Source organism: Halomonas terrestris (assembly GCF_049166755.1).
GTDB lineage: Bacteria > Pseudomonadota > Gammaproteobacteria > Pseudomonadales > Halomonadaceae > Halomonas.
Window position 1 is genome coordinate 54,603 of record NZ_JBMHFZ010000017.1, and the last position, 51,278, is coordinate 105,880.

Below are 51,278 nucleotides of genomic sequence, written 5' to 3' on the forward strand. Positions count from 1 at the left end.
AGGCGCTGGGGCTCGACATGCTGGTGCACGGCGAGGCCGAGCGCAACGACATGGTCGAGTACTTCGGCGAGCAGCTCGAGGGCTACGCCTTCACCCGCTATGGCTGGGTGCAGAGCTACGGGTCGCGCTGCGTCAAGCCGCCGGTGATCTTCGGCGACGTCAGTCGCCCCGGCCCGATGACGGTGCGCTGGAGCCAGTACGCGCAGTCGCTCACCGACAAGCCCATGAAGGGCATGCTGACGGGCCCGGTGACCATGCTGCAGTGGTCCTTCGTGCGCGACGACCAGCCCCGCGAGACCACCTGTCGCCAGATCGCCCTGGCCCTGCGCGACGAGGTGCGGGACCTGGAGGCGGCCGGCATCCGGGCCATCCAGATCGACGAGCCGGCGCTCCGCGAGGGACTGCCGCTGCGCCAGGGCGAATGGCAGGCGTATCTCGACTGGGCCGTGGAGTGCTTCCGGCTGTCGGCGGCCGGGGTCAGGGACGAGACCCAGATCCATACCCACATGTGCTATTCGGAGTTCAACGACATCATCGCCTCGATCGCCGCGCTGGACGCCGACGTCATCACCATCGAGACCTCGCGCTCCGACATGGAGCTGCTCGATGCCTTCCGCGAGTTCTCCTATCCCAACGAGATCGGTCCGGGGGTCTACGACATCCATTCGCCGAACATCCCCGAGGTGGACTGGATGGTACGGCTGATGGAGAAGGCGGCCGAGCGCATTCCGCTGGAGCGGCTCTGGGTCAACCCGGACTGCGGCCTCAAGACCCGCGGCTGGGCCGAGGTGGAGCCGGCGCTGGCCAACATGGTGGAGGCCGCGCGGGTGCTGCGCCAGCGCCATGGCTGACAGGGGGCGGCTGGCAGCGTTGAGCCAGCGGTAGCAGCCGGGCGCCACGGCGGCTGGTATGCTCGGCAGGTCAAGGAATCCCCACCCTCGCAAGGAGATGCCATGTCCCGCCTTCTCGCTCCCGCCGCCCTCGGGCTGACCCTGCTGCTGGGTGGCTGTGCCACCGCCACGCCGCCGGCACCGATCACCTCGGGAGCCCAGGCGCCGCTGCTCCCCTCGGTGCTCTTCCCCGGGGGCGCCGACAGCTTCACCGCCTGGCGCTGCAGCCCCGACCAGGCGCTGGTCACGGCCGCGCCGGAGGGCGAGCTGCGGCTCTGGTCGGCCCATGGCGCCTGGCGGCTGGAGCCCGCCGTGGTGGCCAGTGGCGCTCGCTACGAGGGTGGCCGGGTCAGCTTCTGGAACAAGGGCGACGGCGCCATCGTGGAGACGTCCCGGGGACGGCTGGAGTGCCGGGCCCACATGCGGCGCCAGGCGCTGACCCGCCAGCAGCGGCCGGGGGTGATGTTCCTGGGGCGCGGCAACGAGCCGGGCTGGACGGCGAGTCTCGCCCACGACCGGCCCGAGGCGACCCTGACCCTGGACTACGGTACCCGCCAGCAGACCCTGCCCTATCGGGTCACCGCCCTGGACAACGAGGCGGGCCGAGTGGTCCTGGCCAGCGGCCGGGGTGACACCCCCTTCGAGCTGCGCATCGAGGCCGGCGCCTGCCTGGACGACATGAGCGGCGAGCCCTTCCCGGCACGGGTGACCCTGAGCGTGGACGGGGAGCAGTATCGGGGCTGCGGCCAGGGCATCGCCCCCTGAAGCACCATGGGCGCTGCTGCGCTCCACAGCTCTCGCGCGGGCGGTGCCGGTGCGCCGGCCCGGTCGTATCCTCATTGAGCACACAGTCAACTCCGGAAACTGCGCTCCGGCCGCACGCGACCCGTGTTCGCTCGCGACGCGCCAATGGGCTTCAGGCTCGCTTAGTCGTGCTTTCGTTTTTATCGAACGGCGGGTGCGGATTTTTGCGCTTTTTATGGCAAAAAATGCATCTATCATGGCGATCATTATCCTGTTAACGACACAAGGAGATCGCCATGACCACCCGTACCCTCGTGATTACCGCTTCCATCCTCGCCGAGAACGGCCAGTCCAGGGGGCTGGCCGAGCATTTCATCGCCCAGGCCCGCACCCGCGACGGCCTCGAGGTGACACATCGCGACCTGGTGGCCGAGGAGCTGCCGCACCTGGGGCTGGCCGAGCTGGGCAGCTGGCAGGTGGCCGACGAGGAGCGCACCGCCGACCAGCGTGAGCTGGCCGCCCGCTCCGATGCGCTGATCGCTGAGCTGCGCGCCCATGACGTGGTGGTGCTGGCGGTGCCGATGTACAACTTCGGCATTCCCAGCCAGCTGAAGGCCTGGTTCGACCGGGTGATGCGCGCCGGGGTGACCTTCCGCTACACCGAGAACGGCCCCCTGGGGCTGGTCGAGGGCAAGCGGGCGGTGATCCTGGCGGCCCGCGGCGGCCAGTACGCCGGCACCGAGATGGACACCCAGACCCCGCACCTCAAGGCGATGCTGGGCATGATCGGCATCAAGGAGGTGGATACCGTCTTCGCCGAGGGGCTCGCAATGGGCGGGGGCAAGCGTGACGCGGCGCTCAAGGAGGCCCGTCAGGCCATCGACGGCCTGGTGGAGCGCCTGTAAGACGCCGGGCATCAGCGCGGTAGCCCACTCGACCCGACGCAGCGGGGCGGCCATCCGGCCGCCCCGCTGCATGTGTGGCGCCTGCTCGCCTCAGCAGGTTTCCGGGGTGTCCAGTGCCCAGCCGGCGGCGACGAAGTCGCTGGTACAGAGCGTCGGCTCCGGGGCCAGGATGCGCCCGGCCAGGCGCGAGAGCGCCTCGCGGTTGCCCCGGGAGGGGGCTTCGAGCTGCTCGGAGGTCGCCACCGGCGTCCAGCCATCACCGTCGCGGGTGGCCAGGGTGAAGGCGAAGGGGTGAAAGCCCGGGAATCCCAGGCGCAGGTCGGTGGCCACCAGCGTCTCCAGGCCGTCGATCTCGCGTACCTCGTAGCGCAGGAAGGGCCCGGCGAACCAGTCGAGCCGGGCGCCTCGCTCGCTCGCCAGCGCCGCTTCCTCCAGCTCGGCACCGCGGCGATAGGACTCCACCAGGGGCGGGGTGTCGCCGTCCAGCACGCCCATCAGCAGCTCGTGGTGCTCGTCGCCATCCACCACCGTGACGCGCCACAGCAGGGTGTTGAAGGGGGTCGGCTGCACCAGCCGCGGGGCTTCCTGCAGCCCCCGTTCGGCCAGCACCGGCTCGAGGCGCTGTTCCACCAGCAGCTTGGCGCCCAGGGCGAACACCAGGTAGGCGCTGGCGAGCGCCAGGCCCCAGGCGGGACCGCGCCGGCCGTTGCCGGTGACCAGGGCCATGCCGATGCCGACCAGCAGCGGCAGGGTGTACAGGGGGTCGATGATGAAGACGATCGGCCAGGCCGCGGGGCGCACGTCCATGGGCCACCAGAGCTGGGTGCCGTAGGTGGTTAGGGCGTCCAGCAGCGGGTGGGTGAGCAGGCAGAGGCCGAAGAAGACCGCCCAGCGGCCCGGGGAGATGTCACGGGCCGGGGCGAAGCGTCTCGACAGCAGCGTCAGCGCCGTGGCCAGCCCCGCCAGCACGAACAGCGAGTGGGAGAAGCCGCGGTGCTCGGTGATGTTGGCCACGGCGTCGCCGTAGTCGATGACCACGTCCAGGTCGGGCAGGGTGCCGAGCACGGCACCGATCAGCACCGCCTTGCGGCCCAGCCGGCGGCCCAGCACGGCACCGCCCACGGCGGCGCCCAGGGCGGCCTGGGTAAGCGAATCCATCGGGAGGCGATCCTCGCAGAGAGTGCCCGGTTATGATGCCACGGGCGGGGGCCGGGTTCCCTTTTGCCGTTGAGGCCCTTGGCCCGGAGCTGATCCGGCGACAGGCCTGCGAGGGGGCGCTGTGAATACGTCCCTGTACGCTACCGATGCCCTGCTGCGCTCTCGCGTCCCGCTCCGCTTGCAGGTCCGGTGCAGGCCATCCATGGCCAACCCGTTCGGAGGAATCCTCCTCACCCCTGGCATAGGACCCCCTCTTCGGCCTGCCCCCGGCGCTCCTCGCTCAGTGGCTCATCGCTCTACCCAGCGTGGCCCGGCGGCGAGTATGCGCGCCTGCACCGGGCAGTCGTCGCGGTGGGCGCCGGGCAGGTAGCCGGTGCTCATCAGGAACTCGCCGGTGATCTCCGGCCCGGTGAAGCGGAAGGTGCGCCTGAAGAGCCTGACCCAGTCGGCATGGGGCAGGGGATGGTGGCGGTCGAGCCAGGCCCGCAGGCTGCCGTGCTCGGCCTGAAGGGCACGGATCACGCCGGCGTTGTGGATCACCGCGTCGACCTTGAGGCGGTTGCGGACGATCCCGGCGTCCCCGAGCAGCCGGGCCCGCTCGGCCTCGCCGTAGTCGGCGACCCGGCCGATGGCGAAGCCGTCGAAGGCACGGTGGAAGGCATCGCGCTTCTTCAGCACCGTCAGCCAGGAGAGCCCGGCCTGGTTGATCTCCAGGGCCAGGCGCTCGAACAGGGCGACATCGTCGGCCACCGGGAAGCCATATTCGTGGTCATGGTAGGGGCCGTGAAACGGATGGCCCGGGGCCAGGTCACAGTAATGGCTCATGCTGGGACTCCCTGTCGCGAGTTGACGTGATCCAGGCCCTTGGCAAGGGCGCCGTCGAGGCCGACAATCGTGCCATTACCCTACACCGCGGAGTGACTGCGATGAAGCGAACGATTCGCCCCCTGATCACCGGCGCCCTGCTGGCGCTGCTGGCCGCCCCTGCCTGGGCCGAGGGGCCCGTGGTCGAGGTCTACCAGGACCCCAACTGCGGCTGTTGCGGGGCCTGGGCCGACCACCTGGAGGCCGAGGGCTTCACGGTGGAGCGCCACAAGACCCGCGAGATGCGCGCCATCAAGATCGAGCAGGGGCTGACCCCCGAGCTCGCCTCCTGCCACACCGCCATGGTCGATGGCTATGTGATCGAGGGCCATGTGCCGGCGGTGGACATCCAGCGCCTGCTGGAGGAGCGCCCGGACGTGGCGGGGCTTTCGGTACCGGGGATGCCCCACGGCTCGCCGGGCATGGAGACAGGTCGCCACGACGACTACCGGGTGCTGGGCTGGCACCGCGATGATCGCACGCCGGAGATCTTCAGCGAGTACACTCACTGAGCCAGACCGCCGTCAGCGGCACCGCAAAGGCCTGTCGCCCGTAAAGCCCCGTTCCCCGGGATGGTTTCGTTGCAAACGACAAGGAGTTGGATATGCAGTACCTGCACACCATGGTGCGCGTCAGCGACCTCGATGCCTCGCTGCGCTTCTACTGCGACCTGCTGGGCCTGAAGGAGGTGCGCCGCAAGGAGAACGACAAGGGGCGCTTCACCCTGGTCTTCCTGGCCGCCCCCGAGGACGAGGCACGCTCCGCCGAGCTCAAGGCCCCGGAGCTGGAGCTCACCTGGAACTGGGACCCGGAGGAGTACGGCGGCGGCCGCAACTTCGGCCATCTGGCCTACCGGGTCGACGATATCTATGCGCTCTGCCAGCACCTGCAGGACAACGGGGTGACCATCAACCGCCCGCCCCGCGACGGCCACATGGCCTTCGTCAGGAGCCCCGACGGCATTTCCGTGGAGCTGCTGCAGAAGGGCGACGCCCTGCCGCCGAAGGAGCCCTGGGTGTCGATGGAGAATACCGGCACCTGGTAGAGGAAGTTGGGAGCGCTGGAAACAGCATGACGCGGGCGTGGGTGGAAAGGGCGCAAGTCAGTCGGGGCGCCAGGCCATCCGCCCGCTGCCCATCAGCATGATGGCCAGGGCACCGAACAGGAACAGGCCCTGCAGCTCCAGGGCCCAGCCGCCGTTGCTGGCGAAGGCGGTAAGCTCGTTCATGTGGACCAGGAAGATCGCCACCACCATGTTGGCTGCCATCAGCAGGCCGGCCAGGCGGGTCTGCCAGCCGATCAGTGCCATCAGCGGGGCCAGCACCTCGCCGACCAGTACCCCGTAGGCCAGGAAGCTCGGCAGGCCCTGGGCGGAGAGCGCATTGCCGATCCAGGTCAGGCTGCCGGGATTGAACAGCTTGGTCAGGCCGTGCGGCAGTAGCAGCCCGGCCACTGCCAGGCGCAGGATCAGCTTGCCGAGGGCGTCATTGTGAAGGGCGTGGAGCATGACGAGGTCCTTGTGGAGCGGGCGGCTGCGAGGGAGCATTGTCTGGCGGCGCCGCATGATGCAATCTTGGCGCCATGCGCCTCAAGGAAGATACCATGATGATCAATCGTTTAGCCAAGTCGCTGGCGCTGGTGCTGGGAGCCCTCGCCCTGGCCGCCTGCAGCAGCCCCCCCGCTCCCGATCCCGGCGGAGTGTCGGCCGGGCTGGAGGGGCCGGTCGTCGGGCCGCGCTGGAACCTGCTGCTGGTGGGGACCGACGAGCGTCTCTCGATGCCCGAGACGCCCTACTTCGTGGTCACCCCGGATGGCCGGGTGAGTGGCAGCGACGGCTGCAATCAGCTGAATGGCCGGGTGCGGCTGGACGAGGGCAATCGCATCGAGTTCCACGAACTGGCCACGACCCGCCGGGCCTGTCCCCGAGCAGAGGATGCGCAGCGAGTCACGGGCATGATGGAGAAGGCCTACCGCTACCTGATCGACCATGACCGGCTGGTGTTCTTCGGCCCGGACCAGCGGGTACTGGGGGGCTTCAGGAGAGCCGACTGACCCTGCCCCGGCAGCCGAGGAGCGCGGCCTGCCGGCTTCAGCGGCCGGTCAGGGTGCCGCGTACCCTGACGAGCCCCGCAGTGATGGCGCGGGATAGCCTTGGCCCCAGGGGGGTGAGCAGGATCCAGGGCGTGATCAACAGGTTGATGGCCAGGGCGGCGAAGTAGACGTCGCTGAACCAGTGGGCACCGCTGAGTATACGCGGCGCGCTGAGCACCATGGCCGCCAGGGCCCCCGCCAGGGCCACCCTGAGCCCGGCGAAGCGCCACATGAAGGCGGTGAAGAGCATCAGGTTCACGCCATGGTCGCCGGGAAAGCTCGAGCTGGAGCTGTCCTTGGTGGCGAAGTTCACCATCTCGGTGACCAGGTTGACCTCCTCGTACGCCACGGTGGGGCTCGGGTGGGTATAGGGCACCACCAGGCGCACTCCCTGGGCGATGAATACCGCCGCCAGCAGCATGGTGATGCCGGTGCCGCCCCAGCGCAGCAGGCAGTGCCGGGGCTCCGGGTCGCGGCCGATCGCCCACAGGTAGATGCCCAGCAGCACCAGCAGGCTGAAGACATCGAAGAGGCGATGGTTGGTGGCGGCCACGATGGTCACCCAGAGGGTGTTGGCGTCCTCCAGCCAGGCATTGGTGAGGAAGAAGACGGCATCATCGAGCTCGTCCCAGAAGGACAGCCCCGGATACACCCAGCTCAGGACCAGGAGCCCACCCAGCAGGTTGAAGAGCAGGATGTGGCCGGGGGAGAAGCCCGGCCTGGACGGCATCATCATCGTGTCATGTCCTCACAGCTCGGCGATCTTGTCGCGCTGTTCCACCAGCAGGCGGCGAGCCGCCTGGAAGTCGGCCAGCTTGGCGCGCTCCTTCTCGACCACGGCCTCGGGGGCCTTGGCGACGAAGCTCTCGTTGCCGAGCTTCTTCTCGATGCCGCCGATCAGCTTGTCCTGCTTGTCGATCTCCCTGCCCAGGCGGGCGAGCTCGGCGTCCTTGTCGATCAGGTCGGCCATGGGCACCAGCACCTCCATCTCGCCCACCAGCTGGGTGGCCGACAGCGGTGCCTGCGCGGGGTCGTCGAGCCAGGTGGCGCTGTCGAGCTTGGCCAGCTTGGCCAGGAACAGCCGGTTCGTTTCGAGGCGCTCGCGATCCGCCGGGCTGCCCTTGGTCAGCAGCATGTCCAGCGGCTTGCCCGGGGCGATGTTCATCTCCGCGCGGATATTGCGCACCGCCACGATCACCCCCTTGAGCCACTCGATGTCGCGGGTGGCCTGCTCGTCGACCTTGCCCGCCTCGGGCATCGGCCAGGCCTGGGCCATGATCGAGTCGCCCTCGCCCTGGAAGGTCCCGGCCAGAGGCGCCACGCGCTGCCAGATCTCCTCGCTGATGAAGGGCATCATCGGGTGGGCCAGGCGCAGGATCGCCTCGAGGACCCGCACCAGGGTGCGACGGGTGCCGCGCTTGGCCTCGAGGCTGGCGCCGTCGTCCCACAGCACCGGCTTGGAGAGCTCCAGGTACCAGTCGCAGTACTCGTTCCAGACGAAGTCGTAGAGCGCCTGGGAGGCGTGGTCGAAGCGGAACTCCTCCATCGCCCGGGTGACCTGGGCCTCGGTCTGCTGCAGGCGCGAGATGATCCAGCGATCGGCCAGCGACAGCTCGACCGGTTCACCCCCCAGGCCGGTATCCTCCCCCTCGGCGTTCATCAGCACGTAGCGCGAGGCGTTCCACAGCTTGTTGCAGAAGTTGCGGTAGCCGTCCAGGCGGCCCATGTCGAACTTGATGTCGCGCCCGGTGGTGGCCTGGGAGAGGAAGGTGAAGCGCAGCGCGTCGGTGCCGTGGGGCTCGATGCCCTCGGGGAACTCGTTGCGAGTGGCCTTCTCGATGGCCCTGGCCTTCTGGGGCTGCATCAGGCTGCCGGTGCGCTTCTCGACCAGGGTATCGAGCCCGATCCCGTCGATCAGGTCGATGGGGTCGAGCACGTTGCCCTTGGACTTGGACATCTTCTGGCCCTGGCCGTCGCGTACCAGGCCGTGGACGTAGACCTGCCTGAAGGGCACCTCGCCGGTGAACTTGAGGGTCAGCATGATCATCCGGGCGACCCAGAAGAAGATGATGTCGAAGCCGGTGACCAGCACGCTGGAGGGGTGGAAGGTCGCCAGCTCAGGGGTCTTCTCCGGCCAGCCCAGGGTGCCGAAGGTCCACAGGCCCGAGCTGAACCAGGTGTCGAGCACGTCCTCGTCCTGGGTCAGGCGCGGCACGCCGAGCTTCTCCATGGTCCTGAGGGCGTCGGGCGTCATCTCGGTGGTGCTGCCCAGCAGCTGGTTGAAGCCGCGCAGGCGCATGGCGGTGTCGAAGTCGCCCTGCTCGTGCTCGATGAAGTGGGCGAGCTCGACCAGGTAGTCGCGGGTGGCCTCCACCTCGTTGCGGGCCACGAAGACGTTGCCGTCCGCGTCGTACCAGGCAGGGATGCGGTGGCCCCACCACAGCTGGCGGGAGATGCACCAGTCCTGCAGGTCGCGCATCCAGGCGAAGTACATGTTCTCGTAGTTCTTCGGCACGAACTGGATGTCGCCCTTCTCGACGGCCTCGATGGCCGGTCTGGCGAGGCTCTCCACGGCGACGAACCACTGGTCGGTGAGCAGCGGCTCGATGACGTCGCCACTGCGGTCGCCGTAGGGCAGGGTGTTGTTGACCGTCTCGACCTGCTCGAGCAGGCCAGCGGCCTCCATGTCGGCGACGATCCGCTTGCGCGCCTCGAAGCGGTCCAGGCCGGCGTAGGCCTCGGGCAGGCTCGGGTCGATATCGGGCAGCGGTCGGCCCTGGATGTCGAAGGCCTCGGCCCGGGCGAGGATCGCGGCGTCCTGGGTGAAGACGTTGATCAGCGGCAGGTCCTGGCGGCGGCCCACCTCGTAGTCGTTGAAGTCGTGCGCCGGGGTGATCTTCACGCAGCCGGAGCCCTTCTCCATGTCGGCATGCTCATCGGCCACCACCGGGATCCGACGCCCCACCAGGGGGAGCTCGACGAACTTGCCGACCAGGGAGGCGTAGCGGGAGTCTTCCGGGTTGACCGCCACGCCGGTATCGCCGAGCAGGGTCTCCGGGCGGGTGGTGGCGACCACCAGGTAGTCCTTGCCGTCGTCGGTGGTGACGCCGTCGGCCAGCGGATAGCGGAAGTGCCAGAACTGGCCCTGCTGGTCGCGGTTCTCCACCTCCAGGTCCGAGATGGCGGTATGCAGGGTCGGGTCCCAGTTGACCAGCCGCTTGCCGCGGTAGATCAGGTCTTCCTTGTAGAGGCGCACGAAGACTTCCTGGACCGCCTTGTAGAAGCCGTCGTCCATGGTGAAGCGCTCGCGGCTCCAGTCGACGCTGGCGCCCATGCGACGCAGCTGGCGGGTGATATGACCGCCGGACTCGTGCTTCCACTCCCACACCTTGTCGATGAAGGCGTCACGGCCCAGGTCGTGGCGGCTCTTGCCCTCCTCCGCGGCGACCTTGCGCTCCACCAGCATCTGGGTGGCGATGCCGGCATGGTCGGTGCCCACCTGCCAGAGGGTGTTGTGCCCCTGCATGCGCCGCCAGCGGATCAGGGTATCCATGATGGTGTCCTGGAACGCATGGCCCATGTGCAGGCTGCCGGTGACGTTGGGCGGCGGGATCATGATGGAGTAGGGCTCGCCCTGGCCTGAGGGGGCGAAGCGGCCATCGGCCTCCCAGCGCTCGTACCAGCGGGATTCGATCTGCTCGGGTTGGTAGGTCTTGTCCATGGGGCGTTCCAGGTCGAAAAGGGTTTGGCGCCGACGGGCAGGCGATGCCGCCACCACGTCACCGGAGGGGCGCGGGAAAAATGGGCCCGATTATAGCGCGATGAGGCACTTGGCGTCAGCCGGCCCGGTGGGGAAGCGAAGAGCGGCACGATTGGAACTGCAGAGGGGCCATGCCGCCGACATAGGCAGCGAAAATACCGCAAACGCCGAGCAATGCGGGCGGCCCGGAGGCGCTAACGTTGCTAGCCCTGCCCGCGCAGCTGATGCGCCTTGACCGGATAGCCGCGCTTCCTGTAGGTCTGCCAGCACTCGCGCTTGGCGGTGAGCACATCCTGATGCTGGTTGATGATCTCGGCGACCCGCTCGAAGCGCGAGAACCACTCGGGGATGCCCGGCGAGAGATTGAGCAGCGCCTGCACGACGAGGTCGGGGGAGGGCGGGGCCTCCCAGCCGAGGGTCACCGGCACGCTGTCGGCCAGCTCGCTGCCGATCAGCGCATGGGGCAGGTAGGCGTCGGGGCGGAAGGTCCACAGGCGGTCGTCGAGCTCCCGGGCCATGGCCTCGTCCTCGGCGTGCAGGTGCAGCCGATAGCCCTTGCGCTGGATCGTCTCGGCCAGCCGGCAGGCGAAGTCGAGGCGCGCCTCCAGGGTGGTATCGGGGAGGACGTAGAAATCGATCTGGGTCATGAGACTCTGTCCAAGACGGACTGCGCTCCTGCGGGTGGGGATGGCGCGAGGGGCTCTGTGGGAGCTGGGCTCCGCCCGGCGAATGGAGGCCGAAGGGCTCCCGGGTGGCAGGAGCCGGCTCCGGCAGCACCGCCGGGGTGCCTGCGGCACCTTCGCCCAGCAGAGCTGGGCTCCCACAGTTGCCAATGGTGCCACTCACTGGCCGCGGTGGGAGCCCGGTTTACCGGCGAAGCGGTTACACCAGCCGCGTCAGCCAGCCGTGGCTATCCTCGCCGCGGCCATACTGGATGTCGAGCAGCCTGGTGCGCAGGCGCTTGGCGATCGGGTTGTCGCTGCCGGCGGAGAGGCGGACGCGGTCGTCCTCGGTGACCAGTTCGCCCACCGGGGTGATCACCGCGGCGGTGCCGCAGGCGAAGATCTCGGTGATCTCGCCGGAGCCGGCGCCCTCGCGCCACTCGTCGATGCTGATGGGGCGCTCCTCGGGGGTCAGGCCCTCCTCGCGGGCCAGGGTCAGCACCGAGTCGCGAGTCACCCCCTCGAGGATGGTGTCGGTGAGGCGGGGGGTGACCAGTCGGCCATCCTTGAAGACGAAGAACAGGTTCATGCCGCCCAGCTCCTCGATCCAGGTGTTCTCGCGCGCATCGAGGAAGGCCACCTGGCCGCAGCCATGGCCCTCGGCCTCCTTCTGTGCCGCTAGCGAGGCCGCGTAGTTGCCGCCGCACTTGGCGTAGCCGGTGCCGCCCGGCGCGGCGCGCTTGTAGTGGGAGGAGAGCCAGATCGACACCGGCTCCACGCCACCCTTGAAGTAGGCCGCGGCCGGCGAGGCGATGACGTAGTAGTCCACCTCGTGGGCGGGGCGGACGCCGAGGAAGGTCTCGCTGGCGATCATGAAGGGGCGCAGGTAGAGGCTCGACTCGTCGGCGTCGCTCGACGGGGTCGGCACCCAGGCGTGGTCCTGGGCCAGCAGCGCCGCGAGGGAGCCGATGAAGTCATCGTCGGAGAGTTCGGGCAGCGCCAGGCGGCGCGCCGAGCGACGGAAACGCTCGGCGTTCTTTTCCGGACGGAAGGTCCAGATGGAGCCATCGGCGTGCCGATAGGCCTTGATGCCCTCGAAGATCTCCTGGCCGTAGTGCAGCACGGCGGCGGCCGGGTCCAGGGTCAGCGGACCGTAGGGACGCACCTCGTGGCCGTGCCAGCCGGCGTCCAGGGTCCAGCGGACGTGGGCCATGTGGTCGGTGAAGTGACGGCCGAAGCCGGGATTGGCGAGGATGTCCTCACGGATGCTGTCGGCCGTGGGGTTGGCGTTGGGCAGTAAGGCAAAGCTGGCAGTCGACACGGCTAGGGGTCTCCGCTACGCCCGGGGCGTGCCGGCCCCGGGGTGATACAGGAAGCTCGGGCCGGTGCAGGGCCGGCCCGGGTCGTGGATTCATCGTCAGTTCCACATGAGAAAGGCGACGCGGCAAAAACGCAAGCCCTGTAGGGGCTCAACGCGGCCCGATCGAGGGGCGCCGGGGACAGGGCGAAGAGGGGGTCCTATGCCAGGGATGGCATCGGTAGCGCCCAAGGAGGGGTTTACAGCGCCCCCTCGCAGCCCTGTCGACGGATCAGCCCCGAGCGCTTGCACCGGAGTCGGTCATGGCGCCGTGGAACCGCCGCTCACTCCTTCTCGATTTCCGCTACGGCGTCGGCCTCGCGGTCCAGCAGGTACTGGGTCAGCAGGCCCACCGGACGCCCGCTGGCCCCCTTCTGCTTGCCGGAAGTCCAGGCGGTGCCGGCGATGTCCAGGTGTGCCCAGGGGAACTTGTCGGCGAAGCGCGAGAGGAAGCAGGCGGCGGTGATGGTGCCCGCCGGACGGCCACCGATGTTGGCCAGGTCGGCGAAGTTGGAGTCGAGCTGTTCCTGGTACTCGTCCCACAGCGGCAGGTGCCAGGCGCGGTCCCAGGCGGTCTCGCCGGCGTCGAGCAGGTCCAGCGCCAGGTCGTCGTCGTTGGAGAGCAGGCCGGTGGCATGGTGGCCCAGGGCGATGATGGCGGCGCCGGTGAGGGTGGCGATATCGACCACGCTGGCCGGCTGGAAGCGCTCGGCGTAGGTCAGGGCGTCGCACAGCACCAGGCGCCCCTCGGCATCGGTGTTGAGCACCTCCACGGAGAGGCCCTTGAGGGTCCTGATGATGTCGCCGGGCTTGGTGGCGCGGCCATCGGGCATGTTCTCGGCGGCGGCGACGATGAACACCAGGTTGAGTTTCGGCTTGATGGCCAGGGTCGCCTTGACGGTGCCGAACACGCTGGCGGCACCGCACATGTCGAACTTCATCTCGTCCATGGCCTCGCCGGGCTTCAGCGAGATGCCGCCGGTGTCGAAGGTGATGCCCTTGCCGACCAGCACGTGGGGCGCCTCGTCGGCGTTCTCGGCCCCCTGGTATTGCATCACGATCAGCCGCGAGGGCTCGGCGCTGCCGCGGCCCACGGAGAGCAGGCTGCGGGCGCCCAGGGCCTCCAGGGCCTCCTCGTCGAGGATCTCCACCGCCAGCGTGCCGCCGGAGGCCTGGCCCAGCGCCTCGGCCTGCTCGGCCAGGTAGCTCGGGGTGCAGACATTGCCGGGCAGGTTGCCCAGGGTGCGGGCATAGGCGACACCCTCGCCCACGGCCTTGCCGATGCGGGCTCCCTCGCGCGCCGCGTCGGCGTCGCCGTTCTCGCTGACCACCAGGGTGACACGCTCGAGGCGCGGGGCCGGGGCCGGCTCCGACTTGAACTCGGTGAAGCGGTAGACCGCACGCTGGGCCGCCTCGGCCACCATGCGGGCCTTCCAGTCGCAGGCACGGTCGGGCAGCGGCACGTCGGTGAAGGCCACGGCGGCGTCATCCACCGGCAGCCCGGCCAGGGCGGTGAAGGCGGCATCCAGGGCCTTGCGGAAGGCGCCCTCACGGCACTTGTCCTGCTCCCCCAGGCCCACCAGCAGCAGGCGCTCGGCACTCACCCCCGGGGCGAAGGGGACCAGCTGCACGTTGCCCAGGCCGGCATCGAAATCGCCGCGCTCGATCAGCTGGCCGATCAGCCGCTCGCTGGCATCGTCGAGCTTGGCGGCGGCAGGCAGCAGGTCGCCATCCTTGAACACCGGTACCACGATACAGGCCGTCTCGGTCTTGACGGGATTGGCCGTCTGAACTGGGAATTCCATGGTGTCTCCACAAGACAAGCGTAGGGGGATTCTGGATAATGCCGGCACTCGGCCGTGTCACGCCAGTGTACCCAAGGCATGGCCCGAATGCATGGAAGGCGGCTGCATGATCATCTTTCGTTACCTGACCCGTGAGATCCTGCTCACCATGGCCGCCGTGGCCGGCGTGCTGCTGCTGGTCATCATGGGCAGCCGCTTCATCCGCTACTTCACGGATGCCGCCGAGGGGGACATTCCGGCGAGCATCCTCGGCACCCTGATGCTGTTCCATCTGCCGGGCTTCCTCGAGCTGATCCTGCCGCTGGCCTTCTTCCTCGGCATCCTGCTGGCCTATGGCCAGCTCTATCTCAACAGCGAGATCACCGTACTGGTGGCCTGCGGCACCAGCCCCAACCGGCTGCTGCAGGTGAGCCTGGTGCCGGCCACCCTGGTGGCCATGCTCGTCGGGCTGTGCAGCCTCTGGCTGACGCCGGCGGGCGCCCTGCACAACGCGGTGATGCTCGAGGAGCAGCGCAGTCAGCTGGACTTCTCGGCGCTGGCACCCGGTCGCTTCCAGGACTTCGGCGGCGGCCGTACCGCCTATACCGAGGGGTTCAGCGATGGCGAGGCCAGGATGGACAACGTCTTCATCAGCGAGCGCCAGCGCCGCCGTGACGGCACCCCGGAAAGCACCGTCACCCGCGCCGCGAGCGGTTATCAGACCGTCGACCCGGATACCGGCAGTCGCTTCCTGGTGCTGGCGGACGGCGAGCGCTACAGCGTCGACCCGGGGCGCCACCAGGCCGAGCGGCTGGAGTTCGACACCTATGCGGTGCGGCTCTCCCAGGCCGAGGACATGCGGGAACTGGACTCGCCGGAGTATGCCAGCACCGCCGCGCTGCTCGGCAACGACTCGCTGCGGGCCCAGGCCCAGCTGCAGTGGCGGCTTGGCTTGCCGCTGATGGTGTTCGTCCTCACCCTCATGGCCATGCCGCTCTCCCGGGTCAACCCCCGCCAGGGGCGCTTCGCCAAGCTGCTGCCGGCGATCTTCCTGCATGTCGCCTACCTCAGCCTGCTGCTGGCGGCGCTGGATGCCATCGGTCGCGGCAGCCTGCCGGTGGTGGTGGGCATGTGGCCGATACACGGCGCCTTCCTGGCCCTTGGCCTGGCGATGATGGCCCGGGCCCAGCGCAAGGGAATCAGCGGATGATCGCCGATCGCTTCGACCGTTACCTGGCCCGCAACGTCCTGGCCGCCATCATCGTGGTGCAGGTGGTGCTGCTCGGCCTCGACCTGGTGATCACCTACATCAATGACCTGGACGACGTGGAGGGCGGCTATGGCGCCTTCCAGGTGCTGCTCTACCTGCTGATGCGACTGCCCTGGCGCTTCTACCAGTACGCCCCGGTGGGGGTGCTGATCGGCGCCCTGATCGGCCTGGGCAGCATGGCCTCGAGCAACGAGCTGACGGTGATGCGTGCCGCCGGCCGCTCGTTGACCCGCATCCTCTGGGGGGTGATGAAGCCGATCATCCTGGTGGTGGTGGTGGTGCTGTTCATTGCCGAGTACGTCAGCCCGCGCACCGAACAGTTCGCCAGCGCCTGGCGCCTCGAGCAGATGCAGGGCGAGGGCGCCGTGCTCACCGAGCGCGGTGGCTGGCAGCGCGAGGGCGACAGCTACTACCGCTTCGGTGCCATCCGGGCCGATGACACCGTGCTCGACCTGACACGCTATCGCTTCGAGGACAAGGCGTTGCGGGAGGCCACCTTCGCCGCACGAGCCGCCTGGCGCGATGGCGGCTGGGTGCTGGAAGAGGTCGAGGTGACCCGCTTCGGGCACGAGCGCACCGAGGTGGCGCATCATGACACCCTGGGCTGGGAGACCACCCTGACCCCCGAGCAGCTCAGCCGCCTGCTGCGCCCGATCAACAGCCAGGCCCCCAGCGAGCTCTGGGCCTATGCCCGTTACCTCCAGGCCCAGGGGCTGCAGGCCACCCAGCCGTTGCTCTACTTCTGGCAGAAGATGCTGATGCCCCTGACCATGGGGTCCCTGGTGCTGGTGGCGGCCTCCTTCGTGTTCGGCCCGCTGCGCACCGTGGCGGCCGGCACGCGGGTGTTCTACGGCGTGGTCACCGGCCTGACCTTCAAGTACCTGCAGGACCTGCTGGCGCCGGCCTCCACGGTGTTCGGCTTCTCGCCGGTCTGGGCGGTACTGGTACCGACCCTGATCTGTGCCGGGCTCGGGCTCTATTTCCTGCGACGAACCGGTTGAGGGCTTTCCAATCCATGCAACGACGCTTCGGCAATCTCGACGATGTCTGGCCGGCGGGCCTCGCCCGACGACTGGGGGCGATGGTCTACGATGGCTTCCTGGTCGCGGCGATCTGGCTGCTGATCACGGCCCTGCACCTGTTCGTGGTGAGACAGGTGCTGGGCCTTTCGGCCGAGCAGGTCGGCACCGGCCTGGTCCAGGTGATCAGCCTGCGGCTGCTGCTGCTGGCCGGCGCCTTTGCCTTCTTCGCCTTCTTCTGGGTGCGCGGCGGCATGACGCTGGGCATGCAGGCCTGGCGGCTGCGGGTACAGACCCTCGACGGCTGTACCATCAGCCTGGGGCAGAGCCTGGTGCGCCTCCTGGTGGGGGGGCTGTCGCTGGCCGCTTTCGGCCTGGGCTATCTCTGGATCCTGATCGATGCCGAGCGTCGCAGCTGGAGCGATATCGCCTCGGGCACCCGGGTGGTGGTGCTGCCGAAGCCCGCGAAATGATGCCGGCTTGATCTCGGTCAGTTGACTCGAGTGGATTGCAGTTGCAATAGCCCATGCGAATCATTTACATTTAACCTTGCAATCAGAGGCGAGGTGATGGCGATGTACGTGTGCATTTGCAAGGGCGTGACCGATCACAGGATCCGCGAGGCCGTGGAGGACGGGGCGCGTAGCTGGCGCGAGGTGCAGAATGAGACCGGCTGCGGTACCCAGTGCGGCAAGTGCGCCTGCATGGGCAAGACCATCACCCGCGACGCCGTGGTGAGCGAAATGTCGAGTTCCTCCGCCGACCTGGCCTACGCGGTCTGATTGCCTCCCGTCTTCCCTGGCCCTGAGCCACTTCCGCAAGACGTCAATCGCTATCATTCTTGTTGACTTTTCTCCCCAACTCTTTGTCGCTGTTGGACTTTTTGGTCATCGTGTCCAATACTGCGGATTGTCCGTAGAGCGCCGACACGCTCGGACGACGGGCTCGCACCGAGTGTTGCCCCCTGACACCCGACCGAGACGACATAGGGAGAGACGCAATGAAAGGCGACAAGAAGGTCATCGAGCACCTCAACAAGGCGCTGGGCAACGAGCTGGTGGCCATCAATCAGTATTTCCTGCATGCCAAGATGTACAAGGACTGGGGCCTCAAGGCGCTGGCCAAGTGGGAGTACGACGAGTCCATCGAGGAGATGAACCACGCCGACAAGCTGATCGAGCGCATCCTCTTCCTCGAGGGCGTGCCCAACCTCCAGGACCTCGGCAAGCTGAACATCGGCGAGAACGTGCGCGAGATGCTGGAGTGCGACCTCAAGATCGAGCACGAGGGGCGCAACGACTACATCGAGGCGATCACCTACTGCGAACAGGTCAAGGACTACGTCAGCCGCGACATCTTCCGTGCCATCCTGGCCGACGAGGAAGACCACATCGATCACATCGAGACCGAGCTCGGCCTGATCGACAAGGTCGGCCTCGAGAACTACCTGCAGACCCAGATGCAGGTGGCCGGCGACGAGTGATCGTCGACACGGATGGTCATGGACGCCGTCCCTGTGCCCGGCCTGGTCGTCGAGGACGGCCGGCTGCGGCTCGAGGGTGACTGGACCACCCTGACGCTGGCGTCGGTTGCCGACCAGGCCCTGGCGCTGAGCCGCGAGGGGCCCTGGCGGCTCGAGGCCAGTGGCGTGACGCGCCTGGACAGCAACGGAGCCCGGTTGCTGGTCAAGCTCGGAGGCGATGCCATGCCGGCGGGCCTCGACGCCCGCTGGCAGCCCCTCCTCACCCTGGTGCAGGAGGCCCTGCGCGAGGCCCCGGAACGCCCCTTGCCCCGTCGCGGCTGGCTTGAGAACGTCGGGCGCCGGGTGCTGCTCTCCCTGGAGCAGCTGCATCACCTGCTGTCGACCCTCGGCCAGTTGACCCTGGCGCTGCTCGCGCTGGCGGTCGCCCCCCACCGTCTGCGCTGGCGAGAGACCCTGGGCGTGGTGGTCGCCAGCGGTGCCCTGGCGGTGCCGATCATCGCCCTGCTGGCCTTCCTGCTCGGCGGGGTTCTCGCCTACCAGGGGGGGATCCAGCTGCGCACCTTCGGGGCCAACATCTTCATCGTCGAACTGGTCACCCTGACCCTGTTCCGCGAGTTCGGCCCCCTGATCACCGCCATCATCGTCGCCGGCCGCTCCGGCGCCGCCTTCACCGCCGAACTCGCCACCATGCGCGGCAACCGCGAGATCGACGCCCTGCTGACCCTGGGCATGTCGCCGGTGGAGCGGTTGCTGCTGCCCAAGTGGCTGGGGCTGGTGATCGCCATGCCGCTGCTCACCGTGCTGGCCAATGCCGCCGGCCTGGCGGGCGGCATGCTGGTGGCGGATATCCTGCTCAACGTGGATTTCGACACCTTCCTGCAGCGCGTGCCCCAGGTGGTGGCCAGCCAGCACTTCTGGGTGGGTATCGGCAAGTCGGTGGTGTTCGGCATGGTCGTGGCCCTGGTGGGCTGCAGCGAGGGCATGCGCGCCCGGGGCGATGCCGAGAGCATCGGTCGCAACACGACGTCCAGCGTGGTGCAGTCGATCTTCTGGGTGATCGTGCTGGACGCCCTGTTCTCCATCCTCTTCAACCAGTTGGGGTGGTGAGATGGCCAGCCGTCTGCCGAGTGCCCCGGTCGAGCTGACCGGCCTGGAGACCCGCTTCGGCGAACTGGTGGTGCACCAGGCGCTCGACCTGGAGGTCCGGCGGGGCGAGGCCCTGGGCATCGTCGGCGGCAGCGGCAGCGGCAAGTCGGTGCTGCTCTCGGTGATCGCCCTGCTCAAGGCACCCAGCGCCGGGCGGCTCAGGCTGTTCGGCGAGGACGTGGACATGGCCATGGGGGAAGCCCGGTTGATGCCGCTGCGCCGGCGTCTCGGGGTGATGTTCCAGCAGGGGGCGCTGTTCTCGTCGCTGACGGTGCTGGAGAACGTGATGCTGCCGCTCTCCGAGCATACCCGGCTGCCGCCCCCCTTGATCGAGGAGTTCGCGCGGCTGAAGATTGCCCTGGTGGGGCTGCCGCGGGAAGCGGCCGGACGCTATCCCCGGGAACTGTCGGGTGGCATGCTCAAGCGAGCGGCGGTGGCCCGGGCCCTGGCGCTGGACCCGGAGCTGCTGCTGCTCGACGAGCCCAGCGCCGGCCTCGACCCGGTCAGCGCGGCCGAGCTCGATGCCCTGTTCAATACCCTGCGCAAGGCGCTGGGCCTGACCCTGGTGCTGGTGACCCATGACCTGGACTCGCTGTTCACGGTCACCGACCGGGTGGCCTACCTGGGCGAGGGGCGGGTACTCGAGGTGGCACCGCCGCGGGTGCTGAGCGAGAGTCGCGAGCCGGAGATCGCCCGCTATTTCGGCAATGCCCGGGCGCAGCGCTTCCGGGGAGAAGCCTGATGCCGGGGCGGGCCAGCGTTGTTCCGAGGAGAGCGCCATGCAGACCCGAGTGAATCCCGCCCTGGTGGGCGCCTTCGTGCTGGGGCTCGTCGCCCTGCTGGTGGTCATGGTGGTCTGGCTGGCCGGTGAGCGTGACCAGCAGGACTACCTCGCCTATCGGGTCATGGTGGAGGAGTCGGTGGCCGGGCTCTCCGAGCGGGCCACCGTCACCTACCGCGGCGTCGAGGTGGGGTTCGTCGAGCGCATCGACCTCAGCGAGGACCTGGAGCGGGTCGTGGTCACCCTGCGGGTGGCGCCCGACTACCGGCTGCGCCAGGGCACCAGCGCCACCCTGCGCAGCCAGGTGCTCACCGGGCGCACCTCGGTGGAGCTCTCCGGCGGCGAAGGTGACGTGCTCGACCATGGCGCGCCCCAGCCCCCCATGATCGCCTACCAGCCCTCGCGACTCTTCCAGCTCGACCAGGCCCTGGGCGAGGTGCTCGACCGGGTCGACGTGATGGCCGAGCGTATCGTGAGGATCAGCGAGCGCATCGACGACCTCCTGAGCGACGAGAATCGTGACTCGACGTCTCGCCTGCTGACCAGCGTGAGCCGCAGCGCGGAGCGCATCGAGCGCCTGCTCGACGATGACAACATTGAGAGCTTCCAGGCCACGCTGCACAACCTGGAAGTGCTCACCGCCAGGCTCGAGCGCTTCTCCGGCGGCGCCCTGGAGGATCTCGATGGCCTCGGCGACGATACCCGCGACCTGCTGGCCAGCCTGCGCGCCACCCTGGACGAGCTCAGCCGGGGAGCCGGCGAGAACCTGGCCATGACCGGCGAGCAGGTGCGGCGTACCCTGGGGCGTTTCGACGCCCTGGTGGAGCAGCTCGGCGACCTCACCCGCGAGCTGGAACAGAATCCCGGCCAGCTGCTCTTCGGCCCCGACCGCCATCCGCCGGGCCCCGGGGAGCGCTGATTCATCCATCATCCGTCCTGTTCACAGGGAGTGTGCCATGCCACCACGGAGGAGCCCGCGTCACTTCTGGCTGCCGTGCCTGCTGCTCGTGCTGCTGGCCGGCTGTGCCGCCCCCGGCAGCCGCGACGCCCCCACCCCGCTGCGCCTGGAGGTCCCTCCGCCCCCCGCGGAGCGGTCGCCGCACTTCGCGACCCTGGGGGTGGAGACGCCGCGCGTCACGGCCGGCGTCAGCGATTCGGTACTGCTCTACATCGAACGGGACTTCCAGCGCCGGCCCTATGTCCGGTCGCGCTGGGGGGCACCGCTGTCTCGCCAGCTGGGGGATCTGGTGGCCGACCAGCTCTCGCGCAGCGGCCTGGTCGAGGTGGTGCAGCGGGGGGGCTTGGCCGGTCCGCAGCTCGAGCTCGAGGTGCTCGAATGGTTGCATGACTATCGTGGCGACGGCCCCGAGGCGAGCATCGCCCTGCGCACCACCCTGCGAGACGAGCAGGGGGTGATCGATCAGTGGCGCTGGAGCGAGCGCCGCGCCTTCCGGCCGGAGGGGGCCGAGCCCGGCCTGGCCGCGCAGCAGGCCCTGCTGGAGGCCTGGCTCGAGGTCCTGCTCGAGCGGCTCGCGACCCTCGAGCTTCGTTGATCGCCACCCCTTCCCGCCGGCGGTGAATGATCTACGCTGGTGCAGAGGCCATGTGCCGCCGCCCCGATCCGGTACCCGGGCGTGCCTCGTCTCCGCGCCGAGTGACACGACGGCCGGCAGGTGATGGGTTGGCAGGAAAGCTGCATGACAAGAATGACAACAGACTTGCATACGAGAGGACTGGATCCATGAATCGAACTTCCTCCCGCGCGCCCTTCCCCTGGGCCGTCCCGATGGCCGGTGCGCTCACCCTATCGCTGTTCGGCACTGCCCTGGCCGACGAGACCCGTATCCGCTTCCAGCTCGACTGGCGCTTCGAGGGACCCTCGGCGCCCTTCCTGATGGCGGTGGAGCGGGGCTACTTCGCCGAGGAGGGGCTCGACGTCCAGGTGGATTCCGGCAGCGGCTCCGCCGGGGCCATCAACCGGGTGGCGTCCGGTGCCTACGAGATGGGCTTCGGCGACCTCAACGCCCTGGTGGAGTTCCTGGCGGAGAACCCCGACGCGCCCGGCATCCAGGGGGTCTACGTGGTCTACGACGGCACCCCGGCGTCGGTCTTCGCGCGCAAGGATCGCGGCATCGAGTCGCCCTCGGACCTCGCCGGCAAGGCCCTGGCCGCGCCCACCTTCGACACCGGCTACCGGGCCTGGGGCATCTTCGCCGCGGCCAACGACCTCGACGCCGGGTCCGTCGAGTGGCAGAACGTCGACCCGGCCCTGCGCGAGACCCTGCTGGTGCGCGGCGATGTCGACGCCATCACCGGCTTCTACTTCACCAGCCTGCTCAACCTGGAGGGGCGCGGCATGGGCGAGGAAGCGCTCACCATCCTGCCATTCCCCGACTACGGCGTGCCGCTCTACGGCAACGCCATCGTCGCCAGCCAGGCCTTCTCCGAGGAGAATCCCGAGGCCGTCGAGGGCTTCCTGCGCGCCTTCAATCGGGCGCTCGCGGAGACCCTCGCCGACCCGGACGGCGCCATCGACTACGTGCACAATCGTGACGGGCTGATCGACGTGGAGCTCGAGACCCGGCGTCTGAAGCTCGCCATCGACAGCGTGATCGATACCGAGGATGCCCGCGCCAACGGTGCCGGCGCCGTGGACGAGGAGCGGCTCGCCAACGCCATCCAGCTGGTCGCCGATGCCTACGACCTGCCGTCGATACCCGAGCCCGAGCAGGTCTTCACCTCCCGCTTCCTGCCGCCCCGTGACGAGCGGATGATCTTCCCCGGGCAGGGAGACTAGGCATGGCGGACCCCTTCGTCGCCTTCGACCAGGTGAGCCTGGCCTATGACGACACCGGCAACGCCATCGAGGAGATCAGCCTGACCATCGAGGAGGGCGAGTTCGTCGCCTTCGTCGGCCCCTCCGGGTGCGGCAAGTCGACCTTCATGAAGCTCTGTACCGGGTTGCATGCGCCCACCGCGGGCAGCGTGAAGGTCGATGGCGAGCCGGTGGGCGGGCCCTTGAAGATCTCCGGCATGGCCTTCCAGAACGCCAACCTGCTGCCCTGGCGCACCACCCTGGACAACGTCCTGCTGCCGCTGGAGATCGTCAGGCCCTACCGCAGCCAGTTCCGCCGGCGACGCGAGGAGTTCGTCGGCTGGGCCCGCGACCTGCTGCGCACCGTGGGGCTCGAGGGCTACGAGTCGCAGTACCCCTGGCAGCTCTCGGGGGGCATGCAGCAGCGCGCCTCCATCTGCCGGGCGCTGATCCACCGCCCCCGGCTGCTGATGCTCGACGAGCCCTTCGCCGCCCTGGACGCCTTCACCCGCGAGGAGCTGTGGTGCGTGCTGCGCGACCTCTGGGAGGCCCAGCGCTTCACCGTGGTGCTGGTGACCCACGACCTGCGCGAGGCGGCCTTCCTGGCCGACACCGTCTACGTGATGAGCCGCCGGCCGGGGCGCATCATCGAGCGTCGCGCCATCGACCTGCCGCGTCCGCGGGAACTGGCGACGACCTACGAGGAACCCTTCACCGGGCTGGTGCAGGCACTCCGGGCCCAGATCGGCGAGATTCGCAGCACCTGAACGAGGACGCGACATGCAGATGAGCGAGAAGACCCGAGAGCGTCTCGCCCCCTGGGCGGCGGTGGCGATCCTGGTGGTGATCTGGGAGGCCACGATACGCCTGCTCGACGTGCCGGAGTTCATCTTCCCCGGTGCCTGGGCCACCGCCCAGGCCCTGGTGACCTTCGCCGGGCCCATCGGCATGCACTCCTGGCAGACCTTCTGGACCACCATGGCCGGGTTCGGCCTCGGCGTGGCGGTGGGGCTGGCGCTGGGCTTCATCATCGGCTCGTCGCGCTTCCTCTACCACGCCTGCTACCCGCTGCTGGTGGGCTTCAACGCCATCCCCAAGGTGGCCTTCGTGCCGATCCTGGTGGTGTGGTTCGGTATCGGCTCGGTGCCGGCGATCCTCACCGCCTTCCTGATCTGCTTCTTTCCCATCGTGGTCAACGTGGCCACCGGCCTGGCGACCCTGGAGCCGGAGCTCGAGGACGTGCTGCGGGTGCTCGGCGCCCGGCGCCTCGACGTGCTGCTCAAGGTGGGGCTGCCGCGTTCTCTGCCCTACTTCTTCGCCTCGCTGAAGGTGGCCATCACCCTGGCCTTCGTCGGCACCGTCGTCTCCGAGACCGTGGCCTCCAACCAGGGCATCGGCTACCTGATGATGAGCGCCGGCTCGCAGATGCGCATGGCGCTGGTGTTCGCCGGGCTGATCGTGATCAGCGCCATGGCCATGGTGATGTACGAGCTGTTCGCCGTGCTCGAGAGGCGGATGACCGGGTGGGCCCACCGCGGCCAGCGCTGACTCCGATCCACGGCATCGTCAAAAGCCGAACCGGGGCGGAAACTCGGACAGCGGCGGCTCCTTGGCCAGCCACTCCTCGGCCAGGGCCTCGGCCTCCTCGCGCTGCTTGGCGGTCAACCGATCACGGTTCCGTGCCATGATGCTTTGAGCCGTTCGATTATCCGTTTCTTCCGAGACGGCGCTGAGTATCGCCCATCCTTTCACCATGTCTTGTTCATGGACGCAGATTTCTCCACGCTCTTCGGGGTTTAGGTAGCACCAGCCTATGCCCAAGCGACCATTCATATGCCCGGCCTCCGAAGCCTGAACCATCCACTCCCAGGCTTCCTTATAGCGCTCCCGCTGACTCAGCAGGGCCGAGAGGCGGTTTATGGCTGGGGCATATCCCTGCTCGGCGGCCCGGCGAAGCCAGGCCTCGGCGACTTCCTTTCGCTGTGCCTCATCGGGGTAGTCGCCCAAGCCATCGCCGATCAGGATTCCCAGCCAATACTGCGACTCTGCATCGCCGGCCTCGCCGGCGCGCTCCAGCCAGTCGTCCGCCACCTGGGGCTGCTCCAGGGCACTATAGATATCGAACAGTACGCCCATGGCGGCGGCGTCTCCCGCCTCCGCTTGAGGCAAGGTCGCCTCCAGGGCCGCCTGGCGCCAGTCGTTGCCCTTGTCGGGGCAGACATCCCCCAGGCGGCAGGCGCCTCCCTGATGCAACCGCAGCATGGCGTAGGGCTCGCCGTGCTCGGCGGCACGCCGGTACCACGCCAGCGCCTCGCGGGTCATGCCCATATGCCGCAGCCGGTGGATCTCGCCAAGATAGTACATGGCCTCCGCATCGCCGGCCTCGGCGGCGGGTTCAAGATAGGGCGGAGCCTGACTCCGAAGATGAGCGTTATAGAGGCGCATGCCCTCGTCCTTGGCGGCCTGGGTCTCGGCATCCAGCGCCCAGCCGCTGAGCGGGCTGAGCAGCAACGCAGCGAGTGCTCCGATACCGATACGCCGCATCGTCAAAACCCGAACCGGGGCGGAAACTGGGACAGAGGCGGCTCCTTGGCCAGCCACTCCTCGGCTAGGGCCTCGGCTTGTTCGCGCTGTTCGTCGGTCAGCAGATCATGGCTCCGATCCATGACATTCTTGGCCGTACGGCTATCCGTTTCTTTCGAGACGGCGTGGAGTATGGCCCATCCCTTCACCACATCCTGTTCCTCCACACAGATATCCCCTCGCTCATCGGGATTCAGATAGCACCAGCCAAGATTGATGCGTGAGCCCTGATGGCCGCCTTCCGAAGCCTTGATTCTCCACTCCCAGGCTTCCTCATGGCGCTCCCGCTGACTCAGCAGGGCCGAGAGGCGGTTCATGGCCGGCGGGTAGCCCAGTTCGGCGGCTCGGCGATACCAACCTTCGGCTTCCTCTCGCCGCAGCGCCTCATCGGGGTAATTGCCATAGCCGTCATGAATCAGGTGGCCCATCCGGTACTGGGACTCGGCGTGACCGGCCTCACTGGCACGCTCGAGCCAACTGACGGTCTCCTCCGGCTGGCCGAAAGAATTGTAAACATCGAACAACACGCCCATGGCGGCGGGGTCCCCCGCCTCCGCTAGTGGCAGGGTCGCCTCCAGGGCCGCCTGGCGCCAGTCGTTGCCCTTGCCGGGGCAGACATCCCCCAAGCGACAGGCGCCTCCCTGGTGCAACCGAAGCATGGCGTAGGGCTCGCCGTGCTCGGCGGCACGCCGGTACCACGCCAGCGCCTCGCGGGTCATGCCCATATGCCGGAGCCGGTGAGTCTCGCCGAGGTAGTACATGGCCTCCGCATCACCGGCCTCGGCGGCGGGTTCAAGATAGGGCGGAGCCTGACTCCGAAGATGAGCGTTATAGAGGCGCATGCCCTCGTCCTTGGCGGCTTGGGTCTCGGCATCCAGTGCCCAGCCGCTAATCGGGCTGAACAGCAGAGCAGCAAGAACCAAGGCTTTATATACAGGAATCATTGTGGTTCCTCGTAGATAACGCGCATGCCACCCTGCCCATCGGGCAGGTATTCGCAATGGGCGTCGGCATGTCGGCCCAACGTATTGGCAGCGGCAAGATAAAGATTTCGCGCATCGATGGCATCAGGATTGTCAGTACCCGACTCAATCTGCATAAACCGATCCAAGAGATAGCGGTTACGGCAGTAGCCCAGCCCGCGCACCGCATGGGTGCGCTTGCCGTGACGATCCAGCCGTAGCAGGGCCTTCTCGAACAGCCGGTTCCCCGGATTGGGGCCGGACGCCGGGCGTACCGGCCCGTAGACGCCGCCGAGCACGCCATCGTGAATCCAGCCCACGCAGTTGGCGATGGCCATCTGCTGCAGGTCGCGTGCCTGGGGTTCGCTAAAGCTCGTCTGGATCCCAAGACCGCCAAGGGCACTGTCCGTTGAACTTATCTCAAACGCTCTTGGTGGACTGCTAAGTAGCCAGAGCAGCGCTCCCAGGGCCTCGGGGGTCAGCTGCTGAACCCAGGCACGTAGTTGGCGCTCTTCCTGGCCATCACGGGAGGTCAGCACATAGGCGATCTGGCCGGCGCGGTCCGTCTGCGCCAGCTCATCGCGCAGTTGCCGCAGCCAGGCGCGCCCCTTGGCCATCACCAGACCGGCATTGAGCAGGGTCATCATCAGCACATAGCCGAGGTCGCTGAGCTCATTGAAGGCCTCGTCATCCAGCCAGTCGACCCGTTCGAAACCGCTGGCCACCAGGTCGCGGTGCAGCATGGTCAGCCACAGGTCCAGGTGGCGATTGTCGAGTTCCATGGTCACGCCGCCGCCCACCCCCTTCCCGCAGAACAGGGCGGCCTTGGCCCGCAGCACGAACTTGCCGCCCCGCAGGCCGATATGAAAGTCGGCATTCCCGCCCCAGGCCATGCCGCGTTCGCGGTGCCACGCGACCATGCCCAGGCTGCGCCACTCTTGCAGCTCGTCCAGCCGGTTGCGCCGGGTGAAAGCATCCACCGCCTGGTGCATGGGGGCGCGCATGGCGATGTCCTCGGGCGGTTCCCAGCGCAGCTCGCAGCGATGCTCGATGCCGCCGCGGGCACCCAGGAAGGCATTGAGTTGGCCGCCGATGCCCAGACGGTGCACCGGCTCCTCGGCCGTGATATTGGGCTCGCCATCGAAGGAGAGGCGCAGCGAGCCGGACAGGGCCAGGCTGGCGCCGGCGAAGCCCTTGGCCACGGTCTCCAGGCGCAGGGCATAGCGCCCCAGGTCCAGCTCGCTGCCGTCCTTGAGGGGTAGCCTGGCGTGCAGCGCCTCATCCTCCTCGGGCAGCTCCAGTACGTTCAGGATCAGTTCGCCACGGGCCAGGTGGTAGGCCCCCTTGAGCTTCCATTCGCGGCGCAGGGGGCCATTGGAGCTGGATGCTTCAACGCTGCCCTGCCGGGTCTCCCACTCGCCTTCTGCCGCGCTGGTACCGGCCAGGCGCAGCGGTTCGGGGAAGTCGAGGGTGATCAGCGATGACAGCTCTCCCCGGGTCAGCCCGATCAGGCGCAGGGCCTGGGCCTGGGCGCTGGCGTCGAACAGGCGCAGGGTATCCCTGGCGGGGCCGGTGAACAGCAGGCGCTGCAGGGTTTCGCCCCAGCGGGACCTGGCGTCGTCGCTGGCCAGGCTGGCGATCTCGTAGCCCGCTTCATCGAGATAGGCATAGAGCGCCTCGGGCTGGAACAGGCCCAGGTCGTCGTCGTGCCATTCGCCGCGCCAGTCGATGGGCTCGCAGCCCTTGAGGTCGAGCCAGTGGGAGACCACCGTTTCCGGGGCCTCCCACAGGGTCGCCGGGAGCACGCCGTCAGCGTCGAGCAGCGGTGCGATGCGATTACGCTCGGCAAGGTTCATGTAGTCCATCAGCAGGTGCAGGCTGATATGGCACAACTCGCGCTCGCCACCGGCGGAGGTGAATTCACGCAGTGGCCAGTCGTTGCGGACGAGCATGTCGAGGCGGCGCCTTTCGTAGCCGAAGGCGTTGCGCTCATCGGCCAGGTCGGCCTGCCAGAACAGCACGCGCCTCGGCCTCATGGCCTCCACGGCTTGCCTGGCGCGCTCGTGCAGGGCATCGAGCCGTTCGCTCAGCTCCTGATAACGCTCACGCTCATCGGCAAACAGGAACAGCGGCAGGGCGGCGTGGCCCGCGGTGCCGGTCTGCCACTCCTCCAGCTTGGTCTCCACCGCCGCGAGCAGGTCGGCCTGTTCGCGGAGCAGGTCGTTGTAGTGGTCGAAGTCGCCGACGCCATCCCGCATGGTGGCGCCCGATGCGGAAGGCGTGGCCAGGGCGTATTCCGGCGTGGCGATCCCCAACGCCGCCAGTTTGAGGATACTTTCCAGATAGGCGGCGTAGAGGGTGCCGCTGCGCAGCTCCGCCATGCGGATCATCTCGGCGAGATGGCATTGCGTACTGGCGGCATTGGGCGTCTGCGTCTCGCAGCGCTCCAGGAACGCCTGGTACTCGGCGAGGACCTCCTGCAGGGTGAAGCGCCGCTCGCGGTCGTCATCCGCGGCGCGGTTCACGCCCGGTAGCAGGTCGTGCTGGCGCATGGCCTCCCGGCGGGTGCGACGGTAGGTCTCCAGCGCCTGCTGGATCTCACTCTCCCAGGGGCCGTAGTAGGCATCGCCGTCGACCACATAGCCCGCGTCATGCGCGGCCCGCCGTCCCGCATTGCGCAGGGCGTTCAGCTCATCCTCGAGGCGCCGTATCTCGGTGGCCTGCTGTTGTCGTTGGTAGCGCAACCGGCGTTGACGCTCGTCGGCTTCGCGTTCGACAGGTGGAGGCGAGGTCTCGATGGTGGCATCCAGGCCGCTGTGCCACACGCGTGCCTTGGCCAGTTCCCGTTCCAGCTCGCCGTAGCGGTCGCGGTCGTCCTCGTGGAGGAAGCTGTCGGGGGTGGCCGGCAGGAAGCACTCCATGATCCCGGCCTTCTCGGACAGCGTGGCGTTACGCCGTGCGGGATCCTCGATGCTGGCCCATCGGTGAAGTTCATGGGCGGCCTCGTCGAGATCCTCGGCGACGTCGCGGGTGAGTAGCCAGAATCGCCCGGTGCCGACGAGGTAGAGGATATCGACCCACTCAGGCGGCTGGCAGGGAAAGCGGCGCGCACACTCACGGCCGCCGCCTTCTCGGCTCGGGATGAAAGGTGGCCATTCGGTAGCGGTTCGTTGTGACACTGCGACGCCTCCCCTGCGTCAGTTCACTTCCGTGTGGCGAGCGAACGCCTGCCGTGACGGCTCGGTATGTTGGGGACCCTATGCAAGTCAGCCGGGAAAAGGAATGGAGGAGGGGAAATTGACGAGGGGGCTTACGGTATCATTCGGCAATATCCTACACGGAGTGTACCGGTGGTCACCGTCACTCTCGCGCGTGTCGCGTGGGGAACTGCGCCATGGATTCCTGCTCAGAACGCCTTCTCGAGCTCGAAGCGTGGCACCGGTTCGCCCTGTACTTCCACCGTCTCGGTGAAGTTGTCCAGCGGCCTCACCCAGAGGCCGTACTCGCCGTAGAGGGCGCGGTAGACCACCAGGCGTTCCTCGGTCTCGCTGTGGTGGGCGACGCCGAGCACCTCGTAGCGGTTGCCCTTGTAGTGGCTGTAGATGCCGGGGACGGGAAGCGGATGGGTCATCTGGGGCTCCAGGAGTCAGGAGGAGGGGGCCGGGTCGGCGGCGGCCTGCTTCGCCAGCCGGGCCAGCACCCGGGAAGCGGCGACGAAGCCGAAGCTGCCGGTGACGAAGCTGGCCGCGCCGAAGCCCGCGGCGCAGTCGAGCCGGGTGGCTTCGACGTGGCCGGGCTTCTGCAGGCACACCTCGCCGTCGCTGCCCGGGTAGACCAGCTGTTCGTCAGAGTAGACGCATTCCACCGAGAAGCGCCGCTTCGGGTTGCGCGAGAAGCCGAAGTCGCGGCGCAGCCGCGCGCGCACCTTGGCCAGCAGCGGGTCGTGCTCGGTGCGGGCCAGGTCCGCGACCCGGATGCGGGTCGGGTCGCTCTGGCCGCCGGCGGCGCCGGTCACGGTGATCGGCAGCTTGCGCCGCCTGCACCAGCTGATCAGCGCCGCCTTGGCCAGCACGCTGTCGATGGCGTCGACCACGTGGTCGGCGTCCTCGGGGAGCCGCTCGGCGAGGTTGGTGGGGGTGACGAAGGCGGTGTCGGCCTCCACCTCGATGCCCGGCTGGATGGCCCGACAGCGCTCGGCCAGCACCTCCACCTTGGGGCGGCCGATGGTGCCGTCCAGGGCGTGGAGCTGGCGATTGACGTTGGAGACGCACACATCGTCGAGGTCGATCAGCGTCAGCCGGCCGATGCCGGAGCGTGCCAGTGCCTCCACCGTCCAGCTGCCCACGCCCCCCACGCCGACCACCACCACGTGCGCCTGGCGGAAGCGCTCGAAGGCGCGAGCCCCGTAGAGGCGACGAATGCCGCCGAAGCGCAGGGCGTGATCGTCCGTGGCGGAGGCGTCGATGACGCTGGAGGAGAAGGGCAGGTCGGTCATGGCGGTTCGTGTCGGTCGCGGGTGGTGGAAGGGGAGATCAGCTCGAAGCGTCGAGGTCGGCGAGCGGCCGGGCCAGGCACGCCTCGTCCACCGGCATGTGGCCGGCCCAGCCGAAGCGCCGGAAGAGCGTTGCCATGGTGGCATCCAGGGCGCAGGAAAGCACCAGGCGATGATCCAGCACCGGGTGGTCGAAGGCCAGCCCCACGGCGGCGAGCAGCAGGCGCGGGCAGTCGAGGTGCTCGGCGAAGAAGCGGTTGTGGTTGCCCTTGCCGTGCTTGGCGTCGCCGATGATCGGGTAGCCCCGGTGTGACAGGTGACGGCGGATCTGGTGGCGGCGGCCCGTCGAGGGGCGAGCCTCCATCAGCGAGTAGCGGCTGCGCGGGTAGCGGTCCACCTGCACCGGCAGCTCCACGCTGTCCAGGCGCCTCACCTCGGTCTGTGCCTCCAGTGCCGGCATCTCGGCCTTGGGGCGGCGGCCGTCCTCCTCGCGCAGCGGGTAGTCGAGCCACTCGTGCTCGGGGCCGATGCCGCGCACCACCGCCAGGTAGCGCTTGGCGACCCGGCGTTCGGCGAAGGCGTCGGCCAGCGGCGTGGCGACATCCGGTGACAGCGCGAAGACCATGAGGCCCGAGGTGGGTCGATCCAGCCGGTGCACCGGATAGACCCGCCGGCCGAGCTGGTCGCGCAGCCGTTGCAGCAGGAACTCCCGCGCCCCGCCGGCCAGCGCGGTGCGATGCACCAGCAGGCCCGCCGGCTTGTGCACGGCGACCAGGTGGTCGTCCTGATGGAGGATCGTCAGCGGTGATGCCATCACGGTTCCAGGTGGAGCGAGGCGGGCCATTGTCGCCGTACGGGGCGGCGCTGTCACCCATGCCGGGCAGTGCCCCGTCATGTTCCGGGTGGTGGCGAGGGGCCTGTGCCGTTATCCCGGCGTGGCGACCGGGAGGGCGGGAAAGCGGAACTTGCGGCGGAACTCCCCGGGGCTCAGGCGGGTGATCCGCTTGAAGGTGCGTCGGAAGGCGGCCGACTCCTCATAGCCCACCTGCCAGCTGATCTCGTCCACCGGCTCGTCGCTACCTTCGAGCAGTTGCTTGGCCTTCTCGATGCGCAGGTGCTGCAGGTAGTGCATCGGGGAATAGCCGGTCGCCTGCTTGAAGCGACGGTAGAAGGTGGGGCGGGGGAGTCCGCTGTGACTGGCCATTTCCTCGACCGAGACGGCCCCGGCATCACGGGCATGGAGCCACTCCTGGAGCTGGCGGATGGTGCCGTCGCCGTGATCGGTGGGTGGCACGAAGGGCACGAAGGGCGCCTGGCTGCGGGAGTCCCAGTGGTAGAGCAGGAACTTGCCGATGGCCTGGGCCGCCGTCGGGCTGACATGGCGCGCGATCAGGAAGAGGATCAGGTCCTGCCAGGAGCTGGCGGCCCCCGACATGACCAGCTCGCCACGCTTGCCGGCGACGATCAGCAGCTCGTCGATGCGCAGGCGGATATGGGGGAAGTTGCGCCGGAAGGTCGGGGCGAAGGCCCAGTGGGTGGTGGTATCCAGCCCGTCGAGGAGCCCGGTTTCGGCCAGCAGCAGGGCGCCGGCGCAGGCCGAGCAGAGGTCGGCGCCCTGGTGGTGCATGTGCCGCAGCCAAGCCACCGTGTCCGGATGCTGCCCGGTCTGCCACTCCTGGTTCTCGAACAGCATGGACGCCGTGATCACGATGTCGGTGGCTTCCACCTCGTGCATGGCACGGTGGACCTCGAGGGGCAGGCCACAGGCACTGGGGAAGATGCCGCGCTCCGGGCCGACGATCTCGGCCTCGAAGAGCGGGGCGGCGGCATCCGGCCCCTGGATCACGGCACTGGCCAGGACCAGGGTCTCGTACAGGCCGTGGATGGGGGTGCCGGTGGACTCGGCGGACAGGGCCAGCAGGCTGACCCGCCTGGGGGAAACGCGCCTCTCCATGGTGTTTCAGCCCTGTTGATCAGAATGGGCCGTTTCCGATCAGTCTGGCTCTCGCCGCTGGGCCCCGCAAGGCACATCGTGGGTACGGGAGGAAGGCAGACGCCCCGTCGCCGGACTCCTGTCCACCCATCATGCAACACGAGGAGACGACCATGTTCATCGCCATCCAGCATGACATCCACGATCCGGCCCGCTTCCAGCAGTGTGCCGAGCGGGTCTTTCCGCTGCCGGAGGAACTGCTTGTGCACCAATTCCTCCCCGCCGACGACCTGAGCCAGGCCGTCTGCCTCTACGAGGCCCCGTCGCTTGCGCGGCTGCGCGACTACCTGGAGCCGGTGCTCGGCGACGCCAGCACCCAGCGCTACTTTGCGGTCGCCGAGGAACCGGCGATCGGGCTGCCGGCCCGCCAGCTGGCCGGCGCCTGACGGGCACAGCCCACTGTTCACACGACAAGCGGCATGGGAGGTCATCATGAAAACCACCCTGATCCTCACGACATCGGCATGGCTCATCGCCGGCATGGCGTCCATCGGCACCGCCCACGGCGAGGAGGCCCCGGCCTTCATCCAGGACACCTTCCCCGCCCAGGGGGTCGAGGCCGCCTGGCAGAGCTACCAGGCCGTCTTCCTGGACCCGGACGCCGCCCTGGACACCCGGACCAAGGAGCTCATCGCGCTGGGCGTGGCGGCACAGGTGCCCTGCGACTATTGCGTCTACTACCACGCCAAGGCGGCCCAGGCGCAGGGTGCCAGCGAGGCCCAGATCCAGGAGGCCCTGGCGTCGGCCGCGCTGGTGCGCAAATGGAGCACGATGCTCAACGGCTCGCAGTACGATGCGGAGCAGTGGCGTAAAGAAGTGGATGCCATCTTCCCTGACGAGTGAGGCTCACGGCCAGCTTGATCGTGGCCGTCCGCCCCGTCGGGAGGCCGCTGGCTTCGGCGTCGGCCTCCCGGCCTCGGTATCCACATGGGTCACCCAGGCGAAGCCCGGCACCTCCTGCCTGGCCCACTCGCACGCCGCGGTCAGCGACCGGATCAACTTCCGCTCCTGATAGTGCCTCGCCACTCGCATCTCCCTCGCTACCGATAACTGATGGGCCACCGCCCCGGGCAACAGAGGATACGGGACTCATCTCCCGGCTTCAGCCCGCGGCGGATTCCCGGCCAAGAAAGACCCGCGACGCCTGGCCGGGGGCTCACCAGCGAGCCCTACCCGAACACGGCCCCTCGGCCACCGGAGCCGCGCCCGCAAGCAGATTTACCACGAGACCTCTTGGGTGAGGCCTCGCATCAATGAGGGAGGGCATTTCCGGCCATGGGGTATGAGAAAATGCAAGATTCGAATGGGCAAGGCGTTCGTCTTGACGTACGTACCTAAAGGCGTACACTTGATTGAAAGTTAAACACGCAAGAGGTGCGTCATGACCGGAATCACAGCAACTGAGGCGCGCAGCAACCTTTATCGGTTGATTGACGAGGCTGCTGAATCCCACCAGCCAATTATCATAGCGGGTAAGCGAAACAAAGCCGTCCTGGTTTCCGAGGAAGACTGGTCTGCGATTCAGGAAACGCTTTACCTTCTTTCTGTACCGGGTATGCGGGAGTCTATTCGTGAGGGGATGGACACCTCCGTGGATGAATGCGATGAGGAGTTGGACTGGTGACATGGAAGTTAGTTTACACCAAGCAAGCCCAGAAAGATGCAAAGAAGTTGGCCTCCAGCGGTCTCAAACCAAAAGCCCAGGAACTGTTAACACTGATAGCGGAAGACCCATGCTGTAAGCCGCCACCGTTTGAGAAACTGGTTGGAGATCTCGCGGGAGCCTACTCACGCCGCATCAATATTCAGCATCGGCTGGTTTACCAAGTGCTCGAAGACGAGCGGGTGGTGAAAGTCCTCAGGCTCTGGAGCCACTACGAATAATGCGTAACCAGCCGCTGTTGCCGGACAATTTTCCCACCGCTGCGCGGCTCCAAGATTGCCGCAAAGCTCCGCGTTACATCAGTACATCCTAAACGGCCGTTCCTGGCCGGCTTCCTGATGTTATTAATTGCTTTATTAGCTTGTCTGCAGCCGATCCAGCATTGCCGTGGTACGTGATCCGTGCGCCCGCTAATGTGGGAGGAGGAGCGCGGTGAGGTGCCGTTCTATCTCGGCCACCGTGGCAACGAAAGTCGCGAGGCGCTTGAACAGAGACGGGTCATGAACGATAACCACTACACGCTTGAACCCATTGGGGTGATACATTCCCCGCTCACCAGTCGCAAGGGGGCGCCCCGCCAGGGAGATGAAGGGGCTCCGGAGGTGTGGCTGGAGCTTGATGCTCCGGTGGCGGAAGGGCTTGACGGCATCACGGCTGGTGACGAGCTTATCGTCCTGACCTGGCTTCATCGCGCGCGCCGCGATGTGCTCAAGGTGCATCCACGTCGGAGGCGCGAGGCGTCGTTGATTGGCGTCTTCGCGACACGCTCGCCGGATCGCCCCAACCCCGTGGGGCTGCATCGGGTTGCGGTCCTGGAGGTCGCCGGGCACAGACTGAAGGTTGCGCCCATGGAAGCAATCGACGGGACACCGATCATCGACATCAAGCCTGTGCTCAGAAATATCGAGGAAAGGTGACGGGTGGGCGGGTCGGTGGGGTTCGCCATTGGTATCTACACGCTACCCATCCTGATCGCGCCGCCGCCACCGTCGGTGGAGGAACTGGAGACGGCCAGCCAGCAGGCCGTATACACAGGAAAGTTCCAGCGTGCCCTCGAGGGCAGCGATCTGCTGCACTGGGGGGGGCACTTCAGTTCGTCGAAACCGGGGCAGAGTTCGAGCGTCTCAGGGAGCACATGGTGCGAGTCGTTTGCACGGTTCATCACCGCCGCCCGCTATCGATAGTCGCTGGGCTTGCCCAGCCCGGTAGACACGCCGGCGCTCGAGCCGGTCTGAATCAGCCCCGAACAGTTGGGGGGGCGTGGATCGCTCATGCACATCGCTGCGTGGTTCGTTTCCCGGCTCACGCCATCAACGTTCTGTGGCTGTGCTCCAGCTGACGCTGGGCCTCGGCCAGCGAGTGGGTTTTGCCGCTCCAGGGCAGACGCTCGCCTGCATGGTGGAGGTGGTACTCGACTTCACATCGGCCCTCGTCGTCGAGGACCTCGTAGCGGTGGATCTCGTCGCCGAACTCGTTGCGCCACCAGTCGGCAGGGAACCTGGTCCAGTACATGACATCACCTCCACGGGCGCCCCAGCGCCAGGATGCTCCAGTTCACAACAGCGCACTTGTGCTCGGCTTTGATCTCGTCTGCTCGACGGGCTTAACGCGCCGCCTCGAGCTTGTCGATCATGCTGATACCCCTACGCACTGCCGACGTCGCCATTTGGATACATATAGAGACCGTGCGACAACATCTGGTAACATTCAGTCTAGTAAAATTGCAGCAGCTTGCCCACTCGAATCTTGCGCTTTTTCATTCCTCACGGCTTGAAAGGCGGATCGCCGTTGATGCACTGCTGCAGCCTCGAGGTCTGGTGGTAGATCTGCTTGCGGGCGCGGTTCTGGCCCTTGGGCAAGATCATCTAATGTTATCCCGAGGAGGCACGACGGCGGCCCGCGGTTTTCGCGCTTCAGCGCCTTGATCCGCTAATGCTCGGAGGTTGTGGTGCCTTCACGGCGACCCGCCGGACCCCACTCCGCAGGGTTTCCGGCGTGAGGGCAATGGCGCCGATGGCCGCCCACTGCGAGGGGGAGTCGGCCTCGTGGTCGAAGACCATGCGAACCGCCCGCTGGCATACCTCGGGGGAGTATCGTTCTTATGTGCTCATGGCTCCATCCTCTCAAGGTTTGGAACCTCCGGGAATCCCGGTACGGTTCACGGCTTCATTGGAGAACGCGCGGGGTAGGGCGGTAGCGCGAAGCCAGACGTGCTTTTCAGGCGGTACCATTTGCCGCGTTGCTCTCTCTTGTAGTGGCGGTGCCAATCGGAAGGCCTTGCTGGTGATTTCCTCAGCAGGGCGTTCTTTTCGAGCTATTCTTAAAGGCGGTGCACGGTTCGCCGGGTGGCTCCGGTTTGGCCGCGCGGTCGTGCTGACAGGTCATCCGGTCGCTGGCGGCATCGGCCGCAGGGCCGGGTTTGAGCGCATTAACTGTAACGAAAAGAAGATTCTAACTTGGCGCTGGAGGCTACCGTGAAAAGCGCTACTCGCTTACCCCGAATCCTCAGCTCTGCGTTAGGCATAAATTAGCGATGATAGTATCCAGATTATAACTACAAAGGAAGAAAGTGAATGGCCACGCATATAGTTCTCGTGAACTTCACGGATCAAGGAGTTAAAAACGTCAAGACGTCGCCGGATCGTGTCGACTCTTTCGAAAAAATAGCCGGAGACCTTGGAGTAAAGGTTGAGAGCGCGCACTACACTACGGGACCTTTCGATATAATCCTGCTCTTGGACGGCGCCGACGAATCTGTAGCAACCGCTGTCCTGGGGGCGGGAACTACCGGTAATGTTCGTACGCAAGTTCTACGTGCATTTTCCGCTGACCAAATGCGAGAAATCGTAAGTGAGTTATCCTAGCTATTCATGTCGGAGGCGCCTGAGACGAATAAGGATCAGGTCGTGATAGCGAAGCGAGCCACCCCCTGCAAGGTGGTTTCGGCCAGGGTAATGCGACGAAAGTTGGCCATTCTGCCCCCTTCAATCGCGCAGAAAATCTTCGCTTGAATGTTCGAAGTGACCAGACAAGGGCAGTATTGAGAAGACTTGCCGGGGTGGAGGGACGATCTGCGCATCTGGCCCCTCAGCCGCCAGGCGTGATCGCGTCGTCGACCCGCACCCGGACATAGGAACCCGGCGCCTCCTCGATGGGGGGAAAGCGCCCGCCACCGGGCTCGCGGGCGGGCACCTGGCCGCCGGCATGGCGCTGGACCCAGCTGCGCCATGCCGGCCACCAGGAGCCCGGGTGGTGGGTGGCCGAGGCCAGCCAGCGCTCGGGATCCTTCGGCAGGTGGCCATAGGTTCGGTAGCCATACTTCGGCGAGCCGGCGGGGTTGATGACCCCCGCGATATGGCCGGAGCCGCCGAGCAGGAAGCGGGGTCGCCCGCCCAGCAGGTGCGCGCCGCGGTAACTGGACTGCCAGGGCGCGATGTGATCCTTCTCGGTCGCCACGAAGAACGTCGGGATGCGCACCTTGCCCAGATCGATGGCTTCCCCCGCCAGGGTGATGCCCCCGGGTTCGGCGAGGCGGTTCTCCAGGTACATGTTGCGCAGGTAGAAGCTCTGCATGCGCCGCGGCATGCGGGTGGAGTCGGAATTCCAGTAGAGCAGGTCGAAGGCCTGGGGCTCCCGGCCGAGCAGGTAGTTGTTGATCACGAAGCCCCAGATCAGGTCGGCGGACTGCAGCAGGTTGAAGGCGTTGGAGAGGTGCGTGCCCTCCAGGTAGCCGCGTTGTGCCATGTGCTGCTCGATATAGCGGATCTGCTCCTCGTCGATGAACACCTCCAGCGGCCCCACCTCGCTGAAGTCGAGCAGGGTGGTGAAGAAGGTGGCGCTGTGCACCCGCGCATCGCCCCGGGCGGCCTGATGCGCCAGGGTGCTGGCCAGCAGGGTGCCGCCGATGCAGTAGCCGATGGTGTTGAGCGTCTCCTCCCCGGTGACCTCCGCCACCACCTCCATGGCCTTGAGGGTGCCCTGGGTGAGGTAGTCGTCGAAGGCCACCTCGGCATAGCGTTCGTCCGGATTGACCCAGGCGATGACGAACACCGTCATGCCCTGTTCGACGGCCCAGCGGATGAAGGAGCGCTGCGGGGTCAGGTCCAGGATGTAGAACTTGTTGATCCAGGGCGGGACGATCAGCAGCGGCCGGCGGTCGACCTCCTCGGTGGCCGGCGCGTATTGAATGAGCTGCATCAGCTCGTTCTGGTAGATGACCTTGCCCGGGGTCACCGCGATGTTCTTGCCCAGCTCCAGCCCGGCCGAATCGCTCTGCTTGATGCGCAGCAACCCCTCGCCCCGGGCCAGGTCCTCCATCAGGTTGGCCATGCCCTGCAGCAGGTTGGCGCCGCCGGTGCGCACCGTGGCCTCGATCACCTCCGGGTTGGTGGTGGCGAAGTTGCTGGGGGCGAGGGCGTCCATCAGCTGGCGGGCATAGAACTCGACCTTCACCCGCTCGTCGTGGTCCAGCTCCTCGGTGACCTCGTGCACCCCCTTCAACCACTGCTCGGCGGTCAGCTGGTAGGCCTGGCGGAGCATGTCGAAGAAGAGGTTCTCCTCCCAGCCCTTGCCCTTGAAGCGCCTGTCTCGCGGGGCGGGCTCGAGCGCCGGTGACGGCGCCTCGCCGAACAGGCGCTGGGTGGTGTTCTGCCACAGCGTCGTGTAGCCCTGCCACAGCTGCTGCTGGACCTCCAGGGCGCGATGCGGCTGCAGCAGGAACTGCTGGCCCAGGCGGGTCATGGCCTTGGCCGCGACTGCCGGGTCGGGCAGGGTGAAGTGGTCCCCGCGCGCCTGGCGCTCGAGCCAGCCCTGCCAGGCCCGGGACGACCCGGTCGACAATCGCGCGAGGGTCTCGGCATAGCGCTGCGCCAGCTCGTCGGCTGGCGTCTCATGGGGTGGTGTCGCCTGATCGCCTGATTTCGCTGACGACGGTTTCTGGTCATTCATCGCCTTGCCCCTTGGTGAGTGCTGCTCGAAAGCTGAGTCGTCCGGATTATGGCCGGCAGCAGACCGACGAGCCGGGGCCGATGCACTGCCGCCACCTACTGTTTCAGTATCGTAGGGGCTGGGTGAGACGCAACCGTCGCGCCCTGGCTGGGGTGGGGGGCCTTCATCGGGCCCCGGGTGGCGGGCCGTTGGGCCGCCACCCGGCTACGCTTGTGGTAGGGGCAAGGAGTCTTCCAGGAGGCGAACGTGGACGAGGACCTGGCCAGGATGACCCGCGAGGAGCTGCTGGACGAGGTCAAAAAGCTGCGGCAGGCGATCCGCGAGCATCGCGACTGCAGCGGGCACGACCTCTGCTGGCATCACCCGGCGCTCTGGCGCCTGCTGCCCGAGCAGACGGATCCGCTGCCGGTGGTGCCGGAATGGCCGGCGTTCATGCGGGGCTGCATCAAGTATCGTGAATCCCTGGACGAGCAGGCGCCCGACGCCCCGCGCTCTGACGAGCCCTATCGGGAGTGATCGCCAGAGAGGGACGTCATCCATACCCGCCGGACGGGGAGGAGGTCACCATGCTCGGCGCCATCGCCGGCGATATCATCGGCTCGGTGCACGAAGGGGCGGGCACCAAGCACCGGGACTTTCCGCTGTTCACGCCGTACAGCACCTTCACCGACGACAGCGTGCTCTGCGTGGCGGTGGCCGAGGTGCTGCTGCACGGCGGGGATTTCGTCGATGCCTACCACGACTATTCTGAGGGTGGCCGCACCTCTGGGGCGTCGATAAGGCGGAGAGTGGCGTGACGGCGGGAACTCCCTCGTTGCCTGTTGCGTCCCTGTGGTCGCCGGGGCTCCCGGCGCATCGCAACCGGACCCGAGAACGCAGGGGGATGTCATGATCATTGCACGCTGGTATTGCCAGGCCCGCTTCGGGCACAAGCAGGAACTGATCGAGAAGACCCGGGAGTGGTGGTCGACCATCGGACGCGAGATCGGCCAGACCGACTACACCATCACCACCGGCAGCGTGGGCGCCGCCGAGTCGGCGGTCGCCGTGGACCTGCGGGTGGCGGACATGGCCACGCTGAATGCCCAGTGGGACAAGCTCGCCGAGCGCGCCGATCACCGGGAGTGGGGCAAGGCGATCGAGCCCCTCGTGGTGAGCGGCTCCACCCGTTGGGAGATCTATCGCGTGGTGGAGTGAGCCCCACCCCGATGAGAGGGATCAGGCGGTGGACGGGATGGCCAGCCGCCGGACCTCCACATGGGAGAGCCAGGGCAGATCGCGGGCGCCGGCCTCCAGCTCGGTCACCACGGCCTGGCTCTCCAGGGGAGCCTGCTCGTCCAGGCAGGCCACCACCGTCACCGCGCCGTCCAGGTAGTGCAGTTCCAGGTCACGTAGCCAGGGCCAGGCGGCCAGGGGCGACCAGCGCGCGGCGAGGGCCGCTTCCACCTCGGGGCGCAGCGGCAGCCCGGGGAAGCGACTGGGATCCCCTTCGCCGGCGTCGTCCTCCGGATCGATGTGGAAGGTCAGGTCGGTGAGGGCGGGATAGGCGCGGCGCAGCCGGCGGCTCACCTCGTTGCCGATCTCGTGGCCCTCCGAGACGCTGATGCGCGGTGACACCACCACATGGAGGTCGACCATGGTGCGACCGGCCGACTGGCGGGTCCTCAGGTCGTGGACGCCCTCCACCCCCGGCACGCCCAGCGCCAACTCGCGCATCGCCTCCTGCTGCGGCACCGGCAGGGCGGTATCCACCAGCTCCCGGCCCGACTCCCACAGCAGGTCCCAGCCCACCTTGCCGACCAGCAGCCCCACGATCACCGCGGCCACCGTATCCAGCCAGCCATGGCCGAGCTGGGTGCCGACCAGGGCCACCAGCACCACCGCGGTGGAGAGCACGTCGGAGCGGGAGTGCCAGGCGTTGGCCTCGAGCAGCCGCGACCGGCAGCGGCGTGCCACGCGCATGGTCAGGTGGAAGAGGGCCTCCTTGGCCAGCAGGCTGACCAGGGCCAGCAGCATGGCCCAGTAGCCGGGGGGCGGGATCTCGGCCGCCGAGAGGAGCCGCTCCACGCTGGACCAGGCGATGGCCCCGGCCACGAAGATCAGCACGCTGCCCAGGAAGAGCGTGGCCAGGGTCTCGATGCGGCCGTGGCCGTAGGGGTGGTCGTGGTCCGGGCCCTGGCTGCCGTAGTGGGTGGCCGCCAGCACGAAGCCGTCGGTGATCAGGTCCGCGAAGGAGTGGATGCCGTCGGCGATCAGCGCCGCTGAGCCGACCAGCACCCCGCCGATGACCTTGGCCAGGCCGACGATGGCGTCGACCCAGATGGCCAGCAGGGTGATGCGTCGACTGTCACGGGTCTTCTGGTGGTTGCTGATCTCGGGGACGTTGCTCTGCATGATCGTGGACCAGGCCTCGGGCGACGCGGTCGGCGGGCGCGGGTCGCCTTCCTGTTGTCGATATACTGCAACGCAAAAGGGTACCGAAAAGGTACTCTTTTGTGCAACGGGCCAGGGTTGATGTCGCGGATGTCCTGAGCCACTGTGCCAGGTTCCCAATCCCTGAAGTTGAAGTCGTGGAGGAGCCAGCATGACGTCCACCGTACTGATCACCGGCGCCAACCGCGGCGTCGGCCTCGCCCTGGCAAGCCACTACCGAAATGCCGGCCGGGAGGTGATCGGCGTCTGTCGTGGCAGCGGCGATGATACCGCCGAGCTTCGCCAGGTCGCCACCCGGGTCATCGAGGGCATCGACGTGACCCGCGCCGAGGACGTCGCGCGCCTCGCCGCGGAGCTCGAGGGCCAGCGCCTCGACCTGCTGATCAACAACGCCGGCCTGCTCAAGGACGAGCGCCTGGGCGAGATCGACTTCGATTCGATCCGCGCGCAGATGGAGGTCAACGCCTATGCGCCGCTGCGCGTCACCGAGGCGCTGCTCGGCTGCCTGGGGGAGGGCAGCAAGGTGGCCAACGTCTCCAGCCGCATGGGCTCCATCGCCGACAACGACTCCGGCGGCCGCTACGGCTATCGCGCCTCCAAGGCGGCGCTCAACGCCTTCGGCAGGTCCCTGGCCATGGACCTGGCGCCCCGCGGCATCGCCGTGATCCAGCTCCACCCGGGCTATGTGCAGACCCGCATGGTCAACTTCGGTGGCCTGATCCCTCCCGAGGAGGCGGCCGAGGGCATCGCCGAGCGCATCGAGGCGCTGACCCTGGAGACCACCGGCAGTTTCTGGCACAGCAACGGCGAGCCGCTGCCCTGGTAGTCCCCGGGTAGCGCTATGCTGAAGGCGAACGAGGCGCCCTCCCTCTCGCGAGCCAAGGAGACCATCCATGCTGGAATTCATCCCCCACCCGGCGGGCCATGTCGTGGCGATGCGTGTCGGCGGAATCGTCACGGCGCAGGAGCTGCAGCGCGCCATCGACGCCATCGAGGCCGCCAAGCGGGATCATCCGGTGATCAGCCTGGTGGCGGAACTCGACGACCTGCGCTGGATGACGCTGACCGCCCTGCTCAAGGATGTCGGATACGGCCTGACCCAGCTCGGCGACCTCGACCGCTACCACCGGGCCGCCGTGATCACCGACAAGGAGTGGCTCAAGCATATCGCCCACCTGGAGGACCGACTGTTCAGGGCCCTGGAGATTCGCACCTTCTCCACCCGCGAGCACGCTGCCGCCATGGCGTGGGTCGGCGAACTGCCCAAAGGCGCCCACGAAGACCCCGAGGAGGATGGCTATCACGGGGCGTGATAGCGTATGGAGGTTCACTCAACTGGCGGGCAGCCCATGTCTCCTGAAAGTGCGCTTCTCTACCTCGTAGCCATCTTCGTCTTCGCCGTGACCCCGGGCCCCGGGGTCTTTGCCCTGCTGGCCCGGGGCGTGGCATCCGGTGCGCGCGCCTGCGTGCCCCTGGCCCTGGGCATGACCCTGAGCGACCTGATCTACCTGCTGCTGGCCTTTTACGGCCTGGCGGCCATCGCCGAGAACTGGGGCGAGGCCTTTACGGTGATCCGCTACCTGGGCGCCGCCTACCTGCTCTACCTGGGCTGGAAGATGTGGACCGCTCCGGTGGAGGCCGAGCCTCGGGCTCCCGAGCAGCGGCCGGTCGACGCCATGAAGGGCTTCCTGCAGGGCTTTCTGATCTCGGCCTCCAACCCCAAGGTGATCCTCTTCTACATCGCCTTCCTGCCCACCTTTATCGACCTCACCGTTCTGGATGGCCGTGCTATGGGGCTGGTGGTCGGCCTCACGTTCGTCGGGCTGATGTCGGGCCTGATGCTGGTGGCCTCCGGTGCCTCCAGCGCCCGCCGCTTCCTGCAGACCGAGCGCGCCATGAAGGGCGCCAACCGCTCCGCGGGCTCGCTGATGGCCGCCGCCGGTGCCTTCCTTATCGCCAAGGGGTAAGGGCGGCATGAAATGGGTGCTTCGTCACTTCATGCGGATTTGGCCTGATCGAGCAGGCGACCCACACGGCGTTATTCTGCACCTGCCGCTGTGAGCCTGGTTCCACTTGCCCGGCGGTGCGAGAGAGCCGAGACTCTGCGAAGCGAATTTCAAAGAGGTCCAGCCATGCCCCGCACCACTCTGACGCTGCTATTCCTGCTGCTGTTTACCGGCTCGGTGCTGGCGTCCACGACACATCACTCTCCCTCTCCCTATGCTGGTTTCGAGGATCGAGCGATCAAGAGCCTCTCGGAGGATGACATCGAGGAACTGCGCCGTGGCGGCGGTTGGGGGCTGGCGTTGCCGGCGGAGCTCAACGGTGTGCCGGGACCGGCGCATCTGCTGGAGTTAAGAAACGAGATTCCCCTGGAAGTGGAGCAGGTCGCAGCGATCGAGTCGCTCTTCAGGGTGATGCGCGAGGAGGCGATTCCCGCCGGCGAGCGCCTGATCGAGGCAGAGCGCGCCATCGAACAGGCCTTCGCGGAGCGACGCCTCGACGAAGCGCGCCTCCAGGAGCTGTTGCAAGACGCCGAGGCGGCCCGCACCGAATTGCGCTTCGTGCATCTCGCCCGGCATCTCGACACCCTGGAAATCCTGACGGACGATCAGGTGGCGCGTTACAACCAGCTGCGGGGCTATGCCGATACTCAGTCCGATCCCTGTGACGGCGTGCCTGAGGGTCACGACCCGGGGCTCCACCGCCAACACATGGGCTGTGGCTGATGTGCGACGCGGCAGGCCACGACCTTGCCCCGCGCCTGCGAGAGCTGCTGGATGGCCTGTCCGAGGCGGTGCCGATCACCTACCAGCAGGCCGTTGAGGCGCTGGGCCTCGCTGGCGTCAGGGTGGCCCTGAAGCATCAGAATACGTCGACTCATCTCTCCTCAGAGGCGGGAACGGTCCATTACGATGATTCCCCCTCCTCCATGACTTCCTCGATCCACTCCAGCCAGGTCTCGGTCAGGCGCTGGCCGAGGCGCAGCGTATGCAAGGGGGCGCGCTGGGCGGGCGTCAGGGCCTGGGGATCGGCGAACGACGCCCGTTCGATGGCGGCGTAGGTTTCCAGGCGCTCCCTGAGCTGCTCGCGCAGGGCGGCGAGCTCCTGTCGCCGGGCATCGGCGGGCCAGTGCTCCCAGGCGAAGAACTTGGCAAACAGCGGCTGACGCACCGGGCTGGCGGCCAGGGGCTCGGCCAGCCAGGTCTCCAGGACCTCTCGGCCAGCCGCGGTGAGGTGGTAGACCTTGCGGTCGGGGCGCTCGGCCTGGGGCACCGTCTCGCAGGTCAGCAGCCCATCGCCACGCATGCGGTCGAGCTCCCGGTAGAGCTGCTGGTGGCCGGCCTGCCAGACGTGGGCCAGGCCGGCCTTGAAGCGCTGCAGGATGTCGTAGCCGGTGCCGGGCCGCTGGGTCGCCACCCAGCTGGGCCTGTGGTGAAGGGCAAGGCATCTTCCGGGAGGCGAAAGCCGCCGACCACCACGGCGGCGTGTCGCTCGGCTACAGCCCTCCCCACCATGGTCGGCTCGCCTTGCAGCGCACAATTCGCCATGCTGGGGCTTCACGCCGCCCGGAGTCCGCCCATGAAGCTCTCGCCCGCCTATCGCCTCGCCGCCACCGTGCTGCACGGCTTCGACGAGTACCGCTCGCGTTTCAAGCAGATCACCTCCGATGCGAGCCGGCGCTTCTGCGAGGCGGCCTGGCGTGAAGCGCAACAGGCGTCGGCGGAGCGCATCAACCTCTACGAGGAGAAGGTCAACGAGACCCGCGACCGGCTGCAACGCACCTTCGATGACGATGTCCTCATCCACTGCGAGCGCTGGCGCGAGGCCAAGCGCCACTACGCCGAGCTGATCAGTCAGCGGCTCGACTACGAACTGGCCGAGACCTTCTTCAACTCGATGTTCTGCTCGCTCTTCCACCACCGGCATATCCGCAACGACTGGATGTTCGTCTACAGCTCCCGGGAGGATGCGGCGCATCACTCCGGGATCGACCTGTGCCGCCGCCATGCGGTGTCCGGCGACTGGGAGGGAGCGCTGCGCTGGTCCCTGGCCGAGGCGCCCTTCCAGACGCCCTTCGTCGACATGGAGCGGGATGTCCGGCTGGGGGGCGATTTCCTGCGCGGCCACCTGCCGGCGGCGATCCGCATGGCCGAGGATGCCGAGGTGGAGCTGCTCAAGAGCGTCTTCTATCGCAACAAGGGGGCCTACCTGGTGGGCCGTATCCGCGGCGGGGGCGAGCAGGTGCCGCTGGTTCTGCCGGTGCTCCACGACGAGGGCCAGGGCCTGCATCTGGATACGGTGATCATCGAGCCCGACGAGATCTCGATCATCTTCTCCTTCACCCGCGCCTACTTCCAGGTCGAGGTCCAGGTGCCGGGCGAGTTCGTCGACTACCTGCAGCAGCTGATGCCGGGCAAGCCCGAGGGCGAACTCTATGCCGCCATCGGCTTCTTCAAGCACGGCAAGACCGAGTTCTTCCGGGCCCTGAATCGCCATGTGGCGAAGCGCGAGGACCAGTTCATCATCGCACCCGGGGTACGCGGCATGGTGATGGCGGTGTTCGTGCTGCCGTCGTATCGCACCGTGTTCAAGATCATCAAGGACCGTTTCGACCCCACCAAGGAGATGAGTCGCGAGAACGTCCGCGAGAAGTACCGCCTGGTCAAGCGGCATGACCGGGTGGGGCGCATGGCCGATACCCAGGAGTTCTCCCACTTCATCACCCGCCGCGACCATTACGATCCCGAGTGCCTGGCTCACCTGCTGGAGGTGGCCCCCTCCTCGGTCTACCTCAAGGGCGACAAGGTGATCATCAAGCACTGCTACACCGAGCGCATGATGACGCCGCTGAACCTCTACCTGGAGCAGTGCGACGAGGCCGAGACCCGCGCGGTGCTCAAGGACTACGGCAACGCCATCAAGCAGATGGCGGCAGCCAACATCTTCCCCGGCGACATGCTGCTGAAGAACTTCGGGGTGACCCGCCATGGGCGGGTGATCTTCTACGACTACGACGAGATCTGCTATCTCACCGAGTGCAACTTCCGGCACATCCCCGAGCCCCTGTATCCCGAGCAGGAGCTGGCGGACGAGCCTTGGTACTCCGTCGGCCCCAATGATATTTTCCCCGAGGAGTTCGGGCCCTTCCTGTTCGCCGACATCCGGCTGCGCAAGCTCTTCTACCAGCTCCACCCGGAGCTCTTCGATGCCGACTACTGGAAGGGGCTGCAGCAGGCCATCCTCGACGGGCGGGTGATCGACGTCTACCCCTATCGCAACAAGCAGCGCTTCGCCGGCAGCGACGGCAATGGCCTGGTCTACTGAGCGCAAGCCACGAGACGACAATGGCAGGAATCTCCATGGGTGAGCCGCATCGCCCCCACCTGGTGGTGCTGACCGGCGCCGGCATCAGCGCCGAGAGCGGTATCCAGACCTTCCGCGCCAGCGACGGCCTGTGGGCCGACCATCCCATCGAGGAGGTCGCCACCCCCGAGGCCTGGCGGCGCGACCCCGAGCGGGTGCTGCGCTTCTACGACCAGCGCCGCGACCAGGTACGTCGGGCTCGGCCGAACGCGGCCCACAAGGCGCTGGCGGCACTGGAGAAGCGGGGCTTCCGGGTCAGCATCATCACCCAGAACATCGATGACCTGCACGAGCGCGCCGGCTCGCGCAACGTGCTGCACCTGCACGGCGAAATCCTCAAGGCGCGCTCGACGGTCGACCCGCGCATGCACTACCCGCTGCCCCGCGGCGGCATCGCCGTGGGCGACCTGTGCGACAAGGGCAGCCAGCTGCGCCCCGATGTCGTCTGGTTCGGCGAGGCCGTGCCGCACTTCGCGGATGCCTGCGAGATCGTCGGTGAGGCGGACCTGCTGCTGGTGGTGGGGACCTCGCTGGCGGTGATGCCGGCCGCCTCACTGCTTGATCAGGCGCCGTTCGATGCTCCCTGCGTGCTGGTCGACCCCGAGGCCCATGTCCTGGCGCCACCCGGCGTCACCCGGCTCAACCAGTTCGCCGGCAAGGGAGTGCCGGCCCTGGTGCGCCACTGGCAGCGCGAGGGGCGGCTGTGGGTACCGGAGACCCTGCTGGACTGATTCTTCCGGCACGGGTCCGCGTGCTAGAATGTGCCCCCCTTGCTGCCACCTTGCCGAGCCATGTCGTACGACGCATCGAATCGCCCCCCCGGCCGGGACCCCGAAGCCGCGCCTTCCACCGGCACCGCGATCTCCCGTGATCCCGCGACGGGGCATGTCCGCCCTCCGCGGCGCGAATTCAAGGCCCGCGGCAGCTTCGTGGTGCGCTGCAAGGGGTGCAACCTGCCCGAGCTCAACTGCCTCTGCCCCTACCGGGTCGAGGCGGAAAGCGTAGCCAGGGTATGGCTGCTGACGCACCCTCTGGAGCACCACAAGCCGACCAATACCGGGCGCCTGATCCGCGACGTGTTGCCCGATACCGAGGTCTTCACCTGGTACCGCACGGTGCCGGACGAGCGATTGCTGGCACGGCTCGAGGACGCACGCTTCGCCCCCTTCGTCATCTTCCCGGACGATCAGCCGGACTATGCCGACCGGGTGGTGGACATCGAGGCGGTGGCGGGAGCGAAGCGCCGGGGGCGAATCCCGGTCTTCATTCTCCTCGACGGTACCTGGCGCCAGGCGCGGCGCATCTTCCGCAAGAGCCCCTACCTCGACCGGCTGCCGGTGCTGCCCCTGGCCACCGATCGCCTGACCCGCTACCGGCTGCGCAAGCCGGCATCCGCCGCCCACCTCTGTACCGCCGAGGTGGCCGCCGAGCTGCTGCGACAGAGCGGTGACGTCGTCGCCGCCGAGACCCTCGACGACTACTTCGACGCCTTCAACGACAGCTACGCCGCCAGCCGGCGCTTCGAGAAGCTCGAGACGCCGACGGCGGCGATGCAGCGCCTGTTGGAAAGAACCGTTCGGTAAGTGGTCGGCTCGTGCCTCCGCTGGCGCGAACGTCGGGTCGCGCGCCGGGCGGCCACGGCCTCACTCCTGGTGCTTGCCAAGGATCCAGTCGACCAGCTGCTCGGCTTCTTCCTCGCTCACCTCGGCACGCTCATGGGGCTCTGGCATGACCGCTGACCCCCAATGTTTCTCGCCCCCCATCATCACGACATCGATCAGGTATTCCCGCATCTCGGTTCCCGAGTATTTCGCGGCGATACTCGTGAAGCCTGGTGCCCTCGGCGTGTCATCTTCCCGCGCGTGGCAGCTCAGGCACTGTTTCTCCTCCGCCAGCTGCCGCATGTCCTCGGGTTCTGCAGAGGCAGACGAAGCTCCCAGGAACAGGAAGCTGAGCGTCAAGGATAGGATGGCCGTTTTCATGTGATTGTCCCCCGTGTTCATCCGGATGCTCGCTATGGAAGGTGGTCTGATCGAGGCTGCAACAGCGGTGCCCACGGGGTCGCCGTCACACTGTCTTGAACATAGGTCAGCTGGCCATGAGCCGGGGGCTGCTTTCTCTCATACTCGTTCCCGACCACGCCCTGCTTGCGAAGCGGCGTGATACGCCTCCCTCCTGATGCGACTTCATCGGCCGCCTGTTCCGTGAAGCTCGGGGTGGCAGTGCCTCTGGTTTACCAGATGGCACTGCCCTCATGCCAAGATATGCCCTCCCATCCGAAATTCCCCGGAAGCATTGCCCTGATTGCATGCCCTCGTCGGGCTCTTGCGTAGAAAAAATATCTATATATAACAGGTATTTAAGATAATGCTCGCTTCCGTTTTCCTGCCGGCGGACTGAAACGGGTTGACAGTGAGCGGACGGGTGGCTAGCTTGAATCCCATAACTGGTTAACCAGATATCTGGTTAACCAAGGGCTGTATATCCGGAAACGCATGGTACCGCGCATGGAAAAGTCGAACCTGTTCAAGGCCGTACGGACACCGGACCTATCCGATCTGGTCGCTCGCCAGATTCGGACGCTGGTGGTGGACGGGAAACTGCTTCCCGGGGAGAAGTTGCCGTCGGAGAGGGAGCTTGCAAGCCGTTTCGAAGTGGGACGGGGCTATGTGCGTAGCGCAATCCAGAAACTGGAGTTCTATGGCCTCGTCAAGACCTACCCGCAGCGGGGGACCATCGTCGAGGGGGTCAGCAATGTGGGCCTGCGCCGTCTATGCAGCGACATGCTGGGGCTGGAAGAGATGCCGTTGGCGGTGGTGAGTGAGCTGCGCAAGATTCTCGAGGTCAATGCCGCTCGCCTGGCGGCGCAACGGGCGAGCCCGGAAGACACCGCAAGAATACGGCGAGCATGGCAGGCCCATGGCCAGAAAGTCGAAGCCGGCGGTCCCGCGATGAGTGAAGACTCGGCTTTTCACAATGCCATTGCAAAGGCCTCGGGCAACCCGATGCTGGCAGCCTTCATACAGATACTTTCCGAAGAGATCATCAACCTGACAATCGACTATGACGCTTGCCGTGATAGTCGTCCCGTCGAGGCAATGAAAGAGCACGAAGCAGTACTGCTGGCGATAGAAGCTGGTGATATTGCTGCTGCAGGGCAAGCCATGACCAGACACCTGACTTCATCGGACCAGCAGTATGGCTTTGAGTCGGCAGGTGCCGAGGAGGAGGCCAAGGTGACTGTGGCAGGCCTTGGAGTGCAGCTGCAAGGAAGCGAGTGACAGGCAGGAGAATAACGACAAATTCGGTGCGGACAAAGCCCGCGACTGTAAAGCAGAAAAGCTAGAGGAAAACAATCATGCGACAGAAGAATGCCGTGCTGGCAACAACCGTGGCCGCAACTCTTTTCACCATGGGCGCTGCTCATGCCAGTGCCACGGAAATCCGCTTGGCGCACACCCAGGCTGCAGACCTGGCATCGGAAATCCATACAGCGTCATGGATCTTCAAGAACTACGTCAACGATTTCTCGAATGACCTCAATGTAAGGGTGTACGCAGATAATGCCCTTGGTGAAGAACGGGAAGTATACGAGGGGATGCAGCTGGGGTCTGGCGCCACTTGCATGATAAGTGGCACGGCTATCCTGAGTAACTTCACGGATAGAATCGCGGTACTGGATCTTCCGTTCCTTTGGAAAGATTATGACCATGTGGCTCGGGTGCTGGATGGCGAAGTAGGCCAGGAGATCGCGGCAGACCTGGAAGATTCCGGGCTCAAGGTTCTGGGCTACCTCAATAGCTGGGGATACCGGAATGTCTACACGGCAGATACCGAAGTCACTTCACCTGACGATCTTCAGGGGTTGAGTCTGCGCACGATTCCAACCCCGGTCTACGAGTCTGCCATCGAGCTGATGGGCGCCAATCCCGTGCCCATGGACTTCGGTGAGGTTTATACTTCAATGCAGACCGGAGTGCTGGACGGATACGAGCACGGAGCGTCCGTCACCAAGGCTCAGGGGTACTACGAGGTGGCCAATTATGCAGCAATCACGGAGCACCTCTTCGGTCCCCTGGTCTTCGCTTGCTCCCAGTCCCAGTGGGAGG

At 67.0% G+C, this 51,278-nt stretch carries 56 protein-coding genes (1 of these 56 only partly in view); 36 read left to right on the top strand and 20 right to left on the bottom strand.

Translation table 11 applies throughout. The features are described 5' to 3' along the window. The 3 genes from metE to ACOMD9_RS15380 all read left to right on the top strand — a co-directional run. On the top strand, positions 1-851 hold the final stretch of the coding sequence (metE, locus tag ACOMD9_RS15370; RefSeq protein WP_421416587.1) for a 5-methyltetrahydropteroyltriglutamate--homocysteine S-methyltransferase. It extends 1,447 nt beyond the left edge of the window; the window shows 851 of its 2,298 coding nt (coding positions 1,448-2,298); its start codon lies beyond the left edge, outside the window; its stop codon occupies positions 849-851. Positions 852-953: 102 nt separating this feature from the next. Further along, complete coding sequence (locus tag ACOMD9_RS15375; RefSeq protein ID WP_421416589.1) at positions 954-1,655, top strand: MliC family protein; 702 nt, start codon at positions 954-956, stop codon at positions 1,653-1,655. Positions 1,656-1,930: 275 nt separating this feature from the next. Continuing rightward, complete coding sequence (locus ACOMD9_RS15380; protein ID WP_421416591.1) at positions 1,931-2,539, top strand: FMN-dependent NADH-azoreductase; 609 nt, start codon at positions 1,931-1,933, stop codon at positions 2,537-2,539. A 90-nt stretch (positions 2,540-2,629) separates the two neighbouring features. On the opposite strand, the gene ACOMD9_RS15385 is transcribed toward ACOMD9_RS15380, so the two are convergent. Together ACOMD9_RS15385 and ACOMD9_RS15390 are read right to left on the bottom strand one after the other, a co-directional pair. Further along, the gene (locus ACOMD9_RS15385; RefSeq protein WP_421416594.1) at positions 2,630-3,697 is read right to left on the bottom strand and encodes a metal-dependent hydrolase; all 1,068 of its coding nucleotides are present in this window, start codon (positions 3,695-3,697) and stop codon (positions 2,630-2,632) included. Between the two features lie 288 nt (positions 3,698-3,985). After that, entirely contained in the window at positions 3,986-4,522 is a 537-nt protein-coding gene (locus ACOMD9_RS15390) for a DNA-3-methyladenine glycosylase I (RefSeq protein ID WP_421416596.1), read from the bottom strand. A 101-nt stretch (positions 4,523-4,623) separates the two neighbouring features. Between ACOMD9_RS15390 and ACOMD9_RS15395 the strand changes: the two genes are divergently transcribed. Beyond that, positions 4,624-5,073, top strand: a complete 450-nt coding sequence (locus tag ACOMD9_RS15395; protein ID WP_421416598.1) for a DUF411 domain-containing protein — start codon at positions 4,624-4,626, stop codon at positions 5,071-5,073. Between the two features lie 92 nt (positions 5,074-5,165). Continuing rightward, positions 5,166-5,606, top strand: a complete 441-nt coding sequence (locus ACOMD9_RS15400) for a VOC family protein (protein ID WP_421416600.1) — start codon at positions 5,166-5,168, stop codon at positions 5,604-5,606. Positions 5,607-5,663: 57 nt separating this feature from the next. Here ACOMD9_RS15400 and ACOMD9_RS15405 read toward each other — a convergent pair whose 3' ends face one another. Continuing rightward, on the bottom strand, positions 5,664-6,068 hold the full coding sequence (locus ACOMD9_RS15405) for a DoxX family protein (protein ID WP_421416601.1): 405 nt from the start codon (positions 6,066-6,068) through the stop codon (positions 5,664-5,666). 98 nt (positions 6,069-6,166) lie between these two features. On the opposite strand from ACOMD9_RS15405, the gene ACOMD9_RS15410 reads away from it, so the two are divergent. Then, complete coding sequence (locus ACOMD9_RS15410) at positions 6,167-6,613, top strand: META domain-containing protein (RefSeq protein ID WP_421416702.1); 447 nt, start codon at positions 6,167-6,169, stop codon at positions 6,611-6,613. Positions 6,614-6,650: 37 nt separating this feature from the next. Here the strand turns inward: ACOMD9_RS15410 and ACOMD9_RS15415 are convergent, their stop codons facing one another. From ACOMD9_RS15415 to ACOMD9_RS15435, 5 genes are all read right to left on the bottom strand, one after another. Beyond that, positions 6,651-7,388, bottom strand: a complete 738-nt coding sequence (locus tag ACOMD9_RS15415) for a phosphatase PAP2 family protein (protein ID WP_421416603.1) — start codon at positions 7,386-7,388, stop codon at positions 6,651-6,653. A 12-nt stretch (positions 7,389-7,400) separates the two neighbouring features. Continuing rightward, positions 7,401-10,373: a valine--tRNA ligase gene (locus ACOMD9_RS15420; RefSeq protein ID WP_421416605.1), complete on the bottom strand. Its 2,973-nt coding sequence runs from the start codon at positions 10,371-10,373 to the stop codon at positions 7,401-7,403. A gap of 242 nt (positions 10,374-10,615) precedes the next feature. After that, on the bottom strand, positions 10,616-11,059 hold the full coding sequence (locus tag ACOMD9_RS15425; protein WP_421416607.1) for a DNA polymerase III subunit chi: 444 nt from the start codon (positions 11,057-11,059) through the stop codon (positions 10,616-10,618). A gap of 235 nt (positions 11,060-11,294) precedes the next feature. Continuing rightward, on the bottom strand, positions 11,295-12,395 hold the full coding sequence (locus ACOMD9_RS15430) for a branched-chain amino acid aminotransferase (protein WP_421416609.1): 1,101 nt from the start codon (positions 12,393-12,395) through the stop codon (positions 11,295-11,297). Between the two features lie 320 nt (positions 12,396-12,715). Continuing rightward, entirely contained in the window at positions 12,716-14,236 is a 1,521-nt protein-coding gene (locus tag ACOMD9_RS15435) for a leucyl aminopeptidase (RefSeq protein ID WP_421416611.1), read from the bottom strand. 106 nt (positions 14,237-14,342) lie between these two features. Between ACOMD9_RS15435 and lptF the strand changes: the two genes are divergently transcribed. The 12 genes from lptF to ACOMD9_RS15495 all read left to right on the top strand — a co-directional run bounded on the left by lptF (position 14,343) and on the right by ACOMD9_RS15495 (position 24,277). Further along, on the top strand, positions 14,343-15,425 hold the full coding sequence (gene lptF / locus ACOMD9_RS15440) for an LPS export ABC transporter permease LptF (RefSeq protein WP_421416614.1): 1,083 nt from the start codon (positions 14,343-14,345) through the stop codon (positions 15,423-15,425). Beyond that, entirely contained in the window at positions 15,422-16,486 is a 1,065-nt protein-coding gene (gene lptG, locus ACOMD9_RS15445) for an LPS export ABC transporter permease LptG (protein ID WP_421416616.1), read from the top strand. Before lptF ends, lptG begins: the two co-directional genes overlap by 4 nt. A 14-nt stretch (positions 16,487-16,500) precedes the next feature. Continuing rightward, on the top strand, positions 16,501-16,977 hold the full coding sequence (locus ACOMD9_RS15450) for an RDD family protein (protein WP_421416617.1): 477 nt from the start codon (positions 16,501-16,503) through the stop codon (positions 16,975-16,977). A gap of 102 nt (positions 16,978-17,079) precedes the next feature. Then, positions 17,080-17,286 (top strand): (2Fe-2S)-binding protein, encoded by a 207-nt coding sequence (locus tag ACOMD9_RS15455; protein WP_421416620.1) that lies wholly within the window; start codon positions 17,080-17,082, stop codon positions 17,284-17,286. A gap of 218 nt (positions 17,287-17,504) precedes the next feature. Beyond that, a complete protein-coding gene (bfr, locus tag ACOMD9_RS15460; protein ID WP_421416622.1) occupies positions 17,505-17,987 on the top strand; it encodes a bacterioferritin in 483 nt (160 codons plus the stop codon). An 18-nt stretch (positions 17,988-18,005) separates the two neighbouring features. Further along, the gene (locus ACOMD9_RS15465; protein WP_421416624.1) at positions 18,006-19,094 is read left to right on the top strand and encodes an ABC transporter permease; all 1,089 of its coding nucleotides are present in this window, start codon (positions 18,006-18,008) and stop codon (positions 19,092-19,094) included. A 1-nt stretch (position 19,095) separates the two neighbouring features. Then, the gene (locus tag ACOMD9_RS15470; protein ID WP_421416626.1) at positions 19,096-19,875 is read left to right on the top strand and encodes an ABC transporter ATP-binding protein; all 780 of its coding nucleotides are present in this window, start codon (positions 19,096-19,098) and stop codon (positions 19,873-19,875) included. Positions 19,876-19,912: 37 nt separating this feature from the next. Next, positions 19,913-20,833 carry an MlaD family protein gene (locus ACOMD9_RS15475; RefSeq protein ID WP_421416628.1) on the top strand — a complete coding sequence of 307 codons (921 nt, stop codon included), beginning with the start codon at positions 19,913-19,915 and terminating at the stop codon, positions 20,831-20,833. A gap of 37 nt (positions 20,834-20,870) precedes the next feature. Continuing rightward, positions 20,871-21,467: an ABC-type transport auxiliary lipoprotein family protein gene (locus ACOMD9_RS15480; protein ID WP_421416631.1), complete on the top strand. Its 597-nt coding sequence runs from the start codon at positions 20,871-20,873 to the stop codon at positions 21,465-21,467. Between the two features lie 188 nt (positions 21,468-21,655). Then, the gene (locus ACOMD9_RS15485; RefSeq protein WP_421416632.1) at positions 21,656-22,711 is read left to right on the top strand and encodes an ABC transporter substrate-binding protein; all 1,056 of its coding nucleotides are present in this window, start codon (positions 21,656-21,658) and stop codon (positions 22,709-22,711) included. Between the two features lie 2 nt (positions 22,712-22,713). Beyond that, entirely contained in the window at positions 22,714-23,496 is a 783-nt protein-coding gene (locus tag ACOMD9_RS15490) for an ABC transporter ATP-binding protein (RefSeq protein WP_421416635.1), read from the top strand. A gap of 19 nt (positions 23,497-23,515) precedes the next feature. Next, on the top strand, positions 23,516-24,277 hold the full coding sequence (locus tag ACOMD9_RS15495) for an ABC transporter permease (protein ID WP_421416637.1): 762 nt from the start codon (positions 23,516-23,518) through the stop codon (positions 24,275-24,277). A gap of 18 nt (positions 24,278-24,295) precedes the next feature. Here the strand turns inward: ACOMD9_RS15495 and ACOMD9_RS15500 are convergent, their stop codons facing one another. From ACOMD9_RS15500 to ACOMD9_RS15530, 7 genes are all read right to left on the bottom strand, one after another. Further along, positions 24,296-25,273, bottom strand: a complete 978-nt coding sequence (locus ACOMD9_RS15500; protein WP_421416638.1) for a tetratricopeptide repeat protein — start codon at positions 25,271-25,273, stop codon at positions 24,296-24,298. Positions 25,274-25,275: 2 nt separating this feature from the next. After that, positions 25,276-26,256, bottom strand: a complete 981-nt coding sequence (locus ACOMD9_RS15505) for a tetratricopeptide repeat protein (RefSeq protein WP_421416640.1) — start codon at positions 26,254-26,256, stop codon at positions 25,276-25,278. Further along, a complete protein-coding gene (locus ACOMD9_RS15510) occupies positions 26,253-29,453 on the bottom strand; it encodes a hypothetical protein (protein ID WP_421416641.1) in 3,201 nt (1,066 codons plus the stop codon). The genes ACOMD9_RS15505 and ACOMD9_RS15510 overlap by 4 nt, the downstream gene beginning before the upstream one ends. A gap of 227 nt (positions 29,454-29,680) precedes the next feature. Beyond that, positions 29,681-29,905: a DUF1653 domain-containing protein gene (locus ACOMD9_RS15515; protein WP_421416642.1), complete on the bottom strand. Its 225-nt coding sequence runs from the start codon at positions 29,903-29,905 to the stop codon at positions 29,681-29,683. A gap of 15 nt (positions 29,906-29,920) precedes the next feature. Continuing rightward, entirely contained in the window at positions 29,921-30,769 is an 849-nt protein-coding gene (gene tcdA / locus ACOMD9_RS15520; protein WP_421416645.1) for a tRNA cyclic N6-threonylcarbamoyladenosine(37) synthase TcdA, read from the bottom strand. Between the two features lie 37 nt (positions 30,770-30,806). Beyond that, positions 30,807-31,580 carry a pseudouridine synthase gene (locus tag ACOMD9_RS15525; RefSeq protein ID WP_421416646.1) on the bottom strand — a complete coding sequence of 258 codons (774 nt, stop codon included), beginning with the start codon at positions 31,578-31,580 and terminating at the stop codon, positions 30,807-30,809. A 111-nt stretch (positions 31,581-31,691) separates the two neighbouring features. Further along, complete coding sequence (locus tag ACOMD9_RS15530; RefSeq protein WP_421416648.1) at positions 31,692-32,720, bottom strand: GlxA family transcriptional regulator; 1,029 nt, start codon at positions 32,718-32,720, stop codon at positions 31,692-31,694. A 152-nt stretch (positions 32,721-32,872) separates the two neighbouring features. On the opposite strand from ACOMD9_RS15530, the gene ACOMD9_RS15535 reads away from it, so the two are divergent. The 5 genes from ACOMD9_RS15535 (at position 32,873) to tsaA (ending at position 35,339) form a co-directional block, all read left to right on the top strand. Next, entirely contained in the window at positions 32,873-33,145 is a 273-nt protein-coding gene (locus tag ACOMD9_RS15535) for a hypothetical protein (RefSeq protein WP_421416650.1), read from the top strand. Between the two features lie 46 nt (positions 33,146-33,191). After that, complete coding sequence (locus tag ACOMD9_RS15540; protein WP_421416651.1) at positions 33,192-33,602, top strand: carboxymuconolactone decarboxylase family protein; 411 nt, start codon at positions 33,192-33,194, stop codon at positions 33,600-33,602. A gap of 538 nt (positions 33,603-34,140) precedes the next feature. Further along, positions 34,141-34,383: a type II toxin-antitoxin system Phd/YefM family antitoxin gene (locus ACOMD9_RS15545; protein WP_421416652.1), complete on the top strand. Its 243-nt coding sequence runs from the start codon at positions 34,141-34,143 to the stop codon at positions 34,381-34,383. Next, the gene (locus tag ACOMD9_RS15550; RefSeq protein ID WP_421416654.1) at positions 34,380-34,643 is read left to right on the top strand and encodes a Txe/YoeB family addiction module toxin; all 264 of its coding nucleotides are present in this window, start codon (positions 34,380-34,382) and stop codon (positions 34,641-34,643) included. Before ACOMD9_RS15545 ends, ACOMD9_RS15550 begins: the two co-directional genes overlap by 4 nt. 216 nt (positions 34,644-34,859) lie before the next feature. Further along, entirely contained in the window at positions 34,860-35,339 is a 480-nt protein-coding gene (gene tsaA, locus ACOMD9_RS15555) for a tRNA (N6-threonylcarbamoyladenosine(37)-N6)-methyltransferase TrmO (protein WP_421416657.1), read from the top strand. 385 nt (positions 35,340-35,724) lie between these two features. Here tsaA and ACOMD9_RS15560 read toward each other — a convergent pair whose 3' ends face one another. Further along, positions 35,725-35,934, bottom strand: coding sequence for a hypothetical protein (locus tag ACOMD9_RS15560; protein ID WP_421416660.1), 210 nt, complete (start codon positions 35,932-35,934; stop codon positions 35,725-35,727). 1,061 nt (positions 35,935-36,995) lie between these two features. Here ACOMD9_RS15560 and ACOMD9_RS15565 point away from each other — a divergent pair. Beyond that, entirely contained in the window at positions 36,996-37,286 is a 291-nt protein-coding gene (locus tag ACOMD9_RS15565) for a GYD domain-containing protein (RefSeq protein WP_421416663.1), read from the top strand. 223 nt (positions 37,287-37,509) lie between these two features. Here ACOMD9_RS15565 and ACOMD9_RS15570 read toward each other — a convergent pair whose 3' ends face one another. Next, entirely contained in the window at positions 37,510-39,369 is a 1,860-nt protein-coding gene (locus ACOMD9_RS15570) for a PHA/PHB synthase family protein (RefSeq protein ID WP_421416666.1), read from the bottom strand. Between the two features lie 246 nt (positions 39,370-39,615). Between ACOMD9_RS15570 and ACOMD9_RS15575 the strand changes: the two genes are divergently transcribed. The 3 genes from ACOMD9_RS15575 to ACOMD9_RS15585 all read left to right on the top strand — a co-directional run bounded on the left by ACOMD9_RS15575 (position 39,616) and on the right by ACOMD9_RS15585 (position 40,566). Further along, positions 39,616-39,885: a hypothetical protein gene (locus ACOMD9_RS15575; protein WP_421416669.1), complete on the top strand. Its 270-nt coding sequence runs from the start codon at positions 39,616-39,618 to the stop codon at positions 39,883-39,885. Between the two features lie 50 nt (positions 39,886-39,935). After that, on the top strand, positions 39,936-40,166 hold the full coding sequence (locus tag ACOMD9_RS15580) for a hypothetical protein (RefSeq protein ID WP_421416672.1): 231 nt from the start codon (positions 39,936-39,938) through the stop codon (positions 40,164-40,166). 91 nt (positions 40,167-40,257) lie between these two features. After that, positions 40,258-40,566, top strand: a complete 309-nt coding sequence (locus tag ACOMD9_RS15585; protein ID WP_421416673.1) for a hypothetical protein — start codon at positions 40,258-40,260, stop codon at positions 40,564-40,566. A 21-nt stretch (positions 40,567-40,587) separates the two neighbouring features. On the opposite strand, the gene ACOMD9_RS15590 is transcribed toward ACOMD9_RS15585, so the two are convergent. Further along, on the bottom strand, positions 40,588-41,763 hold the full coding sequence (locus tag ACOMD9_RS15590) for a cation diffusion facilitator family transporter (protein ID WP_421416676.1): 1,176 nt from the start codon (positions 41,761-41,763) through the stop codon (positions 40,588-40,590). Positions 41,764-41,953: 190 nt separating this feature from the next. Between ACOMD9_RS15590 and ACOMD9_RS15595 the strand changes: the two genes are divergently transcribed. The 4 genes from ACOMD9_RS15595 to ACOMD9_RS15610 all read left to right on the top strand — a co-directional run bounded on the left by ACOMD9_RS15595 (position 41,954) and on the right by ACOMD9_RS15610 (position 44,531). After that, entirely contained in the window at positions 41,954-42,628 is a 675-nt protein-coding gene (locus ACOMD9_RS15595) for an SDR family oxidoreductase (protein WP_421416679.1), read from the top strand. 67 nt (positions 42,629-42,695) lie between these two features. After that, positions 42,696-43,115, top strand: coding sequence for a SpoIIAA family protein (locus ACOMD9_RS15600; protein WP_421416681.1), 420 nt, complete (start codon positions 42,696-42,698; stop codon positions 43,113-43,115). Positions 43,116-43,151: 36 nt separating this feature from the next. Beyond that, complete coding sequence (locus ACOMD9_RS15605; protein WP_421416682.1) at positions 43,152-43,769, top strand: LysE family translocator; 618 nt, start codon at positions 43,152-43,154, stop codon at positions 43,767-43,769. Between the two features lie 165 nt (positions 43,770-43,934). Continuing rightward, positions 43,935-44,531 carry a Spy/CpxP family protein refolding chaperone gene (locus ACOMD9_RS15610; protein ID WP_421416684.1) on the top strand — a complete coding sequence of 199 codons (597 nt, stop codon included), beginning with the start codon at positions 43,935-43,937 and terminating at the stop codon, positions 44,529-44,531. A 181-nt stretch (positions 44,532-44,712) separates the two neighbouring features. Here ACOMD9_RS15610 and ACOMD9_RS15615 read toward each other — a convergent pair whose 3' ends face one another. Further along, positions 44,713-45,222, bottom strand: coding sequence for a PadR family transcriptional regulator (locus ACOMD9_RS15615; RefSeq protein WP_421416686.1), 510 nt, complete (start codon positions 45,220-45,222; stop codon positions 44,713-44,715). A gap of 162 nt (positions 45,223-45,384) precedes the next feature. Between ACOMD9_RS15615 and aceK the strand changes: the two genes are divergently transcribed. Genes aceK through ACOMD9_RS15630 form a run of 3 tightly spaced genes read left to right on the top strand, consistent with a single transcriptional unit; the run spans position 45,385 to position 48,752 of the window. Then, positions 45,385-47,130, top strand: coding sequence for a bifunctional isocitrate dehydrogenase kinase/phosphatase (gene aceK / locus ACOMD9_RS15620; RefSeq protein ID WP_421416689.1), 1,746 nt, complete (start codon positions 45,385-45,387; stop codon positions 47,128-47,130). A gap of 35 nt (positions 47,131-47,165) precedes the next feature. Continuing rightward, positions 47,166-47,900 carry an SIR2 family NAD-dependent protein deacylase gene (locus ACOMD9_RS15625; protein ID WP_421416691.1) on the top strand — a complete coding sequence of 245 codons (735 nt, stop codon included), beginning with the start codon at positions 47,166-47,168 and terminating at the stop codon, positions 47,898-47,900. A gap of 60 nt (positions 47,901-47,960) precedes the next feature. Beyond that, positions 47,961-48,752 carry a tRNA-uridine aminocarboxypropyltransferase gene (locus tag ACOMD9_RS15630; RefSeq protein WP_421416694.1) on the top strand — a complete coding sequence of 264 codons (792 nt, stop codon included), beginning with the start codon at positions 47,961-47,963 and terminating at the stop codon, positions 48,750-48,752. A gap of 60 nt (positions 48,753-48,812) precedes the next feature. On the opposite strand, the gene ACOMD9_RS15635 is transcribed toward ACOMD9_RS15630, so the two are convergent. Next, entirely contained in the window at positions 48,813-49,151 is a 339-nt protein-coding gene (locus ACOMD9_RS15635; protein WP_421416695.1) for a c-type cytochrome, read from the bottom strand. A gap of 525 nt (positions 49,152-49,676) precedes the next feature. Between ACOMD9_RS15635 and ACOMD9_RS15640 the strand changes: the two genes are divergently transcribed. After that, positions 49,677-50,450: a FadR/GntR family transcriptional regulator gene (locus ACOMD9_RS15640; RefSeq protein ID WP_421416698.1), complete on the top strand. Its 774-nt coding sequence runs from the start codon at positions 49,677-49,679 to the stop codon at positions 50,448-50,450. A gap of 77 nt (positions 50,451-50,527) precedes the next feature. Next, positions 50,528-51,278, top strand: a 751-nt coding sequence (locus ACOMD9_RS15645) for a TRAP transporter substrate-binding protein (protein WP_421416699.1), incomplete at its 3' end; no start/stop codon positions are given.

What these genes read in the sequence shown, in the direction of transcription:
- ACOMD9_RS15375 (WP_421416589.1), top strand. Translation starts at nt 954, where the DNA reads ATGTCCCGCCTTCTCGCTCCCGCCGCCCTCGGGCTGACCCTGCTGCTG.
- ACOMD9_RS15380 (WP_421416591.1), top strand. Translation starts at nt 1,931, where the DNA reads ATGACCACCCGTACCCTCGTGATTACCGCTTCCATCCTCGCCGAGAAC.
- ACOMD9_RS15385 (WP_421416594.1), bottom strand. Translation starts at nt 3,697, where the DNA reads ATGGATTCGCTTACCCAGGCCGCCCTGGGCGCCGCCGTGGGCGGTGCC.
- ACOMD9_RS15390 (WP_421416596.1), bottom strand. Translation starts at nt 4,522, where the DNA reads ATGAGCCATTACTGTGACCTGGCCCCGGGCCATCCGTTTCACGGCCCC.
- ACOMD9_RS15395 (WP_421416598.1), top strand. Translation starts at nt 4,624, where the DNA reads ATGAAGCGAACGATTCGCCCCCTGATCACCGGCGCCCTGCTGGCGCTG.
- ACOMD9_RS15400 (WP_421416600.1), top strand. Translation starts at nt 5,166, where the DNA reads ATGCAGTACCTGCACACCATGGTGCGCGTCAGCGACCTCGATGCCTCG.
- ACOMD9_RS15405 (WP_421416601.1), bottom strand. Translation starts at nt 6,068, where the DNA reads ATGCTCCACGCCCTTCACAATGACGCCCTCGGCAAGCTGATCCTGCGC.
- ACOMD9_RS15410 (WP_421416702.1), top strand. Translation starts at nt 6,167, where the DNA reads ATGATCAATCGTTTAGCCAAGTCGCTGGCGCTGGTGCTGGGAGCCCTC.
- ACOMD9_RS15415 (WP_421416603.1), bottom strand. Translation starts at nt 7,388, where the DNA reads ATGATGATGCCGTCCAGGCCGGGCTTCTCCCCCGGCCACATCCTGCTC.
- ACOMD9_RS15420 (WP_421416605.1), bottom strand. Translation starts at nt 10,373, where the DNA reads ATGGACAAGACCTACCAACCCGAGCAGATCGAATCCCGCTGGTACGAG.
- ACOMD9_RS15425 (WP_421416607.1), bottom strand. Translation starts at nt 11,059, where the DNA reads ATGACCCAGATCGATTTCTACGTCCTCCCCGATACCACCCTGGAGGCG.
- ACOMD9_RS15435 (WP_421416611.1), bottom strand. Translation starts at nt 14,236, where the DNA reads ATGGAATTCCCAGTTCAGACGGCCAATCCCGTCAAGACCGAGACGGCC.
- lptF (WP_421416614.1), top strand. Translation starts at nt 14,343, where the DNA reads ATGATCATCTTTCGTTACCTGACCCGTGAGATCCTGCTCACCATGGCC.
- lptG (WP_421416616.1), top strand. Translation starts at nt 15,422, where the DNA reads ATGATCGCCGATCGCTTCGACCGTTACCTGGCCCGCAACGTCCTGGCC.
- ACOMD9_RS15450 (WP_421416617.1), top strand. Translation starts at nt 16,501, where the DNA reads ATGCAACGACGCTTCGGCAATCTCGACGATGTCTGGCCGGCGGGCCTC.
- ACOMD9_RS15455 (WP_421416620.1), top strand. Translation starts at nt 17,080, where the DNA reads ATGTACGTGTGCATTTGCAAGGGCGTGACCGATCACAGGATCCGCGAG.
- bfr (WP_421416622.1), top strand. Translation starts at nt 17,505, where the DNA reads ATGAAAGGCGACAAGAAGGTCATCGAGCACCTCAACAAGGCGCTGGGC.
- ACOMD9_RS15465 (WP_421416624.1), top strand. Translation starts at nt 18,006, where the DNA reads ATGGACGCCGTCCCTGTGCCCGGCCTGGTCGTCGAGGACGGCCGGCTG.
- ACOMD9_RS15470 (WP_421416626.1), top strand. Translation starts at nt 19,096, where the DNA reads ATGGCCAGCCGTCTGCCGAGTGCCCCGGTCGAGCTGACCGGCCTGGAG.
- ACOMD9_RS15475 (WP_421416628.1), top strand. Translation starts at nt 19,913, where the DNA reads ATGCAGACCCGAGTGAATCCCGCCCTGGTGGGCGCCTTCGTGCTGGGG.
- ACOMD9_RS15480 (WP_421416631.1), top strand. Translation starts at nt 20,871, where the DNA reads ATGCCACCACGGAGGAGCCCGCGTCACTTCTGGCTGCCGTGCCTGCTG.
- ACOMD9_RS15485 (WP_421416632.1), top strand. Translation starts at nt 21,656, where the DNA reads ATGAATCGAACTTCCTCCCGCGCGCCCTTCCCCTGGGCCGTCCCGATG.
- ACOMD9_RS15490 (WP_421416635.1), top strand. Translation starts at nt 22,714, where the DNA reads ATGGCGGACCCCTTCGTCGCCTTCGACCAGGTGAGCCTGGCCTATGAC.
- ACOMD9_RS15495 (WP_421416637.1), top strand. Translation starts at nt 23,516, where the DNA reads ATGAGCGAGAAGACCCGAGAGCGTCTCGCCCCCTGGGCGGCGGTGGCG.
- ACOMD9_RS15500 (WP_421416638.1), bottom strand. Translation starts at nt 25,273, where the DNA reads ATGCGGCGTATCGGTATCGGAGCACTCGCTGCGTTGCTGCTCAGCCCG.
- ACOMD9_RS15505 (WP_421416640.1), bottom strand. Translation starts at nt 26,256, where the DNA reads ATGATTCCTGTATATAAAGCCTTGGTTCTTGCTGCTCTGCTGTTCAGC.
- ACOMD9_RS15515 (WP_421416642.1), bottom strand. Translation starts at nt 29,905, where the DNA reads ATGACCCATCCGCTTCCCGTCCCCGGCATCTACAGCCACTACAAGGGC.
- tcdA (WP_421416645.1), bottom strand. Translation starts at nt 30,769, where the DNA reads ATGACCGACCTGCCCTTCTCCTCCAGCGTCATCGACGCCTCCGCCACG.
- ACOMD9_RS15525 (WP_421416646.1), bottom strand. Translation starts at nt 31,580, where the DNA reads ATGGCATCACCGCTGACGATCCTCCATCAGGACGACCACCTGGTCGCC.
- ACOMD9_RS15530 (WP_421416648.1), bottom strand. Translation starts at nt 32,720, where the DNA reads ATGGAGAGGCGCGTTTCCCCCAGGCGGGTCAGCCTGCTGGCCCTGTCC.
- ACOMD9_RS15535 (WP_421416650.1), top strand. Translation starts at nt 32,873, where the DNA reads ATGTTCATCGCCATCCAGCATGACATCCACGATCCGGCCCGCTTCCAG.
- ACOMD9_RS15540 (WP_421416651.1), top strand. Translation starts at nt 33,192, where the DNA reads ATGAAAACCACCCTGATCCTCACGACATCGGCATGGCTCATCGCCGGC.
- ACOMD9_RS15545 (WP_421416652.1), top strand. Translation starts at nt 34,141, where the DNA reads ATGACCGGAATCACAGCAACTGAGGCGCGCAGCAACCTTTATCGGTTG.
- ACOMD9_RS15560 (WP_421416660.1), bottom strand. Translation starts at nt 35,934, where the DNA reads ATGTACTGGACCAGGTTCCCTGCCGACTGGTGGCGCAACGAGTTCGGC.
- ACOMD9_RS15565 (WP_421416663.1), top strand. Translation starts at nt 36,996, where the DNA reads ATGGCCACGCATATAGTTCTCGTGAACTTCACGGATCAAGGAGTTAAA.
- ACOMD9_RS15570 (WP_421416666.1), bottom strand. Translation starts at nt 39,369, where the DNA reads ATGAATGACCAGAAACCGTCGTCAGCGAAATCAGGCGATCAGGCGACA.
- ACOMD9_RS15580 (WP_421416672.1), top strand. Translation starts at nt 39,936, where the DNA reads ATGCTCGGCGCCATCGCCGGCGATATCATCGGCTCGGTGCACGAAGGG.
- ACOMD9_RS15585 (WP_421416673.1), top strand. Translation starts at nt 40,258, where the DNA reads ATGATCATTGCACGCTGGTATTGCCAGGCCCGCTTCGGGCACAAGCAG.
- ACOMD9_RS15590 (WP_421416676.1), bottom strand. Translation starts at nt 41,763, where the DNA reads ATGCAGAGCAACGTCCCCGAGATCAGCAACCACCAGAAGACCCGTGAC.
- ACOMD9_RS15595 (WP_421416679.1), top strand. Translation starts at nt 41,954, where the DNA reads ATGACGTCCACCGTACTGATCACCGGCGCCAACCGCGGCGTCGGCCTC.
- ACOMD9_RS15600 (WP_421416681.1), top strand. Translation starts at nt 42,696, where the DNA reads ATGCTGGAATTCATCCCCCACCCGGCGGGCCATGTCGTGGCGATGCGT.
- ACOMD9_RS15605 (WP_421416682.1), top strand. Translation starts at nt 43,152, where the DNA reads ATGTCTCCTGAAAGTGCGCTTCTCTACCTCGTAGCCATCTTCGTCTTC.
- ACOMD9_RS15610 (WP_421416684.1), top strand. Translation starts at nt 43,935, where the DNA reads ATGCCCCGCACCACTCTGACGCTGCTATTCCTGCTGCTGTTTACCGGC.
- aceK (WP_421416689.1), top strand. Translation starts at nt 45,385, where the DNA reads ATGAAGCTCTCGCCCGCCTATCGCCTCGCCGCCACCGTGCTGCACGGC.
- ACOMD9_RS15625 (WP_421416691.1), top strand. Translation starts at nt 47,166, where the DNA reads ATGGGTGAGCCGCATCGCCCCCACCTGGTGGTGCTGACCGGCGCCGGC.
- ACOMD9_RS15630 (WP_421416694.1), top strand. Translation starts at nt 47,961, where the DNA reads ATGTCGTACGACGCATCGAATCGCCCCCCCGGCCGGGACCCCGAAGCC.
- ACOMD9_RS15635 (WP_421416695.1), bottom strand. Translation starts at nt 49,151, where the DNA reads ATGAAAACGGCCATCCTATCCTTGACGCTCAGCTTCCTGTTCCTGGGA.
- ACOMD9_RS15640 (WP_421416698.1), top strand. Translation starts at nt 49,677, where the DNA reads ATGGAAAAGTCGAACCTGTTCAAGGCCGTACGGACACCGGACCTATCC.